This window comes from Streptomyces sp. NPDC048331, from assembly GCF_043201215.1.
In the GTDB taxonomy this organism is placed as follows: domain Bacteria; phylum Actinomycetota; class Actinomycetes; order Streptomycetales; family Streptomycetaceae; genus Streptomyces.
Window position 1 is genome coordinate 1 of sequence record NZ_JBICYT010000044.1, and the last position, 55,379, is coordinate 55,379.

55 protein-coding genes and 1 riboswitch (1 of these 56 running past the window's edge) are annotated in these 55,379 nt (G+C 72.1%); of the genes, 20 read left to right on the forward strand and 35 right to left on the reverse strand.

What is annotated here, in order from left to right; all coding sequences use genetic code 11:
• Positions 1-320 precede the first annotated feature (320 nt).
• Positions 321-2,546 (forward strand): hypothetical protein, encoded by a 2,226-nt coding sequence (locus ACGFYY_RS36255; protein WP_393716131.1) that lies wholly within the window; start codon positions 321-323, stop codon positions 2,544-2,546.
• A 55-nt stretch (positions 2,547-2,601) separates the two neighbouring features.
• Here the strand turns inward: ACGFYY_RS36255 and ACGFYY_RS36260 are convergent, their stop codons facing one another.
• From ACGFYY_RS36260 to ACGFYY_RS36275, 4 genes are all read right to left on the reverse strand, one after another.
• Positions 2,602-3,354 (reverse strand): ankyrin repeat domain-containing protein, encoded by a 753-nt coding sequence (locus ACGFYY_RS36260; protein ID WP_393716133.1) that lies wholly within the window; start codon positions 3,352-3,354, stop codon positions 2,602-2,604.
• Positions 3,351-4,022: a DedA family protein gene (locus tag ACGFYY_RS36265; RefSeq protein ID WP_393716135.1), complete on the reverse strand. Its 672-nt coding sequence runs from the start codon at positions 4,020-4,022 to the stop codon at positions 3,351-3,353. The genes ACGFYY_RS36260 and ACGFYY_RS36265 overlap by 4 nt, the downstream gene beginning before the upstream one ends.
• Before the next feature lie 58 nt (positions 4,023-4,080).
• The gene (locus ACGFYY_RS36270) at positions 4,081-6,267 is read right to left on the reverse strand and encodes a beta-glucosidase (RefSeq protein ID WP_393716137.1); all 2,187 of its coding nucleotides are present in this window, start codon (positions 6,265-6,267) and stop codon (positions 4,081-4,083) included.
• Positions 6,268-6,842: 575 nt separating this feature from the next.
• The gene (locus ACGFYY_RS36275) at positions 6,843-7,295 is read right to left on the reverse strand and encodes a DUF4442 domain-containing protein (protein ID WP_184791899.1); all 453 of its coding nucleotides are present in this window, start codon (positions 7,293-7,295) and stop codon (positions 6,843-6,845) included.
• A 96-nt stretch (positions 7,296-7,391) separates the two neighbouring features.
• Between ACGFYY_RS36275 and ACGFYY_RS36280 the strand changes: the two genes are divergently transcribed.
• Both ACGFYY_RS36280 and ACGFYY_RS36285 read left to right on the forward strand, forming a co-directional pair.
• Positions 7,392-8,423 (forward strand): hypothetical protein, encoded by a 1,032-nt coding sequence (locus ACGFYY_RS36280; protein ID WP_393716140.1) that lies wholly within the window; start codon positions 7,392-7,394, stop codon positions 8,421-8,423.
• Positions 8,424-8,489: 66 nt separating this feature from the next.
• Complete coding sequence (locus ACGFYY_RS36285) at positions 8,490-9,812, forward strand: MFS transporter (protein ID WP_393716142.1); 1,323 nt, start codon at positions 8,490-8,492, stop codon at positions 9,810-9,812.
• Between the two features lie 39 nt (positions 9,813-9,851).
• Here ACGFYY_RS36285 and ACGFYY_RS36290 read toward each other — a convergent pair whose 3' ends face one another.
• The 4 genes from ACGFYY_RS36290 to ACGFYY_RS36305 all read right to left on the reverse strand — a co-directional run bounded on the left by ACGFYY_RS36290 (position 9,852) and on the right by ACGFYY_RS36305 (position 13,905).
• Positions 9,852-10,643, reverse strand: a complete 792-nt coding sequence (locus ACGFYY_RS36290) for a spermidine synthase (RefSeq protein ID WP_393716201.1) — start codon at positions 10,641-10,643, stop codon at positions 9,852-9,854.
• Positions 10,644-10,743: 100 nt separating this feature from the next.
• Complete coding sequence (locus ACGFYY_RS36295) at positions 10,744-11,604, reverse strand: patatin-like phospholipase family protein (protein WP_393716144.1); 861 nt, start codon at positions 11,602-11,604, stop codon at positions 10,744-10,746.
• 114 nt (positions 11,605-11,718) lie between these two features.
• The gene (gene tuf / locus ACGFYY_RS36300; RefSeq protein ID WP_365279811.1) at positions 11,719-12,900 is read right to left on the reverse strand and encodes an elongation factor Tu; all 1,182 of its coding nucleotides are present in this window, start codon (positions 12,898-12,900) and stop codon (positions 11,719-11,721) included.
• A gap of 288 nt (positions 12,901-13,188) precedes the next feature.
• Positions 13,189-13,905, reverse strand: a complete 717-nt coding sequence (locus ACGFYY_RS36305) for a DNA alkylation repair protein (protein WP_393716146.1) — start codon at positions 13,903-13,905, stop codon at positions 13,189-13,191.
• Between the two features lie 49 nt (positions 13,906-13,954).
• On the opposite strand from ACGFYY_RS36305, the gene ACGFYY_RS36310 reads away from it, so the two are divergent.
• From ACGFYY_RS36310 to lnt, 5 genes are all read left to right on the forward strand, one after another.
• Entirely contained in the window at positions 13,955-14,683 is a 729-nt protein-coding gene (locus ACGFYY_RS36310; RefSeq protein ID WP_365279817.1) for a VTT domain-containing protein, read from the forward strand.
• 48 nt (positions 14,684-14,731) lie between these two features.
• On the forward strand, positions 14,732-15,610 hold the full coding sequence (locus ACGFYY_RS36315; RefSeq protein WP_365279820.1) for an undecaprenyl-diphosphate phosphatase: 879 nt from the start codon (positions 14,732-14,734) through the stop codon (positions 15,608-15,610).
• 114 nt (positions 15,611-15,724) lie between these two features.
• Positions 15,725-15,901: a hypothetical protein gene (locus ACGFYY_RS36320; RefSeq protein WP_181382610.1), complete on the forward strand. Its 177-nt coding sequence runs from the start codon at positions 15,725-15,727 to the stop codon at positions 15,899-15,901.
• A gap of 69 nt (positions 15,902-15,970) precedes the next feature.
• Positions 15,971-16,438, forward strand: coding sequence for a nuclear transport factor 2 family protein (locus ACGFYY_RS36325; protein ID WP_365279823.1), 468 nt, complete (start codon positions 15,971-15,973; stop codon positions 16,436-16,438).
• A gap of 66 nt (positions 16,439-16,504) precedes the next feature.
• Positions 16,505-18,094 (forward strand): apolipoprotein N-acyltransferase, encoded by a 1,590-nt coding sequence (gene lnt, locus ACGFYY_RS36330; RefSeq protein WP_393716149.1) that lies wholly within the window; start codon positions 16,505-16,507, stop codon positions 18,092-18,094.
• Here lnt and ACGFYY_RS36335 read toward each other — a convergent pair.
• A complete protein-coding gene (locus ACGFYY_RS36335; RefSeq protein WP_393716151.1) occupies positions 18,018-18,923 on the reverse strand; it encodes a Gfo/Idh/MocA family protein in 906 nt (301 codons plus the stop codon). The two genes, lnt and ACGFYY_RS36335, sit on opposite strands and share 77 nt — an antisense overlap.
• Before the next feature lie 83 nt (positions 18,924-19,006).
• On the opposite strand from ACGFYY_RS36335, the gene ACGFYY_RS36340 reads away from it, so the two are divergent.
• Together ACGFYY_RS36340 and ACGFYY_RS36345 are read left to right on the forward strand one after the other, a co-directional pair.
• Positions 19,007-19,531: a DinB family protein gene (locus tag ACGFYY_RS36340; protein ID WP_365279829.1), complete on the forward strand. Its 525-nt coding sequence runs from the start codon at positions 19,007-19,009 to the stop codon at positions 19,529-19,531.
• Positions 19,532-19,831: 300 nt separating this feature from the next.
• Positions 19,832-20,371, forward strand: coding sequence for a hypothetical protein (locus tag ACGFYY_RS36345; RefSeq protein ID WP_393716153.1), 540 nt, complete (start codon positions 19,832-19,834; stop codon positions 20,369-20,371).
• 19 nt (positions 20,372-20,390) lie between these two features.
• Here ACGFYY_RS36345 and ACGFYY_RS36350 read toward each other — a convergent pair whose 3' ends face one another.
• From ACGFYY_RS36350 to ACGFYY_RS36385, 8 genes are all read right to left on the reverse strand, one after another.
• On the reverse strand, positions 20,391-20,960 hold the full coding sequence (locus ACGFYY_RS36350) for a hypothetical protein (RefSeq protein WP_393716203.1): 570 nt from the start codon (positions 20,958-20,960) through the stop codon (positions 20,391-20,393).
• A 95-nt stretch (positions 20,961-21,055) separates the two neighbouring features.
• Complete coding sequence (locus ACGFYY_RS36355) at positions 21,056-21,724, reverse strand: uracil-DNA glycosylase (protein WP_030388140.1); 669 nt, start codon at positions 21,722-21,724, stop codon at positions 21,056-21,058.
• Between the two features lie 124 nt (positions 21,725-21,848).
• A complete protein-coding gene (locus tag ACGFYY_RS36360; RefSeq protein WP_393716155.1) occupies positions 21,849-23,432 on the reverse strand; it encodes an ABC transporter substrate-binding protein in 1,584 nt (527 codons plus the stop codon).
• Positions 23,433-23,584: 152 nt separating this feature from the next.
• Positions 23,585-24,346, reverse strand: a complete 762-nt coding sequence (locus tag ACGFYY_RS36365) for an SDR family oxidoreductase (protein ID WP_365280494.1) — start codon at positions 24,344-24,346, stop codon at positions 23,585-23,587.
• A gap of 28 nt (positions 24,347-24,374) precedes the next feature.
• The gene (gene fabG / locus ACGFYY_RS36370) at positions 24,375-25,136 is read right to left on the reverse strand and encodes a 3-oxoacyl-ACP reductase FabG (protein WP_365280497.1); all 762 of its coding nucleotides are present in this window, start codon (positions 25,134-25,136) and stop codon (positions 24,375-24,377) included.
• A 193-nt stretch (positions 25,137-25,329) separates the two neighbouring features.
• Positions 25,330-25,713, reverse strand: coding sequence for a DUF3037 domain-containing protein (locus ACGFYY_RS36375; RefSeq protein WP_393716157.1), 384 nt, complete (start codon positions 25,711-25,713; stop codon positions 25,330-25,332).
• A complete protein-coding gene (locus tag ACGFYY_RS36380) occupies positions 25,710-26,549 on the reverse strand; it encodes a HipA family kinase (RefSeq protein ID WP_393716159.1) in 840 nt (279 codons plus the stop codon). The genes ACGFYY_RS36375 and ACGFYY_RS36380 overlap by 4 nt, the downstream gene beginning before the upstream one ends.
• A gap of 18 nt (positions 26,550-26,567) precedes the next feature.
• Complete coding sequence (locus ACGFYY_RS36385) at positions 26,568-27,182, reverse strand: cysteine hydrolase (protein ID WP_393716161.1); 615 nt, start codon at positions 27,180-27,182, stop codon at positions 26,568-26,570.
• A gap of 76 nt (positions 27,183-27,258) precedes the next feature.
• On the opposite strand from ACGFYY_RS36385, the gene ACGFYY_RS36390 reads away from it, so the two are divergent.
• Positions 27,259-27,738, forward strand: a complete 480-nt coding sequence (locus tag ACGFYY_RS36390; RefSeq protein ID WP_393716163.1) for a pyridoxamine 5'-phosphate oxidase family protein — start codon at positions 27,259-27,261, stop codon at positions 27,736-27,738.
• A gap of 9 nt (positions 27,739-27,747) precedes the next feature.
• On the opposite strand, the gene ACGFYY_RS36395 is transcribed toward ACGFYY_RS36390, so the two are convergent.
• Entirely contained in the window at positions 27,748-28,668 is a 921-nt protein-coding gene (locus ACGFYY_RS36395) for a LysR substrate-binding domain-containing protein (protein ID WP_393716165.1), read from the reverse strand.
• Between the two features lie 74 nt (positions 28,669-28,742).
• Here ACGFYY_RS36395 and ACGFYY_RS36400 point away from each other — a divergent pair, with 74 nt between their 5' ends.
• Entirely contained in the window at positions 28,743-29,801 is a 1,059-nt protein-coding gene (locus ACGFYY_RS36400; RefSeq protein ID WP_393716167.1) for a DMT family transporter, read from the forward strand.
• A gap of 44 nt (positions 29,802-29,845) precedes the next feature.
• Positions 29,846-30,037, forward strand: coding sequence for a hypothetical protein (locus ACGFYY_RS36405; RefSeq protein WP_393716169.1), 192 nt, complete (start codon positions 29,846-29,848; stop codon positions 30,035-30,037).
• 138 nt (positions 30,038-30,175) lie between these two features.
• Here ACGFYY_RS36405 and ACGFYY_RS36410 read toward each other — a convergent pair whose 3' ends face one another.
• Positions 30,176-31,519 (reverse strand): aminotransferase class I/II-fold pyridoxal phosphate-dependent enzyme, encoded by a 1,344-nt coding sequence (locus tag ACGFYY_RS36410; RefSeq protein WP_365281365.1) that lies wholly within the window; start codon positions 31,517-31,519, stop codon positions 30,176-30,178.
• 26 nt (positions 31,520-31,545) lie between these two features.
• Here ACGFYY_RS36410 and ACGFYY_RS36415 point away from each other — a divergent pair, with 26 nt between their 5' ends.
• Entirely contained in the window at positions 31,546-32,265 is a 720-nt protein-coding gene (locus ACGFYY_RS36415; protein ID WP_393716171.1) for a pyridoxamine 5'-phosphate oxidase family protein, read from the forward strand.
• Here the strand turns inward: ACGFYY_RS36415 and ACGFYY_RS36420 are convergent.
• The gene (locus ACGFYY_RS36420; RefSeq protein ID WP_393716173.1) at positions 32,247-33,206 is read right to left on the reverse strand and encodes a DMT family transporter; all 960 of its coding nucleotides are present in this window, start codon (positions 33,204-33,206) and stop codon (positions 32,247-32,249) included. The two genes, ACGFYY_RS36415 and ACGFYY_RS36420, sit on opposite strands and share 19 nt — an antisense overlap.
• A gap of 160 nt (positions 33,207-33,366) precedes the next feature.
• Positions 33,367-34,362, reverse strand: coding sequence for a DMT family transporter (locus ACGFYY_RS36425; protein ID WP_393716175.1), 996 nt, complete (start codon positions 34,360-34,362; stop codon positions 33,367-33,369).
• Between the two features lie 183 nt (positions 34,363-34,545).
• On the opposite strand from ACGFYY_RS36425, the gene ACGFYY_RS36430 reads away from it, so the two are divergent.
• Positions 34,546-34,974, forward strand: a complete 429-nt coding sequence (locus ACGFYY_RS36430) for an SRPBCC family protein (protein ID WP_393716177.1) — start codon at positions 34,546-34,548, stop codon at positions 34,972-34,974.
• Between the two features lie 93 nt (positions 34,975-35,067).
• On the opposite strand, the gene ACGFYY_RS36435 is transcribed toward ACGFYY_RS36430, so the two are convergent.
• The gene (locus tag ACGFYY_RS36435) at positions 35,068-35,697 is read right to left on the reverse strand and encodes a PadR family transcriptional regulator (protein WP_393716179.1); all 630 of its coding nucleotides are present in this window, start codon (positions 35,695-35,697) and stop codon (positions 35,068-35,070) included.
• Between the two features lie 179 nt (positions 35,698-35,876).
• Between ACGFYY_RS36435 and ACGFYY_RS36440 the strand changes: the two genes are divergently transcribed.
• Both ACGFYY_RS36440 and ACGFYY_RS36445 read left to right on the forward strand, forming a co-directional pair.
• Positions 35,877-36,221 (forward strand): hypothetical protein, encoded by a 345-nt coding sequence (locus ACGFYY_RS36440; RefSeq protein ID WP_393716181.1) that lies wholly within the window; start codon positions 35,877-35,879, stop codon positions 36,219-36,221.
• Positions 36,222-36,398: 177 nt separating this feature from the next.
• Complete coding sequence (locus ACGFYY_RS36445; protein ID WP_365277155.1) at positions 36,399-37,229, forward strand: PhzF family phenazine biosynthesis isomerase; 831 nt, start codon at positions 36,399-36,401, stop codon at positions 37,227-37,229.
• Between the two features lie 56 nt (positions 37,230-37,285).
• Here the strand turns inward: ACGFYY_RS36445 and ACGFYY_RS36450 are convergent, their stop codons facing one another.
• The 3 genes from ACGFYY_RS36450 to ACGFYY_RS36460 all read right to left on the reverse strand — a co-directional run bounded on the left by ACGFYY_RS36450 (position 37,286) and on the right by ACGFYY_RS36460 (position 40,611).
• The gene (locus tag ACGFYY_RS36450; RefSeq protein WP_365277158.1) at positions 37,286-38,026 is read right to left on the reverse strand and encodes a hypothetical protein; all 741 of its coding nucleotides are present in this window, start codon (positions 38,024-38,026) and stop codon (positions 37,286-37,288) included.
• Positions 38,027-38,115: 89 nt separating this feature from the next.
• A complete protein-coding gene (locus tag ACGFYY_RS36455) occupies positions 38,116-38,916 on the reverse strand; it encodes a CPBP family intramembrane glutamic endopeptidase (RefSeq protein WP_078909321.1) in 801 nt (266 codons plus the stop codon).
• Positions 38,917-39,078: 162 nt separating this feature from the next.
• Positions 39,079-40,611 (reverse strand): glutamate-cysteine ligase family protein, encoded by a 1,533-nt coding sequence (locus ACGFYY_RS36460; protein ID WP_393716184.1) that lies wholly within the window; start codon positions 40,609-40,611, stop codon positions 39,079-39,081.
• Between the two features lie 487 nt (positions 40,612-41,098).
• On the opposite strand from ACGFYY_RS36460, the gene ACGFYY_RS36465 reads away from it, so the two are divergent.
• Both ACGFYY_RS36465 and ACGFYY_RS36470 read left to right on the forward strand, forming a co-directional pair.
• The gene (locus ACGFYY_RS36465; protein ID WP_030770351.1) at positions 41,099-41,719 is read left to right on the forward strand and encodes a hypothetical protein; all 621 of its coding nucleotides are present in this window, start codon (positions 41,099-41,101) and stop codon (positions 41,717-41,719) included.
• A 261-nt stretch (positions 41,720-41,980) separates the two neighbouring features.
• A complete protein-coding gene (locus tag ACGFYY_RS36470; protein ID WP_030009772.1) occupies positions 41,981-42,169 on the forward strand; it encodes a DUF5999 family protein in 189 nt (62 codons plus the stop codon).
• Between the two features lie 78 nt (positions 42,170-42,247).
• Here the strand turns inward: ACGFYY_RS36470 and gcvP are convergent, their stop codons facing one another.
• Positions 42,248-45,133, reverse strand: coding sequence for an aminomethyl-transferring glycine dehydrogenase (gene gcvP / locus ACGFYY_RS36475; RefSeq protein WP_393716187.1), 2,886 nt, complete (start codon positions 45,131-45,133; stop codon positions 42,248-42,250).
• Positions 45,134-45,325: 192 nt separating this feature from the next.
• Positions 45,326-45,424: riboswitch (glycine riboswitch) on the reverse strand.
• 112 nt (positions 45,425-45,536) lie between these two features.
• On the opposite strand from gcvP, the gene ACGFYY_RS36480 reads away from it, so the two are divergent.
• Positions 45,537-45,902 (forward strand): PRC-barrel domain-containing protein, encoded by a 366-nt coding sequence (locus ACGFYY_RS36480; RefSeq protein ID WP_328964167.1) that lies wholly within the window; start codon positions 45,537-45,539, stop codon positions 45,900-45,902.
• Between the two features lie 29 nt (positions 45,903-45,931).
• On the opposite strand, the gene ACGFYY_RS36485 is transcribed toward ACGFYY_RS36480, so the two are convergent.
• From ACGFYY_RS36485 to ACGFYY_RS36525, 9 genes are all read right to left on the reverse strand, one after another.
• Positions 45,932-47,398 carry a DNA polymerase IV gene (locus ACGFYY_RS36485; RefSeq protein ID WP_393716189.1) on the reverse strand — a complete coding sequence of 489 codons (1,467 nt, stop codon included), beginning with the start codon at positions 47,396-47,398 and terminating at the stop codon, positions 45,932-45,934.
• A 43-nt stretch (positions 47,399-47,441) separates the two neighbouring features.
• A complete protein-coding gene (locus tag ACGFYY_RS36490; RefSeq protein ID WP_393716191.1) occupies positions 47,442-48,080 on the reverse strand; it encodes a MerR family transcriptional regulator in 639 nt (212 codons plus the stop codon).
• 180 nt (positions 48,081-48,260) lie between these two features.
• Positions 48,261-48,734: a bifunctional nuclease family protein gene (locus ACGFYY_RS36495; RefSeq protein WP_030009777.1), complete on the reverse strand. Its 474-nt coding sequence runs from the start codon at positions 48,732-48,734 to the stop codon at positions 48,261-48,263.
• A 51-nt stretch (positions 48,735-48,785) separates the two neighbouring features.
• A complete protein-coding gene (locus ACGFYY_RS36500) occupies positions 48,786-49,559 on the reverse strand; it encodes a MerR family transcriptional regulator (RefSeq protein ID WP_393716193.1) in 774 nt (257 codons plus the stop codon).
• A 19-nt stretch (positions 49,560-49,578) separates the two neighbouring features.
• A complete protein-coding gene (locus ACGFYY_RS36505; RefSeq protein WP_365277190.1) occupies positions 49,579-50,526 on the reverse strand; it encodes an FHA domain-containing protein in 948 nt (315 codons plus the stop codon).
• 82 nt (positions 50,527-50,608) lie between these two features.
• On the reverse strand, positions 50,609-51,568 hold the full coding sequence (locus ACGFYY_RS36510) for a DUF881 domain-containing protein (protein WP_393716195.1): 960 nt from the start codon (positions 51,566-51,568) through the stop codon (positions 50,609-50,611).
• A 5-nt stretch (positions 51,569-51,573) separates the two neighbouring features.
• A complete protein-coding gene (locus tag ACGFYY_RS36515) occupies positions 51,574-51,906 on the reverse strand; it encodes a small basic family protein (protein ID WP_030010496.1) in 333 nt (110 codons plus the stop codon).
• Entirely contained in the window at positions 51,903-52,811 is a 909-nt protein-coding gene (locus ACGFYY_RS36520; RefSeq protein WP_393716197.1) for a DUF881 domain-containing protein, read from the reverse strand. Before ACGFYY_RS36520 ends, ACGFYY_RS36515 begins: the two co-directional genes overlap by 4 nt.
• 111 nt (positions 52,812-52,922) lie before the next feature.
• Positions 52,923-55,379, reverse strand: partial view of a sugar phosphate nucleotidyltransferase gene (locus ACGFYY_RS36525; RefSeq protein ID WP_393716199.1) — the 3' portion only. 39 nt of this gene lie beyond the right edge of the window; the window shows 2,457 of its 2,496 coding nt (coding positions 40-2,496); the start codon falls outside the window, past its right edge; it ends in the stop codon at positions 52,923-52,925.

Here is a 55,379-nt window from a genome sequence, read left to right on the forward strand (position 1 = left end):
CGCTACGACAAGACCGCCACCGCCTACCAGGCAGCCCTCCACCTCGCGGCCATCCACATCTGGGCCGCGAGGTGATCGCTAAGAAACGGCCTAGGTCGACCTCTTTCGGATCTTGTCGGATGAGCCCAGGTCGTCCGGTGCGGTGCCTCTCCCCCGGCCACCGCCGGGAGGGGTCCCCGGGCGGAGGGGCGCCCGCGTACCGGACGTACCCGGGTGCCCCGACAACCTGGGGTCCCCCCGGACGGAGTCCGGGGGGATGAGGTGCCGGGCGGGCCGGGCCCGGTGTGGCGCTGTCGGAGCCCTCTGGCAGCATGCGCCGCATGGATCTTGCAGCTGTGTTCACGGGCCTCGACCACATCGTGTGGCCTGAGCTGCACCACGCCTACGGCCCCGCCGAGGACGTTCCCGACCTGTTGCGGGCGCTGACCGCCGACGCCGAAGAGGCCGCGGCGGAGGCCGAGCGGGAACTGTGGGGCAGCATCGTGCACCAGGGCACGGTGTACGAGGCCACGGTCGCGGCCGTGCCGTTCCTGGCCCGCCTCGCGGTGGCGGGTGTGCGCCGTGCGAGCCTGCTCGGCATGCTCGGGGCCGTCGCCGAGAGCACGGACGAGCACGGTCTCGACCGGCCGGGCGCGGCCCGGGCGGCGGTCGTCGCGCAACTGCCGTTGTTGCTGCCTCTGCTGTCGGACGCCGCCCCCGAGGTGCGACAGTGCGCGGCATGGGCGGTGGCCCAGTGCGGGCAGGAGGCGGGTCCGGACATCCGTGGGGCGTTGCGCCGGCGCCGGGAGGCGGAGACGGATCCGGTGGTACGGGCCGATGTGCTGACCGCGTGCGTCCGGGTCGCCCCGGAAGCGGCCGAGGGGCTCGTCGGGATCGCCCTCCGTGCGACGGAAACTCCGTCGGTGCGGGTGGCAGCCCTGCTGGCGTGCGTGGACACCGGTCTCCCGTGGGATCGGGAGCTGGCCTCCGTCGTGGCGGCGCTTTCGCCACTGGACCGACACACGACAGGCAGCCGGTGGCGACGCCGGCCGCTGACGGACCTCGCCCGCGGCCTGCACGAGCGGGGCGACGTCGACGCCGCGATCGACGTCGTCGTCGATGCCCTGCGGCTCACGGTGGAGGCCGTACGCGCCGGAGCGGATCCCGGGACGGCGGCCGCCGAGGCGACCTGGGCGGCCGAATCGCTCGCGCTGCGTTCGCGGGCCGCCCCGTCACGGTTGCTGCCGGCGATGCTGCCGCTGCTCGACGTTCCGGCCGTCGCCGAAGAGGTCGTCTCCGCGGTGCGCGACTGGGCCGAGCCCGCCCCGCAGGCGGTGCCGGCGCTGGTCCGCCTCTCCCGGGCGACGGACGAGAGGGCCGACCGGGCCCTCGCGGCCCTGGTGTCGCTGGGCGCGCCCGAAGCCGGGGAACTCCTCGCGAGCCGGCTCGCGGACCGGCCGCACGCCCTGGAGGCCGCCTACCGACGCACACTTCTCCGGCCCCCGGCTCCGCTGCCGTGCACCGCGGTACTCCTCGACGCGGTCCGCACACGGCTGGTCGCCGTGACGGCCGACGCCTCGACGCCGCGCGAGCGACGGTCCCGGTACGGGGAAGGTCTCGCGGCCGTCAACGAGCCGGTGTACCTCGCCGGGCTGCTCGCCGGTTGGGGTCCCGTGGCGCGGGCCGCGCTACCCGAGCTGGTGGACGCGTTGCCCCACCACCCCTTCCCGATCAGCCGGGCGCTCGCCGCGGTCGCCGATGTCGAGCGGGACGTCGACGCGGTGAGCGCGCTGCGGATCCACGCGGGAGCCGGTCCGCGGACAACCCGTGAGGCGGTCGCGAGCGCCCTCCACTCCCTGACGGGCGACGCCGCCCCCTTGGTCGCCGTCCTGGGCGCGGCACTCGATGAGGGGGGCGCCGTACGGGACGGCTGTCTGCGGTCCGTCGCTCCGCTGGGCGAGCAGGCCCGTCCGCTGCTCCCCCGGCTCCTCGCCCTGCTGTCGGAGCCGGCCGAGACCCGGACCGTCCTCGCCCGGGCCCAGGCGGCGCTGACGGCGGCCGCCACGGTCTGGGAGCTGACCGCTGATCAGCAGGTGGTGCTGCCCGTCGTCCTGGAGGGGCTGACCCGGGCGACGGAGCCGTGGGGCCACCGGACCGCGAACCAGGCTGCCGAGGTCGCCGCCCTCCTCGGGCCCGCCGCACGGCCGGCCGTCCCTCATCTGCTGGCGATGCTCGACCGACCGGACACGGCGGCCGCCGCCGCGCGGGCACTTCTCGCCGCGCACCCGGGCGACGACCGTCCCGCCGGTGTCGGGCTCACCGATCTGGCGGACCGCGTGCTCTCGTCGATCGCACCGGGCGTGTACCTGCACTCCGCGCTGGGCCCTCTGGAGGCACTCGCCGCCCTCGGCCCCGCCGCGTTCACACCCGGCCTGCTCGAACGCGTACGGATCCTCGCGGACGGGGAACCCCGCGTCATCGGGTCGGGTACCTATGTCGAGATCATCCTCGACGACGAGGAGTTCCGTGCCGCCGCCAGAACCGTGCTCGCGGGACTGAGCCGCTGAAGGGCCGGGCCGCCCCGCGTGCGGCCCCCGGGCAGGGACCCGTGCCCGGGTGCCGTCAGCGGTCCCGCGTGTCCCGCACGTCGGGGGTCGGCCGCCGGGACTCCCCGGCGGCCATGAGCAGAGCTCTGACGACCTTGTATGCGGGGCGGGGCGTGCCGGATGCCGCGTCGGCCGTGAACCGTTCTCCCTCCGCTCCTTCGCGGAAGGTCCGCTCGGTGACGGCCGCGCCGCGGGCCAGGAGCCGTTCCACCGTGGCCGGGCAGCCGAAGCGGGCGGCCCAGTCGAGCGCGGTGCAGCCCCGCCTCGTCTCCTCGATGTCGGCGCCCCGGTCCAGCAGCAGGTCCACCGTCTCCGGGTCCCCCTCCCCGCGCGCGACGGCCGCATGGATCAGCGGTACGTAGCCCGCCCGGCCCGCGGGGCCGCCCGGTGGGGCGCCGCCGTCGAGGAGGGCACGGGCCACGTCCGTGTGCCCGAGCATCGTGGCCATGGTCAGCGGCGTCGCCTCGCCGTAGGGGCCCGCGTCGACCCGCGGGTCGGCGCCCGCCGCGAGGAGCAGCCGGACGACCTCCGCGTGCCCGGCGCACACGGCCAGGTCCAGTGCCCGTCGGCCGCCGAGGACCCAGGCGTCGGCCTCCGCTCCCCCGGCCAGCAGGGACCGCACAACGGCCGTGTCGCCCTGCTCCGCAGCCCGGCCCAGCCCGTTCGCCAGGGGTTGATAGTGGTCCGACCGGCCTTCGTCGGACCAGTCGGACCGGTCGGACCGGTCGGACCGGTCGGACTCCGGTCGCCGGCGCTCCGCCGCCGTCATTCGCCGACGGTGGCCGGGGCCGACTGCTGTGCGGGGATCGCCGCCTCGGCGGTGCCGGCGGCCGCGGCCGCCTTCTTCATCCGGCTGCGCACCACGAGCGTCACGGCGAGCCCGAACAGCACGGCCAGCCCCAGGGCCAGCCAGGAGAACCGCTTCAGCCACGGCTCGGCGACGATCCCGACCGAGTAGATGACGGCCGTGGTGCCGCCGGCCCAGAGGATGCCCCCGAGGACGTTGGCGATCAGGAAGCGCCAGTACGGCATGCGCAGCACGCCTGCCAGCGGTCCGGCGAAGATCCGCAGCAGGGCCACGAACCGCCCGAAGAAGACGGCCCACATGCCCCACTTCTCGAAGGAGCGTTCCGCCAGCGCCACCTGCTGGGGGCCGAAGTGCTTGGGGAAGCGCCGGCCCAGCCGCTCCAGCAGCGGCTTGCCGCCCCGGCGGCCGATCGCGTAGCCGATCGAGTCACCCACGATCGCCCCGGTGATCGCGCAGATACCCAGGATCACGGGGTCGATCTCACCGTGCTGCGAGGCCAGCAGCGCCGAGCTGACCAGAACGATCTCTCCCGGCAGCGGGATGCCGAGGCTCTCCAGCCCGATGACCAGACCCACCAGGAGATAGATGCTGACCGCCGGAATCGTCTCCAGCCATTCCTGGATGTGCACCGGTACGTCCTCCCGTGTCGTCCCCGACGCGCCCCCTGTGACACGCCGAACGGGCAGCCTATCCGCTCGCCACGACCGCCTTGGACCTCAGTGGCAGTTCACGGGACGAACGGCCCACGAACACCTGCCGTCGGCCGGAACCCAGCACCCAGGCGTGCTGTTGCGGGTCCCATGAGGACAGGGCCCGCGCGTCGATGTCGAGGGTGACCCGCTCCGCCTCGCCCGGTGCCAGGACGAGCCGCCGGTAGCCGGCCAGCGCGCGTACCGGTTGGTCGAGCTCCAGGTCCGCGGACGGGCCGATGTACACCTGGGCCACCTCGGTGCCCTTGCGGCGACCGGTGTTGCGGACGGTGAACTCCACACGCAGCCCGCTGCGCCGGGGCCGGACGGTGAGCTTCTCGTACTGCCAGGTGGTGTACGAGAGCCCGTGCCCGAAGGGGAACAGCGGGGTCACCCGTCGGGCGTCGTACCAGCGGTGGCCGACGTGGATGCCCTCGGAGTACTCCTGCCGGCCGCCCACGCCGGGGTAGCGCAGCGGCTCGCCGCCGACCGGGGTGGTGTGCTCGTCGGCCGGGAAGGTCTGGGTGAGGCGGCCGCCGGGGTCCACGTCCCCGAAGAGGAGGTCGGCGGTGGCTCCCGCGCCCTCCTGGCCCGGGTAGTACATCTGGAGGACCGCTCCGGTACGGGAGAGCCACGGCATGGTCGTACCGGAGGAGGTGTTGAGCACGACGGTCGTACGGGGGTTCGCGGCGGTCACGGCCTCGATCAGCCGCTCCTGCCCGCCGGGGAGGGCCAGGGAGGTACGGTCGCGGCCCTCGGTGGCGTCCTCGTAGGCGAACAGCACCACGCTACGGGCCGCCTTCGCGGTCCTGACGGCCTCGGCGAGGTCCGCGGCACGGGTCGCCCCCGTGGTGTGCCGGAGCCGGAAGCGCTGGCCCTTGTCCCCGCCCTCGGCGGTCACGGCGAGCCGGTGGGGGCCTGCCTTGAGGGTGAGGGTGGTGCGGCGGACGCTCATCCCGTCGGGTGCGGAGCCGAGCAGTCCACCGGCGAAGTACTCGGCCACGCCCTGCCGGACGGGGAACAGCTCCTGCCCGTCGAGGCGTACGACGGGCCGCTTCCCGGTGTAGTGGACGAGCAGGGTCCATTCGTCGTCGGCCGTGAGGCGGAACTCCCCCTCGTGGCTCCAGACCCGCCCGGGTTCCACGGCCCGCGCGTCCAGGTCGGCGGTCGGGGTCAGCAGTTTCGCCGGGAGCGGCCGCCCGTACAGGTCCTCCCCGAGGGCGTGGTGGACCGTCGAACCGTTCCCGGCCCGGCGTCGGATCGCGCTGAGCGGGGCCTCCGCCCCGTCGGAGACCACGTGTGCGCTGCCACCACCGCCGACGAAGGGCACCTGGCCGGTCGGTCCGATCACCGCGATCGAGCGGGCGGCGGCGCCGGTCAGGGGCAGGGTGCCGTGTTCGTTGCGCAGCAGTACGGCCCCGGCGGTGGCCACCTTGCGGGCGGTCCGGGCCCCGGCGGCGGAGTCGCGCGGGGGCCGGGCGGCGGGCCGCGCGGCGAGCAGTCCGAAGCGGTCCATGGTGGCGAGGATCCGGTGGACCGCGACGTCGACCGCGCTCTCGGGTACGGAGCCGCCGCGCACCGCCTCGCGCAGCGGTGCGCCGAAGTGGGTACCGCCGGGCATCTCCATGTCGAGGCCGGCACCGATGGCGGCGACCGTGCTGTGGGTGGCGTCCCAGTCGGACATCACCCAGCCGTCGAACCCCCAGCTGCCGCGCAGCAGTTCGTCGAGCAGCGGCTTGCTCTCGCAGGCGTGGACGCCGTTGACCTTGTTGTAGGCGCCCATGACGGCGCCCGCGCCGGCGGCCACGGCGGCTTCGAAGCCCCGTAGTTCGGTCTCGTGGAGGGTCTGCTCGGCGGCGATCACGTCGACGGTGTCGCGGCCGTGCTCCTGGTTGTTGAGGGCGAAGTGCTTGACGGTGGCGATCAGGCCCTCGTCCTGGATGCCGCGGATCATCTCGCCCACGAGGTCGGCGGTCAGGCGCGGGTCCTCGGAGAAGGTCTCGAAGTTCCGGCCCGCGTACGGGGTGCGGATGAGGTTGACCATGGGCGACAGCACGACGTCCTGGCCGAGTGCCCGGCCCTCGCGGCCGATGACGCGGCCGTACTCGCGGGCCAGTGCCGGGTCGAAGGCGGAGGCGAGCAGGACCGGCGCGGGCAGCGCGGTGGCGCGTCTCGCGACGCGCACCCCGGCGGGCCCGTCGGTGAGGCGCAGCGGCGGGATGCCGAGGCGGGGTACGCCGGGTACGTAGCCGGCCTGGCCGAGGGAGGTGGGGTCGGGGGCGCCGTGCAGCAGGGCGGTCTTCTCGTCGAGGGTGAGTCGCTCCAGCAGGGCGTCGATGCGGGCGGCGCCCTTCGCCCGGGCCCCCCCCCCCCCCCACGGGCGGCGTCCTGGGGGTGGCCGCGCCGGGCGGCACCCCTGGCGCGCAGGCGCCCGATCCGAGGGCCGTGGCCGCCGTGCCCGCCGCCGCGAGCAGTCGCATCGCGGAACGTCTGGACACGGCCTCGCTCATGGGCGCTCCCTGCGGCGTGGGTCGGCGGGAGCGGCCCGCGCCGGACCGCTCCCGGGCCCACTGTGCGGCGCGCGCCCGCCGGGTCCGCCGAGACGCGCCCCCGCGGCCCCGAGGTTCAGCCCTCCGGCAGCGGCGGCGCGCTGTCGGCGGCGCGCCGGTTCCGTCCCGGCGGGCTCCGTCACCTCGACCGGGGGTGGTCGACGGAGGTTCCGCCGTCGGACGACGACGCGCGGGTTGTCGTGCGCCGGCGTCAGGCGTTGGGGCGCAGGGTCCAGATGACCGTCATCTCGCCCGTCACGGCCTCGTCCTCGCGCTGGATGGCGATGGTGACCGGGAACTCGGGGCGGCCGCCGGCGTCGAGTTCGGCGACGACCTCCGCGGCCGGGCGGCCGAGGGTGGCGGTGGCGGTGACGACGCCCTTGGCGAGCTTCTTGTAGCCGATCTCGGCCTTCACGGCGAGCGGGACGGCGCGCGAGAGCTGGTCGCCGAAGGCGGCCAGGACGATCGCGCCGCTCGCGGACTCGGCGAGGGTGAACATCGCGCCGGCGTGCGGGCCGCCGACGTGGTTGTGGTAGTCGGGCTGGTCCGGAAGTCGGACGACCGCGCGCTCGGGGGTGGTCTCCAGGAACTGGAGGTTCAGGGTCCGGGCCATGGGTACCGTCGCGGCGAGCAGTTCGCCCACGTTCATCTGGTCTGCGCTCATGCCACGCGATGTTACCCGCGAGTAGGCAGGATTGGCCAGAGCTCCCCAGGGGGCGGCCGTGGCTCCCCGGGTCCACGGCCACTATCGTTACCGGCCATGTGGCCAGGACAGCAGCAGCCGCCCGGGGGCGAACAGAACCCTCAGGACGCGCAACAGAACCCGTACCAGCAGCAGCCGGGACAGCCGGGGCAGCCGAACCCGTACCAGCAGCAGCCCGGTTACGGATACCCGCAGCAGCCGGGATACCAGCAGCCCCAGGGCGCTCCCGGCCAGCAGTGGGGTCAGCCCCAGCTGCCGCAGCAGCCCCAGCCCGCCCCCTCCGGCGGCGGGAGCCCGTACTCGACCAAGACGGTGGCGATCGTCGCCGCGGCCGCCGTCGTCGTGGTGGCCGCCGCGACCGGCGCGTTCGTCCTGACCCGGGACGACAAGAAGACCGAAGCCGACGACAAGCCGGCGGCCAGCCCCTCGGCCCCGCCCTCCGAGGCGCCCGCCCCGGCCGGCAGCAGCCCGAACCCGCGGGCCGGTGGCAACGCCCAGCCCGTCATCCCGGGCTGGAAGGTCGTCGTCAACACCAAGTACGGCGTCAGCTACGACGTGCCCGCCGAGTGGAACGTCAACGAATCCGGCGTCATCCTCTCGTTCCACGACGAGGTCAAGAACGACGGCAGCCCGATCATCACCATGAGCGGCACCGCCACCCTCAAGGAAGAGTGGTGCACGGTCGACAAGGACGCGGACGGCAGGGTCGAGAAGTTCTCGCTCGCGGACACCGGTATCAAGGGCGCCCAGGGCGCCAAGGACACCGCGCAGGTGGCGACCGACAACACCAGCGCCTGGGCCTGGGCGGCCTTCGCCCAGAAGGAGCCCAAGGGAACGGTCAAGGTGGCCGCGGCCAAGGAGTACACGACCACCTCCGGGGTCAAGGGCCACATCGTGGTGGCGACCGCTCCGAACCTGAAGAAGGAGCACAAGTGCTCCACCGACGGCAAGACGGTCGGCTTCGGCTTCAAGAACGCCGTCGGTGACTTCGCCAGCTTCGTGCTCATCAGCGCGGCCGGTGTGAAGGACGAGGTTCCGAACGACGTCTCCGACAAGATCATCAGTTCCATCCGGCTCACCACCCCGTGATCCGCGTCCCCGTCCCGGGCCGGCAATCCGTTTGGATTCTCGGCACGGGACGGGGATAGTCCGGGGGTGAGCTCTCCCCGCACCGCAGCACCCCGGACACCCGCGAACCGCCGCCGACCCGAGTGGGCCGGCCGCAATTACAGCCTGCTCACGGGTGCGGCGATCATCACGAACCTGGGGAGCCACGGAGCGCACATCGCGGCCGCTTTCGCGGTCATGGAAGCCGGCGGATCCGTCGGCGACGTCGGACTGATCGCGGCCGCCCGCACGCTGCCGCTCGTCCTCTTCCTGCTCATCGGCGGCGCCATCGCCGACCGGCTGCCCCGCCACCGCGTGATGGTCGCGGCCAATGTGCTGAACTGCCTCTCGCAGGCCGCCTTCGCCGTCCTCGTCCTCGCGGGCGAACCCCAGCTGTGGCAGATGATGCTGCTGACCGCCCTGTGCGGCACCGGTACGGCCTTCTTCAATCCCGCGGCCGAGGGCATGCTGCTCTCCACCGTCTCCGGCGAGCACTCCAACCGCGCCTTCGCCCTCTTCCGCATGGCGATCAACGGCGCCGGGATCGGCGGAGCGGCCCTCGGCGGAGCGATGATCGCCGCGGTGGGTCCGGGCTGGGTGCTGGCCGCCGACGCGGCGGCCTTCGCGGTCGCCGGCGCGCTGCGGACCTTCCTCGACGTCAGCCACGTACCCGACCGGACTCCCGGAGGCGGCCTGCTGTCCGATCTGCGCGAGGGCTGGGTCGAGGTCAGGACCCGCCCCTGGCTGTGGAGCATCGTGCTCCAGTTCTCCGTCGTGGTCGCCGTCGTCGGTGCCGCCGACGCGGTCTACGGGCCCTTGGTCGCCCGGGACCAACTGGGCGGGCCCGCGCCCTGGGGCGTGGCCCTGGCCTTCTTCGGCGTCGGCACCATCGGCGGAGCCGTCCTGATGATGGCGTGGAAGCCGCGCCGCCTGCTGCTCGTCGGCACGCTGTGCGTGTTCCCACTGGCGCTGCCCTCGGCGGGACTCGCCGTGCCGCTGCCCGTGTGGGGACTCTGCCTGGTGATGTTCGTCAGCGGCGCCGCGATAGAGGTCTTCGGCGTGAACTGGATGACCGCGATGCACCAGGAGATCCCGGAGGAGAAGTTCTCCCGGGTCACCGCCTACGACTGGTTCGGCTCGGTGTCGATGCTTCCGCTGGCCACCGCCCTGGCCGGGCCCGCCGAAGCGGCCTTCGGGCGCACCCAGGCCCTGTGGGGCTGCGCGGTGCTGGTCGTCGTACCCACCGCCCTCGTGCTGCTGGTCCCGGACGTCCGCCGCATGACCCGCAGGGCGCACAGCAAGACCATCGCCCCGACGGCCGCGGCCGAACCGGCTCCCGCCCCGGTGCCCGCCGACGTCGTGCAGCACTGAAGCACCGGCGGGCCCTGAAGCACCCTCGGCCCCGGCCGCTCACCCGAGGCTGAACGCGCCCTCCGGCGGCGCCGGGGAAGGAGCCGCGTCCGCGTCGGCCACCGGCGACGCGCCCCGCCGGAACCGGACCAACCCGTCCCCGTACTCCACCCGCGCCGGAAACGCGTCGGCCGCGCACCTCCGGGCCAACGCACCCACCGGGAGCGGGGCGTCCGAGGCGAGCAGCACGGCGTTCCCGAACCGCCTCCCCCGCAGCACCGCCGGTTCGGCGATCAGCACCAGCTCCGCGAACACGTCCGCGAAGTTCGCCACCTGCGCCCGCAGGAAGTCGAAGGGCGCCCCGTCGGCCAGGTTCGCCGCGTACAGCCCGCCGGGCCGCAGCACCCGCGCGGCCGCCCTCGCGTACTCCACCGACGTCAGCTGCGCCGGCACCCGCGAGCCGCCGAACACGTCGGCCACCACCAGGTCCACGCTCGCCGCGGGCGCGGCCTCCAGCCAGGCCCGGGCGTCGGCGGTGTGGACGGTGACCCCGGAGTCCGCCGCGAGCGGCAGGTGCTCGGTCACCAGGTCGACCAGGCCCGCGTCGAACTCGACGACCGTCTGCCGGGATCCGGCCCGGGTGGCCGCGGCGTAGCGCGGCAGCGTGAGCGCGCCGCCGCCGAGGTGCAGCATGTCCAGCGCGAGCCCGGGTTCGGCGACGCAGTCCAGGACGTGCGCGAGGCGGCGTACGTACTCGAACTCCAGGTGCTGCGGATCGTCGAGGTCCACGTACGACTGCGGGGCCCCGTCGACGGTCAGCAGCCAGGCCCGGTCCCGGTCCACGTCCGGCATCAGCTTGGCGGTGCCCTGGCCCACGTCCCGGACGACCGGGATCTGCTCGTCGCTCACCGGTCCATTGTCCGGCAGCGGCCCGACCGGCTTCGAACAGCCCTCAGGCGGCCCCGGCCGACCAGACCGCCGCCGTCTCCCGTGCGTGCTCCTCGGCCTGCGCGAGGCCCGCCCGGGCGGCAGGCCCCCGCCGCGCCGGGTCCAGCACGTTGCGCCCGAAGGCCTTGCGGGCTGCCGTGGACGGGGTGATCAGCACCACCCGCGCACCCGCCTCCCGCAGTCGCCCGGCCTGCGCCGACGGTGAGGGGACCAGCCCGGAGCCGAGCGACATCGGGGCGAGGACCACCACGCGCGCGTACCCGGCGGCCAGGTCGGCATTGGTGGCGGAGCGGATCCCGCCGTCGATGAAACGGCGGCCTCCGACCGTGACCGGCGGCCACACCCCGGGCACCGCACAGCTCGCCGAGACGGCGTCCACGAGCCCGTCGCCGCTCCCCCGGTCGAACGCCTTGAGCTCACCGGTGAGGGCGTCCACCGCCGTGACGACGAGCCGCCGCTCGGGCCACTCGTGGGAGACCAGCCGGGCGGCCAGGACCTTGCGCCGCTCGGCCTCGGCGCCCGCGCCGGCGTCGGCGGCCAGGGCCATGGCGCCGACCCGCCGCCGGTAGGCCGTCGCGGTGCGCGAGCGCGCCATCGCGACGGCGTACCGGGCGACGAGTCCGGCCCCCAGCTTCGCCGTGGCCTCGCCGGTGGGGTCCCCGAGCTGACGCTCGTACAGCTCCCGCGGGGTGAGCAGTCCGGAGGTGAGCTGCGCCCCGACGACGGATCCGGCGGAGGTGCCGACGACCAGGTCGGCGGTGGTGAGGTCCACGCCCGCGCGGGCGAGGCCGTACAGGATTCCGCACTCCCAGCCGATGCCGGTCAGTCCCCCACCGCCGAGCACCAGTGCCGTGTCGCCGCTCATCTCCGCCCGCCCCTCCGCGCATGCCTGTGGTGACGGCAGTCTGGCGCAGCCGGGCCACCGCCACCACAGAGGGGTCCGGATCGGACCGGAATCAGGTCCGGGTCCGGGTCCGGGTCACCCCAGTACGGCCGTCACCGTCCCCGCGCCGACGGTCCGCCCTCCCTCGCGGATCGCGAAGCCGAGGCCCGACTCCAGCGGGACGTCCCGGCCGAGCTCGACGGTCATGGTGACCGTCTCGCCGGGCCGCGCCACGGCGGCGCCGCCCAGGTCCACGTCCCCCACCACATCGGCGGTGCGGATGTAGAACTGCGGCCGGTAGCCGCTGGCGACCGGTGTGGTGCGGCCGCCCTCACGCCCGGAGAGCACGTACACCTGCGCCGTGAACCGGCGCTGCGGCGTCACACTGCCCGGCGCGGCCACCACGTGCCCGCGGCGCACGCCGTCGCGCGGCACCCCGCGCAGGAGCAGCGCGACGTTGTCCCCGGCCTCGGCGGACTCCATCGGCTTGCCGAAGGTCTCCAGGCCGGTGACGACCGTCTCGACCGGCTCGCCGTCGCCGCCGAGGACCGCCACGCGGTCCCCGAGGCGTACGGTGCCGCGCTCGACGGCGCCGGTCACGACGGTCCCGCGCCCGGTGATGGTCAGCACGTTCTCCACCGGCAGCAGGAACGGCGCGTCGGTGTAGCGCACCGGGGTCGGTACGTACGTGTCCACCGCGTCGAGCAGCGCCCGGATCGCCTCCGTCCAGCGCGGGGCGCCCTCCAGCGCCCCGAGTCCGGAGACCCGTACGACCGGTGCGGCGTCACCGCCGTATCCGTGCGCGGTGAGCAGCTCGCGGACCTCCAGCTCGACCAGGTCGGTGAGCTCGGGGTCCCCGGCGTCGGCCTTGTTGAGTGCCACCACGATGTGGTCGACGCCGACCTGCCGGGCGAGGAGCACATGCTCGGCGGTCTGTGGCATGACTCCGTCGAGCGCGGAGACGACGAGGATCGCGCCGTCGAGTTGGGCGGCGCCCGTGACCATGTTCTTGATGTAGTCGGCGTGCCCCGGCATGTCCACGTGGGCGTAGTGCCGGGTGTCGGTCTCGTACTCGACGTGCGTGAGGTTGATGGTGATGCCGCGGCGGGACTCCTCGGGGGCCCGGTCGATGCGGTCGAAGGGCACGAAGGAGGCGCCGCCGTGCTCGGCGAGGACCTTGGTGATAGCGGCGGTGAGGGTGGTCTTGCCGTGGTCGACATGACCCATGGTGCCGATGTTGAGGTGCGGCTTGGTGCGCACGAAGGCCGTCTTGGCCATGATTCATTCCCGTCTCTGGAAGCTGGAGCGGGACCCCGAGAGCGAGCCGACCCTCCCCCTGCGGGGTCCGCCGGACGATCCGGGAAGGGTCAGCTTCGTGCGCCGTCGAATGCGGCGAGAACGGGTGCGAACGCGGGTGCGAACTCGATTGCACCTGCCGGTGCTTCCGCGAATGCGGCAGCCTTCGGCGCGTCCGCGACCGCGGACCGCACTGCGAAGAAGGCATACCGGTTCATGCCCCTGATCCTGCCGGACGGTCCGGGACCCGTCGAATGAATTTCGGCGCGGTCAGAGGTTCTTGAGCGCCTCGCGTGCGGACAGCGGGGCCAGGGAGTCGCGTTCGGCCTCGACGAAGGCGCGTACGGCCTCCGGGTCCGTCTTCGCGTACTCGCGCAGGGCCCAGCCGATGGCTTTGCGTACGAAGAAGTCCGGGTGACCGGCCCGGCGACGGCAGTAGCCGAAGAGTCGGCCGGTGTCGGTCGCGGACCTGAAGCGGAGCTGGTGGAGCAGTGCGGTGCGGGCGAGCCAGAGGTTGTCGTCCTCGATCCACTCGTCCATCACGGCCACGAGTTCCGGGTCGGCGGCCACCAGCGGTCCGACCGTGTGCGCGGCCAGCAGGTCGACGGTGTCCCACCAGGGGACGGTGACGATCAGGTGCCGGACCACCGGCAGGAAGCCGGAGGAACAGCGGGCGGTGTGGCGGCGCAGGTAGTCGACCGCGAAGTACTGGTACTCGCGCTCCGGGAGGAGCCAGCAGCGCAGCGCGAGCGCCGCGCAGTCCGTCTCGGACGGTTTCGGAGTGTCCTTCGTCACGGTCTTCGACAGTTCCCGGCGCAGCGGGGTGGGGATGCCGAGGAAAGGTGCGACGTCCTTCATGTAGGCGGCCATCGTCCGGGCCCGTACGGGATCGGCGGCGGCCGTGTACGCCGTGGGCAGCCGCTCCAGCAGGGTGTCCGCGAGGGCGCTGCGGGGAACTCGCGGAGGGCGCCGGTCGTTCGACTGCATGAGGCCCAGATTACGGCGCACCGCCGTACAGGTGGGCTAGTCTCCCGGGATGTCCCTCCTCCTCGCGCCGTGGACCCGGCTGTCGGTGCTCGTCGTGCTGCTCGTCGCGGCCGGCGTGTGCGTGCTGCTGTACGAGCCCCAGCGCATCCTGTCGGAGGGCTGGCCCCCGGGGCTCCCGGTGGGCACGGCGGTCCTGCTGTTCGCAGCCGCGTACGGCGTGTGCACGGCGGCCCTCGTGCCGCGGCCCCTGATGAATCTGGCCGCGGGAGCCGTCTTCGGCAGCCAGTTCGGCCTCGTCGCGGCGGTCGGCGGCACCGTGCTGGGCGGTGCCATCTCCTTCGGGCTGGGCCGGATCCTGGGCCAGGATGCTTTGCGACCGTTCCTGCGCGGGCGCTGGCTGCAGGCGGCCGACGGTCAGCTCAGCCGGCACGGCTTCCGCTCGATGTTGGCGGTCCGGATCTTCCCCGGGATGCCGTTCGTGGTGGCCAACTACTGTGCCGCCGTATCGCGTTGCGGCTGGGGTCCCTTCCTCCTCGCCACGGCGATCGGGGTCGTTCCGAACACCGCCGCGTACGTGATCGCGGGGGCCAGTGCCTCCTCGCCGGGATCGCCCGCGTTCCTCGTCTCGTTCGGCTTCATCGTCGTCTCCGTGGTGGGCGGCGCGATCTTCGGGTGGCGCAAACGACACCGTCTGGCACCCCCTCGAACCGAGGATCGAGTGCCCGAACTGGTGCCCCAGCACCCCCCTGTGGTCAGCGCCGCTTCGCACGGGCCCTAGCATCGGACGCGAACTGCCCGACGATCACAAGGACGAGCGCACCCCGACATGAGCTGGTTCGAATCCCTAATCCTCGGTCTCGTCCAGGGGCTTACGGAGTTCCTCCCGATCTCCTCCAGCGCCCACCTGCGGCTGACCGCGGCGTTCGCCGGCTGGCACGACCCAGGAGCGGCCTTCACCGCGATCACCCAGATCGGCACCGAGGCCGCCGTGCTGATCTACTTCCGCAAGGACATCGCGCGGATCGTCTCCACCTGGTTCCGCTCGCTCTACACGAAGGCCCTGCGCTCCGAGCAGGACGCGAAGATGGGCTGGCTGGTGATCGTCGGCTCGATCCCGATCGGCGTCCTCGGTCTGGTCTTCAAGGACGCGATCGTGGGCCCGGCCCGCGACCTGCGACTGACGGCCACCACCCTGATCCTCATGGGCATCGTGCTCGGCGTCGCCGACCGCCTGGCGGCCCGCGACGAGGAGGGCGGTCGGCACCGCGCGATCCGCGAGCGCAAGACGCTGCAGCAGCTGGGCGTCAAGGACGGTCTGATCTTCGGTCTCTGCCAGGCGATGGCCCTGATCCCCGGCGTCTCCCGGTCCGGCGCGACGATCTCCGGCGGTCTGCTGCTCGGCTTCACCCGTGAGGCCGCAGCCCGCTACTCCTTCCTCCTCGCCATCCCGGCCGTGCTGGCCTCGGGCGCGTTCGAGATCAAGGACGTCGTGGAGAACCCGGGTCACATCTCCTGGGGCCCGACGATCTTCGCCACGGTCATCGCCTTCTTCGTGGGCTACGCCGTGATCGCGTGGTTCATGAAGTTCATCTCGACCAAGAGCTTCATGCCCTTCGTGATCTACCGGATCCTCCTGGGCATCCTGCTGTTCGTGCTGATCGGCACGGACGTGCTGAGCCCGCACGCGGGTGAGTCCGGCTCCTGACGGAGCCCCGCACCACCTCTTCGCGTGAACCGCAGGCCGCTCGGGAACGTTCCCGGGCGGCCTGCGCGTCGTTGTGCCTGAAGAGAGTGGAAGGCAAAGAGCAGGGGGTGCCTCATGGGTCGAGTGGTGCTGGAGCGGTTTCCCGCCGGAAGTCCTCGGGGGAGCTGGCCCGCCGAGGAGTACGCGGCGCAGCGGATGCGCGAGGGCGTCCCGGCGGAGGTGGTCATGGACCTGGACAGCGACGCGTTCCTCGTCGTGGTCCGGCAGCGGGAGTCCCGTTCAGGTCATTGACCGCCCGCGGGAAGATCCGGTGGGCGCACGGCCCTTGGCCTCGCGCCCGCGCAGCCCCACACTGACCCGATGACTCAGCGTGTGGATCTCGCGACGGTGATGGACCGGCTGGCGATCGACGAGGTGGTCACGGGGTACGCGGTGGCTGTCGACGACGGTGACTGGGCCGCCTACCGGGCCCTGTTCACGGCCTCCGGGAGGGTCGACTACAGCTCCGCCGGCGGGATCGAGGGCTCGGTGGCGGAGGTCGCGGACTGGCTGGCGGAGACGATGACGCTGTTCCCCGTCCGCCAGCACCTGATCGTGAACCGGCTGATCCGGCTGGAGGACCTGGGCGGCTCCCCCGGGGACAGCGCCGAGGTGCGGGCGGATTTCCTCAATCCCATGCGGTTGGCGGGGCCGGCCGCCGACCCCGCGCCCACCTCGCCCAACTTCGTCGCCGCCGGGCGCTACACCTTCGCGCTGGCCCGGACCCGTGACGGCTGGCGGCTCACCCGGGTCACCGTGCACGAGAAGTGGCGGCACATGTCCGCCTGAGCCGGACGGACCCGCTCGACTCGGCCCGGCCGTCCGGCACTGCCACACTGGAAGCGGAGGCACGCCATGATCATGATGCGCATGCGGTGGTGGTCCCCTCGATGGCGTGCGCCCGCCGCCCTGGCCGCCGGGGCGCTACCGGCTCTCGCCTTCCCGGCCCCCGCCCTCTGGTGGTTCGCCTACGCCGCCCTCGTGCCCTGGATGCTGCTGCTGCGGTCGGCCCCCACCGGGCGGCGGGCCGCGCTGGAGGGCTGGCTCGGCGGCGCCGGGTTCATCCTGGCCGTCCACCACTGGCTGCTGCCCAGCCTGCACGTGTTCCTGATCCCGGTGGCGGCGCTGCTCGGGCTGCTCTGGATCCCCTGGGCCCTCGTGGTGCGGGAGTTCCTCGGTGGGGCTCCGGCGCCGGGCCGGGCCTGCGCCGCGCTCGTCCTCGTACCGGCGGCGTGGCTACTGTCGGAGCTGGTGCGGTCCTGGCAGGGGCTGGGCGGGCCGTGGGGGCTGCTGGGGGCGAGCCAGTGGCAGGTGGCCCCGGCGCTGCGGCTGGCCTCGGTGGGCGGGGTGTGGCTGGTCAGCTTGCTGGTGGTGGCGGTGAACTGCGCGCTGGTGCTGCTGCTGGCGGTGCCGGGGGCGCGGATCCCGGCGGTGGCCGGGATGACCGGCTGCGCGGTGCTGACGGGAGCGGTGTGGGTGTGGGCGGCACGGCCCGAGGAATCGGGCCGGCTGCGCGTGGCCGTCGTACAGCCGGGCCCGGTCGCGGACGGCCCGGACAGTGCGGAGCGGCGGTTCGACGTCGGTGAGCGGCTGACGCGGCCGTTGGCCGGGCAGCGGGTCGATCTGGTGGTGTGGGGCGAGAGCAGCGTCGGCGCGGACCTGACCGCCCGCCCGGACCTGGCCCGGCGGCTGGCCGCGCTGTCCGCGGAGGTCGGGGCCCCGCTGCTGGTGAACGTGGACGCGCGGAGGGCGGACCTGCCCGGGATCTACAAGAGCGCGGTGCTCGTGGGCCCCGAGGGCCCCACCGGCGACCGCTACGACAAGATGCGGCTGGTCCCCTTCGGGGAGTACGTACCGGCCCGTGCCCTGTTCGGCTGGGCCACCTCCGTCGGCAAGGCGGCGGGCGAGGACCGGGTGCGCGGCGACACCCCGGTGGTCATGGACCTGCCCGCCCGGCCGGACGGGCCCGGCGGCGTCCGCGTCGGCCCGCTGGTGTGCTTCGAGTCGGCCTTCCCCGACATGAGCCGGCACCTCACCCGGGACGGGGCCTCCCTGCTCGTCGCCCAGTCGGCGACGTCCTCGTTCCAGGAGAGCTGGGCCCCGGCCCAGCACGCCTCGCTGGCCGCGCTGCGGGCGGCCGAGAACGGCCGCCCGATGGTGCACGCCACCCTGACGGGCATCAGCGTCGTCAACGGCCCCTCCGGTGCGCGGGTCGGGGCCGCCCTGCCCACCTCCGCGAGCACCGCGGCCGTGTACGACGTCCCGCTCGCCCGCGGCACGACCCTCTACGTCCGCTTCGGGGACTGGCCGGTGACCGCGGCCCTCGCCGCCCTCGCGGTGTACTGCGCGGTGGCGGGCAGCCGCTCGCTCAGGAGGCCTGCTCCAGAGCCGAAGTCACCACCCGCTCGCACAGCTCGTGGGTTCGCAGGGCGTCGCGGGCGCTGAGCGTGGTGCCCGCCGCGACCGCCTCCAGGAAGTGGTCGACGGCCTGCTCGATGCCGCGCTGGCGGGCGACGGGGACCCAGTCCCCGCGGCGCCGCACGGTGGGCTGGCCCTTGTGGTCGATGACCTCCGCGAGATTGACGACCTGCCGCTTGGTGTCGCGCCCGGACACCTCCAGGATCTCCTCGGTGGAGCCGGACAGCCGGTTCATGATGCCGAGGGCGGTGAAACCGGCGCCGGACAGCTGGAGCACCACCTGGTGCATGAGCCCCTCGCGCACCACAGCCCGCACGTCGAAGTGGTCGGCATCGCCGGGCAGGAGGAAGCGCAGGGTGTCGACGACATGGATGAAGTCGTCCAGCACCAGCGTCCGCGGGTCCTCGGGCAGCCCGACCCGGTTCTTCTGCATGATGATCAGCTCGCGGGCGTGGTCGGCGCACTGCGCGTAGGCGGGGGCGAAGCGGCGGTTGAAGCCGACGGCGAGGGAGACCCCGAGCCGCTCGGCCCGTTCCACGAGCTGTCGTGACGACGCGAGTTCGTAGGCGAGCGGCTTGTCCACGTACGTGGGCACGCCGGCCTCCAGCAGCCGGGTGACGATCTCGGGGTGGGCCACGGTGGCGGCGTGCACGAAGGCCGCGTCGAGCCCCTCGGCGAGCAGCGCGTCGAGATCGGCGTGCCGGCGCGCGGCCGGGACGTGGTGGGTGTCGCCGACCAGCGCCAGGGCGTCGGGGTTACGGGTCTGCAGGTGCAGCTCGATGCCCGGGCGGGTGGTGAGGACGGGCAGGTACGCCTTCTGCGCGATGTCGCCGAGTCCGATGCAGCCGACCTTCACCGGGGCCTCCAGGTTGGTTCCTTGTGGGATTCCCGCAGCTTAATCCCTGGTGGCGGGGGCGCCGTTCGCCGAGGATGAGCCCCATGACCATCAGTTCAGGATCACATCGCAAGGAACCCGCCACCACCGCCGACGAGCGGGACATGCTGGACGGATGGCTCGACTACCACCGTGCCACCCTCGCCTGGAAATGCGAGGGGCTCCAGGACGAACAGCTGCGCCGTACCCCGCTCGCGCCCTCCGAATTGAGCCTCCTGGGCCTCGTACGGCACATGGCCGAGGTGGAGCGGTACTGGTTCCGGGAGATCATGCTGGGCGAGGACCTCCCCGAGCTGTACTGCACGAGCGAGGATCCGGACGGCGATTTCCACTTCACCGAGCAGGCCACCTGGGCCGAGGCGGAGCAGGTCTGGCAGACCGAGGTCGAGCTGGCCCGCCAGGCGGCCGCGGGCCGTTCGTTGGACCTGGTCTCGCGGGCCGAGAGCCACCACCGGGGCGAGGTGTTCAGCCTGCGCTGGGTCTACACCCACATGATCGAGGAGTACGCGCGCCACAACGGCCACGCCGACCTGGTGCGTGAGCAGATAGACGGCGCCACCGGCGACTAAGGGCTGTCCCGTAGTCCCCGGTGGATCAGCGCGCGGCGTCAGATGCGGTGCATCGCAAGGCGGAGGAGCGTCCCCATACTGGGCGTATTCGGGCGTTCCGACAACGCGGCGAGGTGCCGTATCTGTCGTCGTGCGCCCGCCGGGGATTACGGGACAGCCCTTAGGGAAACTCCGGGCCGGCTCGTGCGGAGGCACCCGCCGGGCCCTGCCCTGTACGGCGGGTGGGTCCGTCACCCGTGCGGGGTGAAATATCGGCCGCCGGTTTTCGCAACGGGGTCCTCGCACAGCAGAGTTGCGCGGGTGCATCCCACCCGAACCACGACAACGCTGCTGCTCGGAGTCGCCTGCGCCGTCTCGGCGGTCTCCGGCTGTGTGCAGGTGAGCCCCGGTCCCGTGCCGCCCGCCGCGGCCCCCGCCGCCGGGGTACCGCCCCGCCATGAGCCGCGCGGCGGGCCCGGGGCCGCCCCGGTGTCCGTCCGGGCGCCCGCCCTGGAGGCGCTGGAGGCGGTGGGGACGGCCCCGGGGGCGTCCGCGGCCCCGGCCGCCCCCGCGCCCGGCCGGCGGTCCGCCCAGCGCCCCGTACCGGGCGGCTCCGGCGGGCCGCTACGGGAGGTTCCGCCGGTCCCCGACATCCCTGAGCCCCGACGGGCCGCCGAGCCCGTCTCCGGGCGCCCTGGCGGCCGTCCGCAGCGTCCTCGGCCCGACGCCGAGGTGGAGCGTGAGCTGATCCGGAAGCTTCCGGTGCGGCCGGCCGATGTGTGCGCGCTGGGCCGTAGGCACGGCCACTGGCGTTCGGACAGTCCGGAGGCCCGTATCTGCTCGGGCGTCCACGGGGACTGACCGCCGGCGCCTGCGGGGCCTACGGGGACTGCTCGGGGAACGGCCGGGGCCCGGGCTCCGGTCCGGCTCCCGGTTCCGCGGCCAGGCTCCGCTCCAGTCGGGCGATCGCGGCCCGTACGCCGTTCCCGTACCCGTCGTCGGACAGTGCCCCGGTGGCCGCGCGGGCCCGGGCCAGGTGGATCCGGGCCGCCTCCGGCCGCTGCAGCTTCACGTAGTCGGCGGCCAGGCTCAGATGCAGCGAGGGGTAGAACACCCGCATCGCCGGATGCGGCTCCCGCACCGCGGGCCGCCCGTCCTGGGGCGGCCCGGTCCCGGGCCCGTCGTCCGGCTCGTCACCGGGCCCGTCGGCCGCGGCGGCGGTCAGGGCGCGCAGGTCCCAGGCCAGCTCGTCGGCGGGATCGTCCTGGGCGTCGGCCATGTAGTGGGCCAGGGTGCACCGGTGGAGGGAGTCCCCCTCCTCGCCGATCTCGGACCAGATCTCGGCGAGCCGGTTGCGGGCCTCCTCGCGGTCCCCGGCGTGCAGCAGGATGACCGCCTGGCCGATCCTGGTCATGACGGCGTCCTCCGACGCCTCCTGCTGCTCCGTCACGGCGGCCTCCGGCTTGCTCTGCCAGACCTGCTCCGGTCTGATCATCTAGAAGCTAGCCGGAGGTACCGGCAATGGCGCCGAGGCGCGGGGGGACGTCAGCCGAGGTTGGGGATCCGCCAGTCGATCGGCTCATGTCCCTGCGCGGCGATGGCTTCGTTGATCTGCGTGAAGGGCCGGGACCCGAAGAACTTCTTGGCGGAGAGCGGGGAGGGGTGGGCGCCCTTGACCACCACGTGCCGCTCCTCGTCGATCAGCGGGAGCTTCTTCTGGGCGTAGGCGCCCCAGAGGACGAAGACGGCCGGGTCGGGCCGCTCGGACACCGCGCGGATCACGGCGTCGGTGAACTTCTCCCAGCCCTTGCCCTTGTGCGAATTGGGCTCGGCCTCCCGGACCGTGAGCACCGCGTTGAGCAGCAGGACGCCCTGCTCGGCCCACGGCATCAGGTATCCGTTGTCCGGGACCGGCAGGTCGAGCTCCTCCTTCATCTCCTTGTAGATGTTGCGCAGCGAGGGCGGGGTCTTGACCCCGGGCTGCACGGAGAAGCACAGGCCGTGGCCCTGGCCGGCGCCGTGGTAGGGGTCCTGGCCGAGGACGAGGACCTTCACCCGGTCGAAGGGAGTGGCCTCCAGGGCCGCGAACACCTGCTCGCGGGGCGGGTAGACCGGCCCGTTCGCCCGTTCCTTCTCGACGAACTCGGTGAGTTCTTTGAAGTAGGGCTGGTCCAGCTCCCCGCCGAGGACGGGGAGCCAGGACTCGGGCAGCATCTGGGTCACGGCGACAACCTCCGGTACAAGTTCGTGCAACTGCTCGTGCAACTGCTCCAGAACCTACCGGGGCCCACTGACAACGCGTCGGCCGCCCGGGGCGGCCGACGCATCGGTGCGCTCGTTACCAGCTGGTCTTGCGGTAGAACTCCCACATCTGCATGACGGTCTGCGGGTCCAGCGCCCGCTCGGCGCCCGCGATGTCCTCACGGGCCGCGACGTACAGCTTGCCCTGCCACAGGGGCAGCAGCCGGACGTCCTCGGCGAAGATCTTCTGGGCCTGCTCGAACTCCTGGACGCCGGCCGAGCGGTCGCCCTCGCGGCGGGTCTTGGGCAGCAGGTCGTTCAGGATCTCGTTGGGCTCGTACGGGGTACCGACCGCGTTCTCCTTGCCGACGAACGGCGCGATGAAGTTGTCCGGGTCCGGGAAGTCGGGGAACCAGCCGCGTCCGAAGATCGGGTACTCGCCGCTCTTGTAGCCGGTCTGGAAGGTCTTCCAGGGCTGGCTGCGCAGGTTGATCCGGAACAGTTGGCTCTCGTCGAGCTGCCGCTTGAGCTCGGTGAACTCGTCGGCGGTCGAGGAGCCGTAGCGGTCGGTGGTGTACCAGAAGGTCAGCTCGACCGGCTGGGTGATCCCGGCGTCCCTGAGGATCTTCTTGGCCTTGGCGACGTCCGCCGCGCCGTACTTGTCGTAGAAGGGGGTCTTGTGACCGACGACCCCCTTGGGAACCATCGAGTACAGCGGCTCGGCGGTGCCCTGGTAGACCTTGGAGACGAGCGCGCCGCGGTCGACGATCTGGGCGATGGCCTGGCGGACCGGGAGCTTGGCGACCGCGGGGTCCTTGGGGTTGAAGACCAGGTAGCGGATCTCCGCGCCGACGTTCTCGACGACCTGGACGCCCAGCGCGTGCGACGCGGGGGTCTGGAGGTCGGTGATCTCCGGGGCCGACAGGCCTCGGTAGGTGGCGTCGATCTCCTTGGCCTTCAGCGCCGCGACCATCTTCGGGGAGTCCGCGAAGTAGCGGATGGTCACGGCCTTGTTCTTGCGGTTGGCGAAGCCCGTGTAGCTCGTGTTGGTGGTGAGCACCGCCTCGGCGCCCTCCTTGTACGAGTCGAGCACGTACGGGCCGGAACCGGTGACCTTGTCGCCCTCGCGGACCTTGTCGGCCGGGTAGTCCTTGGGCGCGACGAGGGAGGCGGCGGGCGAGCCGAGGACGTAGGGGAAGGTGGCGTCCGAGGTGTTCAGGTGGAAGACGACCGTCAGCGCGTCCGGCGTCTCGATCTTGTCGAGGGTGCCGAAGAGTCCCTTGGGGCCGACGTTGGATCCGATGGTCCTGATCCGGTCGAGGGAGTACTTGACCGCCTTGGCGTCGAGCGGCTCACCGTTGGAGAACTTCAGGCCCTTGCGCAGGGTGCACCGGTAGGCCTGGCTCGCCGCGTCCGTGAACTCGCAGCTCTGGGCCGCGTCGGGCTGGGGCTTGCTGGAGCCCGTCGGGAAGGCCAGCAGGGTCTGGTAGACGTTCCGGTACAGCTCCCAGGAGCCGTCCCACGCGGCCGCGGGATCGAGGGTGCTCGGTGCGCTCGTGGTACCGACGACGATCCTCTTCATATCGTCGCCGTCGTCCTCCGACAGCAGGCCGCATCCGGCGAGCAGGGATATGGACGCAAGGGCCGCAGAGATCTGCAGGCATCTGGTCCGGTTGAACACGTGCACGCTCCTCGATCAGCCAGGGGTGCGGCAGACCCTACCGCAGTGCCCCACGAATCCAATGGGTTGGTTTCGTGAGGCACTTGACCGGTTCCGTGCATATTCGGTATGCATTTACCTCCCTTTCGGAGGCAAATACGTCCGATTATCGGTCAGTGGACCCCGGCATTGAGGAACATCCCGCCATCGACGACGAGAGTTTGCCCAGTGATCCATTCCGCTTGTGCAGATGTCAGGAACGCCGCCGCCCCGCCGATGTCCTCCGGGAGCCCGAGCCGGCCGAGCGGATAGGCCGCCGCCGCCTCCTGCTCCCGGCCCTCGTAGAGCGCCTGCGCGAACTTCGTCTTGACCACCGCGGGCGCGATCGTGTTCACCCGGACCCCGGGCGCCATCTCGTGCGCGAGCTGGAGGGTGAGGTTGACCATGGCGGCCTTGCTCATCCCGTAGGCGCCGATGAAGGGCGAGGCGGAGACCCCGGCGATGGACGCGATGTTCACGATCGCACCACCGTTGTCCTTCTGCCAGGCGTGCCAGGTCCGCTGGGCGAAGCCGAGCGCCGAGATCACATTGGTCTCGAAGACCTTCCGTGCCACCCCGAGGTCCAGGTCCGCGATCGGCCCGAAGACGGGGTTGGTGCCGGCGTTGTTCACCAGGAAGTCGACGCGGCCGAAGGCCTCCATCGTGCGCTCGACGGCGACGGCCTGGTGGGCCTCGTCGTGCGCCTTGCCCGCGACGCCGATCACCCGGTCCGCGCCGAGCCGCTCGACGGCCTCCTTGAGGGCCTCCTCGTTGCGGCCGGTGATGCAGAGCCGGTCGCCGCGGGCGACCAGCGCCTCGGCGATGCCGTAGCCGATGCCGCGGCTGGCTCCGGTGATCAGCGCGACCTTCCCGCTGTCGATACCGCTGTACGTCATGTCCTACGCCCTGCCTCTCGTGGAGCCGTCAGTTGAGCGGGCCGCCGGCCACGTACAGGACCTGGCCGGAGACGAAGCCCGCGGCCTCGCCGGTGAAGAAGGCGATGGCGTTGGCGATGTCGTCCGGACGGCCGACGCGCTGGACCGGGATCTGGGTGGCAGCGGCCGCCTGGAAGTCCTCGAAGCCCATGCCGACGCGGGCGGCCGTCTGGGCGGTCATCTCGGTGGCGATGAAGCCGGGGGCGACGGCGTTGGCGGTGACGCCGAACTTGCCGAGCTCGATGGCCAGGGTCTTGGTGAAGCCCTGCAGACCGGCCTTGGCCGCGGAGTAGTTGACCTGGCCGCGGTTGCCGAGCGCCGAGCTGCTGGAGAGGTTCACGATGCGGCCGAACTTGGCCTCCACCATGTACTTCTGACAGGCCTTGGACATCAGGAAGGCACCGCGCAGGTGCACGTTCATGACGGTGTCCCAGTCGTTCTCGTCCATCTTGAACAGCAGGTTGTCACGCAGCACACCCGCGTTGTTGACCAGGATGGTCGGGGCGCCGAGCTCGCTCGCGACGCGGGCGACGGCCGCCTCCACCTGGGCGCCGTCGGAGACGTCGCAGCCGACCGCGAGGGCCCTGCCGCCGGCGGCCGTGATGGCCTCCACGGTGTCCTTGCAGGCCGCCTCGTCGAGGTCGAGTACGGCGACGGCACGGCCCTCGGCGGCCAGCCGTACGGCGGTGGCCGCGCCGATGCCCCGGGCCCCTCCGGTCACGATCGCGACGCGCTGCTCGGTGGTGGACATGCTGGATCTCCTCGCCCTTGAGAGGCGGTCGCCCAGAGGTGAGCAACCGCTTAGTAGCTTCAGCTGAGGAGACGCTAGGAGCCCTGGCACCCGGTGTCAACGCCAGGCGGGTCGACCCCGTCGGCATCGAGGACGTGGGGGCCCCGGCGGGGGTCCGGGAGCGGGGCCCCGAGCCTGGGGCCCCGAACCCCCGTCAGCGGACCAGCAGGTCCAGCAACCGCTCCACCTCCGCCGCCGGATCGGCCGTCAGGCCGGTGTGCACCGGACCCGGCTGCACCACGGTGCTCCGCGGCGCGATCAGCCAGCGGAACCGCCGCCCGGCGTCGTCGGCCGCCGCCTGCCCGGCGTCGGCCCCGCCGCTGCACACATCCTCGACACCGCGCAGGGCGGCCCGTACCCCGGCCACATCGGCCCCGGGGTCCAGCGCGAGGAGCTTCGCCTCGTCGAGGTGGGTGCGCGCGGCGACGTACGTGTGCGCCCGGCAGTAGACGATCACGCCGGCGTTGAAGCACTCGCCCCGTTCCATCCGGGGCACCACGCGCACCAGCGCGTACTCGAACACGTCCCGCTTGGTCACTCGCTGTCGCTCTTCATCTTCCGGGGACGGGGGTCGAGGCGGCCGGCGAGCCAGCCGGGCGGACCCGTCCTGACCTTCACCTCGGCCTCCATCGTGATCCTCTCGTGGATCGTGGCCGCGCGCGGCAGCAACGCCTCCACATAGGCGCGCCGCAGCGCGTCGGTGGAGTCGAAGCCGGGCTCGTCGACCAGCCACTCGTCGGGGACGTCGGCCGCGACCTCTGTCAGGAGTTCCTCGGTCACCAGCGGGGCGAGCGCGGCGGCCGCCGCGGCGATGTCCGGGCCCACAGGGGCCAGTACGTGGTCGGAGGCGTTGTAGGGCTTGGCGGCCGCGGCCGCCGCGGTGGGCCAGTTGTGGTGCCAGATCATGGTGGCGCCGTGGTCGATGAGCCAGACGTCCCCGTGCCACACCAGCATGTTCGGGTTCCGCCAGGAGCGGTCGACATTGTTGATGAGGGCGTCGAACCAGACCACGCGCCCCGCCTCGACCGGGTCCACCTGGTACGCCAGCGGGTCGAAGCCGATCGAGCCGGGCAGGTAGTCCATGCCGAGGTTGAGCCCGCCGCTGGCCTTGAGCAGCTCCTGGACCTCCTGATCGGGCTCGCCGAGCCCGATCACGGGATCGAGCTGCATCTGCACCAGGCGTGGGACCCGCAGCCCCAACCGCTGGGCCAGGCGGCCGCAGATGACCTCGGCGACCAGGGTCTTGCGGCCCTGACCGGCACCGGTGAACTTCATGACGTAGGTACCGAGGTCGTCGGCTTCGACGATCCCCGGGAGCGAGCCGCCCTCACGCAGGGGCGTGACATAGCGGGTCGCGATCACTTCGGACAGCATCCGCCCAGGTTACGGCGGTCAGGGCGCGGGGGCCCACCGCATGAGCAGTTCCTCGGCCGTGGTGACGGTCGCCACCAGCGCGAGGGAGTTGCGGATCACCTCGGCGGTGCAGGACGCGGGCACCCCGGCGATGGCGTCGACCGGAACCACCACCTGGTAGCCGAGGTTCACGGCGTCGAAGACGGTGTTCGGGATGGCGATGTTGGAGGAGACGCCGGTGACGACGAGGGTGCGGATGCCGAGGTTGCGCAGCAGGGGGTCGAGATCGGTGCCGGCCATCGGGGAGAGCCCGTGCAACCGACGCACCACCAGGTCCTGCTCGGCCACGACGATGGGCGGGGCGACCTCCACCGCCCGGCTCCCGGTCAGCTGGCGCACGGGCAGCCTCCCCGCGGCCCGGAACAGCCGGGCGTTGGTGTTCGCGCCGAGCCCGTCGGGCCGCCGTTCGGCGACCGCGTGCAGCACCTGCACGCCGGCCCCGCGCGCCGCGTCGACCAGTGCGGCCACCCGCTCCAGCATCCCCGAGTCCCGGGCCTCCTTGGCCAGTTCGGGCAGCGCGCTCTCCTCGCCCACGACCCCGTTCTGACACTCGACGGTGAGCAGCGCGGTGGTGGCGGGATCGAGATCGGGCATGGCTCCCCCTGGCGTGGCGACGGAAGAGCCCTCATGATTCCTGACACACAGTCAGATGTGAAGGGGTGCAGGACGGATGGACGTGGACGGGTCACGGACCGGGACCTCGCAGCGGCGGGGCCGGCGCATCATGATGAGCGACGCGGAGGTGGACGCTTTCCTGCGCGAGCAGAAGACCTGCCGGGTCGCGACGGTCTCCCCCGACGGGCGCCCGCACGTGGGCGCCCTGTGGTTCGCGTGGGACGGCAGCTCGCTCTGGCTGTACTCGATCACGCGCAGTCGCCGCTGGTCCGATCTGAGCAAGGATCCCCGGATCTCGGTGGTCGTGGATTCCGGCGAGTCGTACGACGAACTGCGCGGGGTGGAGCTGTCCGGCAGGGCGGTCTTCGTGGGCGAGGCCCCCCGTACCGGCGAGCCCTGCCCCGAGCTCGCGGAGGCGGAGCGGATCTTCCCGGTCAAGAACTTCGGGATCGAGGAGATGCCGCACGACGGGCGGCACGCCTGGATCCGCCTCACGCCGGAGTCGGTGGTCTCCTGGGACTTCCGCAAGCTGTAGCGGACCCCCTCAGCGCAGGTCGGCGGCCGCCTCCCGCAGGCTGTCGACCGCGGCCCGGACGGAGGGCCGCCGGTCGGCGTCCGCGCGCCAGACGGCGTACACGTGGCGGCGTACGCTGTCGCACACCGGCAGCAGTCGCACGCCCGGCGGCACCGGGCCGCGGCCCAGCTTCGGCGCCACGCACACGCCGAGTCCGGCCTCCACGAAGGCGAGCTGGGTGTGGTGCTCCTCGGCGATGTGGGCGATGCGCGGCTCGATGCCGGTCCCCCGCAGGGTGAAGACCAGCCACTCGTGACAGAACTGCCCTTCGTTCCAGGAGATCCATTCGTCGTCGCCGAATTCGGCGAGGGAGATCCCGGCCCTGCCGGGGCTCGCGGTCCGGTCGGCCAGCCGGTGGCCGGCCGGGACGGCGATGTCTACGGTGTCGTCCAGCAGGTGGGTGCGGGTGAGCTCGGCGGGCACCGGCATCCGCTTGTTGTTCCAGTCGATCGCCAGGGCCAGATCGAGGTCTCCGCGCACGACGGCCGCCATGCTCTCCTCGGGCTCCTGTTCGCGCACCCGGACCCGCAGCTCCGGATGCCCGGCCCGCAGCGCGGCCAGGGCCCGGGGCAGCAGCCCGCGCATGGCGGTCGGGAAGGCGCCGATCCGCAACTCGCCCACGGCGCAGCCGCGCTGGGCCTCCACATCGGCCTGGGCGAGTTCCACCTGGGAGATGATCCGGGCCGCGTGGTCGGCGAGCAGCCGCCCGGCGTCGGTGAGCCGGACCCCGCGCCCGTTCCTGGCCAGCAGCGGCTGGCCGACCTCGCGCTCCAGTTTGGCCAGCTGTTGGGACACGGCCGAGGTGGTGACATGAAGGCCGTCGGCCGCGCCGCTGACCGAGCCGTGGCGGGCGAGGGCGTCCAGGGTGCGCAGGCGCTCCAGGTTCAACATGTAAGCAATGCTACGGCGTCACCCAGAGAAACTTTCGCTTGTCCTACGAAGTTGATACGCGCACAGTAAAGGGCATGAGCGCACCGACCACCCCCGGGCCGACCCTCCCGGCCGTCTCCACCTCCGCGGACTCCACCCGGGTCCCCACCTCCCCGGTCCCCGACTCCCCGGTCTCCACCTCCCAGGGCTCCGCCACCACGGCCACGGTCACACCCACCGCCGCCACCACCGGCCGACGCCGGGGCGGGCTGCTGGACTGGCGGGTCCGGTTCGCGATCCTCTCGGTGATCTGGGGCTTCAGCTTCCTCCTGATCAAGGTCGGCACGGAGGCGTACGCACCCTTCCAGGTGGCGCTGGGTCGGGTCCTGTTCGGCGCGCTCGCCCTCCTCACCGTGCTGCTGGTCCGCCGCGAGCCGCTCCCCCGGGGCCTGCGCACCTGGGGCCACCTGACCGTGGCGGCACTGCTGCTCAACACCGCCCCGTTCTCACTCTTCGCGTACGCGGAGCTGAGCATCCCCTCCAGCCTGGCCGGCATCTGCAACGCCACCTCGCCGCTGTGGGGCATGGCGCTGTCCCTGGTCGCCCTGTCCGAGGACCGCCCGACGCGCCGCCGCTTCGCCGGGCTGGGTCTGGGCTTCCTCGGCGTCCTGACCGTGCTCGGTGCCTGGCAGGGCTTCTCCGGGGTCGACGCCAAGGGCACCGCGTTCGCCCTGCTGGCGTCCCTCTGCTACCCCATCGGCTGGATCTACGTCCGCCGCACACTGGCCGGGACCCCGGGCTCCCCGGTGGCCCTGACCGGCGGCCAGCTCATGATCTCCACGCTGCAGCTCGCGCTCGTGAGCGCCGTGTTCACCTCGGCGCCGACGTCGTTCCCGCTCTGGCCGACCCTGTCGGTGATCGCGCTGGGCGCCCTGGGCACGGGCATGGCCCTGCAGATGCAGTACGGGCTGGTGACCGAGGTCGGCCCGACCACCGCCCAGATGGTCACGTACTTCATCCCGGTCATCGCCACCACGGCGGGCGTCCTGGTGCTCGGCGAGCAGTTGCACTGGAACACCCCGGTCGGCGCCGCGATCGTCCTGGCCGGCGCGGCCCTCACCCAGACCCGCCCCGGGGCCCGTAGACCCGCCTGAACCGGCCCGTCCCGGCCCGTCACGGCCCCGGCGGCTGCGTCGCGTTGAACATCCGTGGCACCGCCCGCGCGCTGGAGCGCCGGGCGGCCGCCGGTGCCGAGCTCATGGCGCGGGCCCGCGGCGAGCTCGGACCGGCCCGCCGGGTGGCCACCGCGAACCTCTACCGCCTCCTGGGCACGGTGATCGCCCTCGGCGGGATCGTCTTCACCCTGGGCGGCCTCCTCGAGCCCGCCTGACCCGCGCCGAGCCGGTCCCGGTGACGGGACCGGTCCCACGTCCCGTCACCGGGACCGGGACCGGACCGTACCGGGCACGGCGGGCCCGCCGGGTCGACCCGTGGGCCCCCGGCGCGGCCGGGGCCCCGCCGCCCACGGTCACTCGTACCGCACCCCCGACGCCCCCACACTGACCGCCGCGGCCACCGCGTCGGCCAGACCCGGCACCTCGTCGACCGCCAGCTGCGACACCGTCAGCCGCACCCCCGGCCCCGCCTCGACCCGGAAGATCGCCCCGGCGGACACCGCCCATCCGGCGGCGAGCAGCCGCGTCACCACCACCGTCTCGTCGACCACCGGCACCCAGACGTTGAGGCCGCTGCGCCCGTGCGCCCGGACCCCCCGCTGCCGCAGGGCCTCGACGAGCGCGTCCCGCCGCCCCGCGTACGACCGGGCCACCGTCGCCGTGTCCACCGCGCCCGAGGTCCACAGCTCGACCACCGCGTACTGCAGCAGCCGGCTCACCCAGCCCGGCCCGAGCCGCTGCCGCCCCCGCAGCCGGTCCAGCGTGACCGCGTCGCCGGTCAGCACGGCGAGCCGCAGGTCCGGCCCGTAGGCCTTCGCCGTGGAGCGCACCAGCGCCCAGTGCCGGGTCACCCCGCCGAGCGGATGCAACGGCAGGTCGACGAACCCGTTCCCGTGGTCGTCCTCGATCAGCAGCACCTCGGGGTGGTCGGCCAGCAGGGCCCGCAACTCCCGGGCCCGCCCGGCGCCGACCGCGGCCCCGGTCGGGTTCTGCGCCCGCGAGGTCACCACCAGCGCCCGCGCCCCGGCCTCCAGCGCCCGGGCCACCGCGTCGACGCGGGGCCCGTCGTCGTCCACGGCCACCGGCAGCACGCGCAGGCCGAGCGCCGGGACCAGGTCCAGCGCCCCGCCCCAGCCCGGGTCCTCGATCGCCACCGCGTCACCGGCCCGCAGATGGGCCGTGAGCACCCGCTCGATCGCGTCCAGCGCACCCGAGGTCACCGCCACCGGCCCCGGCGGCACCCCGTCCGCGTCGAAGCCGGCCCGGGCCAGTTCGGCGAGCTCCGGGGCGACCGGGCTCGCCCCGTAGAGGGTCGGCGCCTGCGCGTACCGCCGGGCGGCCGCGGCGAGCGGCCCCTCCAGCGAGGGGAGCAGGCTCGCGTCCGGACTGCCCTCCGCGAGGTCCCGCACGCCTTCGGGCACCGCCATCCGCAGGGCGTCCCGCGGCGTGCTCGACGGGCGGGCCCGCACCCGGCTGCCGCGCCGTCCGTCGGTCTCGATGACCCCGCGCTCGCGCAGGGTCCGGTAGGCGGCGGCCACGGTGTTCGGGTTCACGCCGAGATCGCCCGCCAGCTCCCGCATCGGCGGCAGCAGCGAACCGGGCGCGAGCGCGCCCGAGGCCACGCCCGCCTCCACGCCCGCGGCGATATCCGCTGCACGACGTCCTGTGATCCGATAGTCTCCTAGCACAAACAACATTATGCACTAGTGCAATGGAGTTCGCCATGACCGCCACGCCTACCACGGAGACGCCCGGGACGACGGCCGAGAAGACCGACACGACCGCGCCGACCGGAAGCTACGAGCCCACCGACCTCACCGTCCCCAGCCGCTCCCGCGACCGGGCCCGCTACGACCGCAAGACGGTGCACTCGATACTCGACACGGCCTACATCTGCCACCTCGGCTTCGTCCGCGACGGCGCGCCCGTGGTCCTGCCGACGCTGTTCGCCCGGGTCGGCGAAGCCCTCTACATGCACGGCTCGACCGGCTCCCGCCCGCTGCTCGCGGCCCGCCGTACGGACCCGGGCCTGCCGGTCTGCGTGACCGTGACGCACGTCGACGCACTGGTGCTGGCCCGCTCGGCCTTCCACCACTCGCTCAACTACCGCTCGGTGGTCGTCCACGGCACGGCCCACCAGGTCACCGACGAGGCGGAGCGTCGGATCGCCCTGGACGCCATGGTCGACGCGGTCGTCCCGGGCCGCTCCGCCGACGTCCGGCCCGCCGACGCGAGGGAGCTCGCCGCCACCGCGGTGATCCGCGTGGACCTCGTCGAGGTGTCCGCCAAGATCCGCAGCGGTCCGGTGAACGACGACGCCGAGGACCTGGACCTGCCGTACTGGGCGGGCGTGGTCCCGGTGGCCCCCGCGTACGGAACCCCGATGCCGGACGCGGCCCTGGCCCCCGGCACCGCCGTCCCGGACTACCTCAGCGCGCTCTGAGGCACGCGCCGCTCGGGGGTGGGCGCGGTCGCCGGCCGACGGGCCTCGGCCACGATCAGCGCGCCCACCGCCGTCAACAGCAGTACGGTGCCCAGCACCACGGCGCCGGTCAGCCGCTCGCCGAGCAGCAGGACGGCGATCACCGCCGCGCTCACCGGCTCGATCAGCATGATCACCGACACGGTCGCGGCCCGTACCGCGGCGGCGCCGGTGAAGTAGAGCGCGTACGCCAGCGCGGTCGGCACGGTGGCGACGTACACCAGCAGCCAGAGCACCCGGCCGAGTTCGGCGGTGTGCGGCAGCAGCCCCTCCATCAGAGCGAGCGGCAGCAGGCACACCGTGCCCACCGCGACCGACCAGGCGGTGGTCACCAGCGGGTCCCCGCCCGCCCCGCGCTGCCCGAGCCACCGGGCCCGCAGGGTCATCCCCGCGTACCCGGCGGCCGACAGCAGCGCCCAGCCGACGCCGAGCGGCCGCACCTCGCCGCCGCCGCTGCCCAGCACCAGTACGGCGAGCCCGGCCAGCGCCCCGACGACGGCGGTCACGCCACCGCGTCCGAGTCGCTCGCCCATCCAGTGACGGGCACCCAACGCGATGATCACGGGTCCGGCGCCGAGGGTGACCACGGTGCCCACCGCGAGGCCGGTCTCGCGCACGGCGGCGAAGTAGGCGGCCTGGAAGAGGGTGAAGAGGAGCCCGGTCCCGATCAGCGAGGCCGCCGAAGGCCGCACCCGCCCCGGAACGGGGCGGGACCCGCGCACGGCGAGCACGCCGAGCAGCACGACGAGCCCGCCCGCGCACCGCCAGAAGGACAGGGAGAGCGGGCCGAGGTCACTGGCCAGGAAGAGGAGGGAGGCGGCCGCCCCGGCGGTGCCCCAGGCGGCTCCGGCGACGACGAGGTACAGCAGACTGCGCCCGGCTGCGGGCGAATGGTTCGACACGAGATGTCTCCGCGCATGCGTGAAGGATGAAAGAAACAGGTCATCGCTTCGCGGGCAGCACGGACCCGCCCGGGAGGTCCCGGGCCGGGTTACTACGAGGTGACGCCGCCCGCGCTAGGCGGCCGGCGGCGAAAGCACAGTCAAGTACATGGTCGCCACCCTAACCCTTGACGGCCGGGGACGGCTCGCGGTCCCGGTCGACGGGATCGGGTGCGGTCGTCGCCGCGACCGCCGCGGCCGGTGCGGTCGCGGGCGCCGGGCGGGAGGACTGGGCGATGAAGGCGCCGCCGAGCACCAGACCGCCACCGACGATCTGCCAGGTGGAGAGGTGCTCGCCGAGCAGGATCCAGGCGAACACGGTGGCGACGACCGCCTCCAGGAAGGCCACGACACCGGCGACCTGGGGGGAGAGCCGACGCACCGAGACCACACCGGTCAGGTAGGCGAAGACGGTCGCGATCAGCACCACCCAGGCGAGCAGCACCGGCGCGGGCACCATCGTGCCGCCCACGGAGGCCTCGCCGCCCAGCACCTGCCAGTCGATCTCCCAAGGCCGGGCGATCACGGTCATCACCAGGGCGCCGACGAGCATCCCGTACGCGATCACGCCGAGCGGGTCGGGGGCGTCGTCCCCGTCCGCGCCCTGGTCGGCGAAGACGAAGTAGAAGGCCTGGCAACAGGCGGCGGCGAGGCCGAAGAGCACGCCGAGCAGGTCCAGGCTCAGCCCGGCCCAGATCTCGACCACGCAGGCCAGGCCGACGACGGCCACGGCCGCGCCCGCGGCGGCCCCGCGCGTCACGGGCTTGCGCTGCACGAAGCGGATGTAGCCGAGCAGCAGCGCCGGCCCCAGGTACTCCAGCAGCAGGGCCACGCCGACGGGAATGCGGGACAGGGAGGCGAAGTAGAAGGCCTGCACACCCGCGACGGCGACGAGCCCGAAGCCCGCGAGCAGAGCGGGCCTGCGCAGCACGAGGTCACGGTGGCGCCAGGCCAGCGGGGACAGCACGAGCGCCGCCCCGGCCACCCTGAGCCAGACCATGTGGAGGGGGTCCAGACCCGCCTCGATCAGCGGCTTCGCCGCCACTCCGGAACCACCGAACGCGAACGCCGAGACGAGGGCCAGGCCCAGTCCGGCATTTCTCCCTGACGCTTGCATCCCGCCATCATGACAGGGCGGGTCAGGACCGTCACCGGGGTGACACCTGTTGAGACGCAGTCGAGATCCGGTCCCGTCGACCGCGCCGTGGACCCGGCCGGATCTGACAGGTCGTCAGTATTGAATGTTCCGCCCGCCGGGGCTACCTTCCGCCGCACGTACCCGACGAGAAGGGGTGGTCGCATGGCTGAAGTCACCGCGGAATCACGCATCGAGGCGTCCGCCGCGCAGCTCTGGTCCCAGCTGACGGACTGGGACGCGTACGGGAAGTGGAGCATGACCCACACGAACTTCCCCGCGGGCGGACCGGAGACCCTCTCGGTGGGCGCCACCTTCGCGGAGAACATGAAGATGATGGGCTTCCCGGCCGAGGTCGTCTGGACGGTCTCGGAGCTGGAGGCCGAACGCCTCTTCGCCATCACCGGAAAGGGCCCGATGGGCGTGGCGGTCCTCACCCGGTACACCCTGATCCCGGACGGTGAGGCCACCACGGTCCGCATCGACGGCGAGTTCACCGGGGCGGCCGTCTCCCTGATGGCGGGCAAGCTCAAGGACTCGGCCACCGCCGCGCTGAACGAGTCGCTGCGCAAGCTGGCGGGCCTGGTCGTCTGACGGCCCACCCGGACGGCACGTGAAGGCGCGCCCCGCGGGACGAACTCGCGGGGCGCGCCTTCACGTGCCGTGGCACGCCGGGACCGGTCGGACTCAGTGCTCGTCGGCCAGGATCAGGTAGAGCTTCTTGCGGGCGTCGTTGATGACCCCGAGCGCCTTCTCCCTCTGCTGGGGCGAGCCGGTCTTGAAGACCTGCCCGAACGCCTCCATCAGGCCGACGCCGGCCGTCCGGACCTCCTGCATGGCCTCGAAGTCGAAGCCGCGCCCGGCGTCCGCCCAGGGGGCGTCCGGACCCGACTCGGCCTCGGTGCGGCCCGCCTCGGTGAGCGTGAACAGCTTCTTGCCACCCTCGCTCGCACTCTCGATGAGCCCCTCGTCCTCGAGCAGCTGCAGGGTCGGGTAGACCGACCCCGGGCTGGGCTTCCACGCCCCGCCGCTGCGCTCGCCGATCTCCTGGATCATCTCGTAGCCGTGCATCGGCCGGTCGGCGAGCAGCGCCAGGATCGAGGCGCGTACGTCGCCGCGCCGGGCCCGTCCCCGCGGCCCGCCCCGTCCGCCGCGGCCTCCGAAGGGGCCTCCGCCGAAGGGCGGCCCGAACGGGCCGAAGGCGGCGCGCCGCCCTGGGAAACCCTCCCGACGATCGGGCCCGCAGTGGTCGTGACCTCGTCCGTGGTCATGGCCGTGGTCGTGTCCGTGCTGTCCGTGCTGTCCATGTGAACGCATGACTGCGCTCCTTTCGTCACGTTGTCGTCTGTGCATCGGTTGTCCGATGTCTCCACTATCGGCGACGGCTCGCGATGTGTCAACGATATATCGGAACACATCGGCGTACACGTCGTGCCGCACGGTCCGCGACCCCCTGCGGCTCCCCTTCCGTCAGAGGTGGCCGCCATCATGGGGACATGACCGACCCCCATGTGACCGGCGGCAGTGCGTGGCTGCTCCACCACGGCGACCGCGTGATCGCCCGGCTGACCGTGACCGGCTCCGACATGCCCTGGACCCACGCCGAGATCGAGACCCTGACCGGCTTCGAAGAGTTCCGCCCCCTCTTCGCCGAGCAGGAGCGGGCTGTCGACGACGAGGACTGGGAGCGGGCCGACACCTGCTACACCCGGATCCGTGGTGCGCTCTCGATGACGTTTCCCGACGGTGACCCGGTCGCCGAGTTCATGCTGCGCGTCCACGACGACGGCACCGCCGGATGGCGTTGGCACGACGAGCCCTTCGACACGACGAACCCGTGACACGCCGACCTCGCCGGCTCCGGAACGCGCGAACCGGGCGTCAGGCGTCGCGTCGGACCGACAAGGCCCTGGTCAGGCGACATCGTCCGGCCTGACCGCCCGCGCACCGACCCGACCGGGCCAGTCACCCCCGATTGGCCTTTGTCGACGATCAAGAAATCGCCCTACCGTCGGGGCATGCGCATCCGAATCGTCGACGCCTTCACCGACCGCCCCTTCCACGGGAACCCCGCCGCAGTCCTGCTCCTCGACACGGCGTTCCCCTCGGACGCCTGGCTCCAGCAGGTCGCCTGCGAGATGAACCTCTCCGAGACCGCGTTCGCCCACCCCCTGCCGCCCGGCGGGGACGCCGACTGGGCGCTGCGCTGGTTCACCCCGGCCGCCGAGGTCGACATGTGCGGCCACGCCACCCTCGCGACCGCCCACGTACTGGCCGCGGGCGGGCTCGCCACGGGGCTGATCCGGTTCTCCGCGCGCTGCGGCATCCTCACCGCCGAGACGGCCGAGGACGGCACGATCACCATGGACTTCCCGACGTCCTCGCTCACCCCGGTGCCGGCACCGGCCGCCGTGGACCACGCGCTCGGCGGCCCGCCGATCCTCTCGGTGCACGACACCGCCGACCACATCGGCGACCTCGTCGTCGAGCTCGCCGACGAGAAGACCGTCCGCGAGCTGGAGCCCGACCACGCGGCCCTGCGTGCCTTCGCCCGGCGCGGGGTGATCGTCACCGCGCCCGCCGAGGACCCCTCCCTCGGGTACGACTTCGTCTCCCGCGGCTTCTTCCCCGCCTTCGGGATCGACGAGGACCCGGTCACCGGAAGCGCCCACACCGCGCTCGCCCCGTTCTGGGCGGAGCGGCTGGGCCGCACCGAGCTGACCGGCCTGCAGGGCGGAGCGCGGCGGGGTCTCGTGCGGGTGACCCTGGCGGGCGACCGTACGCTGCTGACCGGCCGGGCCGTCACCGTGGTCGACGGCGAGCTGCTCGCGCCGCCGCCCGCCGCCTGACCGGCGGGGTGACCACGGAGCACGGAAGCGGGACCCGCGGGAAGGCCCGGGTCGGCTCAGCCCGCGGGCCCGCCTCCGTCACCCTTCGACCGCCCCGCCCTCCGCTCCGCACGCCGCTCCGTCCGTCGTGCCTTGGCGTCGGCCTTCGCGCGGGCGGCGCCGCGCCACTTCTCCTCCTGCTCCACCCAGGCGGCCGAGTCGATCCGCTTGCGGTAGACCTGCGCCGGCTCGGCCGCGCCCAGGTGCACCGTCCATCCCCACAGGGCGGCGGACACGACGAAGAGGACGCCCGCCACGCCCAGATAGGTGGCGATCTCCTCGGACTCGGAGGCGCCTTCCTCGTGCATGAAACCGGGTACACCGGCGATCAGCGCGTTCACCCACCACGCGAGCGCCACGTTGAACAGGACGAGGGAGATCCAGTACACGACCCGCGCGGTCCTCGCCGGACCGCTCAGGTCCCCCAGCAACAGCAGGCGCCGCAGTGTCACCGGCCCCGTCCGGTGGCGGCCGCCCGTGTCCTCCTTGGCCCGGCGCACCGACGCGTAGCACTCGTCCAGCCAGCGCCCCGGCTCCGGCTCCGGTGAGGAGTCGGTCGGCGCGAGCTGTTTGGCCTGGATCCAGCCCGAGAGGAACTGGATCTCCAGCTGGGCCTTCTCCAGGCGCCTGCGGTAGTGGTGGTCGGAACTACGGGCCTCGCGGCGGTCCCGGATGAGGAGGCTGATGCCGCCCACCAGGCCGGTGACCACGGGCACCAAGAAGGGTGCGAACGGTACCAAGGTGTCCAGTACAGCCACCGGGCGCGCCTCCTTGCTCCCCTCCAGCGTCGCACCGCCGCGGGGCCCGCCCCCGCCCGGAAGGGCCGATCGGGTGGGCCCGCCCCGGGTCACGGGGTCGGGAGCCAGCCCACCTTGCCCGCGAGCAGGGCGTACCCGCCGAAGGCCACGAGGTCGAGGAGCGCGTGCGCCACGACGAGCGGTCCCACCCGGCCCCAGCGCCGGTAGGCGAGGACGAAGACGGCACCCATCACCATGTTGCCGATGAAGCCGCCGATGCCCTGGTAGAGGTGGTACGAGCCGCGGAGCACCGAGCTGGCCAGCAGCGCGGCCATCGGCGACCAGCCCAGTTGGCCGAGCCGGCGCAGGAGGTAGGCCAGCACGATGATCTCCTCCACCACGGCGTTCTGCAGCGCGGAGAGAATCAGTACGGGGAACTTCCACCACACGTCGGGCAGCGCCTCCGGCACCACCGTGAGGTTGAAACCGCCGGCCCGGGCGCCCAGGTAGAAGGCCAGCCCGGCACTGCCGATCCCGGCGGCGACGAGGGCGCCCCGGCCCAGGTCCCACCAGGGCCGGGTGCGGTCGAAGCCCAGCACCCGCAGCCCGGGGGCGCCCTCGCGGGTCAGCAGGTGCGCCACCAGCAGTACGGGCACCAGCGCGCTCGCGATGCCGAACAGCTGCCAGGCCAGGTCCAGCCAGGGCCGGCCCGGGGCGTAGGAGCCGTTGAGCGTGGCCGCCTGGTCCTTGAGACCGCCGGGCTTGGTGAGCGAGCCGATGAAGCTGATCAGGGCCGAGACCCCGCTCGCGCCCAGCGACAGCGCGAGGACGAGCAGCGTCTCGGTGCGCAGCAGGCTCCGCCGCCCGTCCTCGTCCAGTTCCACGAACACCGGCTCCGGCTCCGTCCGCACGCCCGACTCCGTCCTGCCATCCCGTTGCGATCACCCCATAGTGCCTCCTCGGCGGAGCGGGAGGATCACCGCGGGGGCATCACCGGGATCACCGGGATCGCGCGGATCAGGCGGATCACGCGGATCACCGGGTGCGGCGGACGGTGCCGGGCGCGTGGCCGGTCAGCGGGCGACGGGCAGCGAGGCGCTCACCTCCTCCGTGAGTCCCACCGGCCAGGTGTGCACCGGGTCGCCCTTGTGCATCAGCTCGGTGTACCTCCGGGTCGTCGCGGCCAGCGCCTCGTCCCGCTCCAGTCCGGCGGCGAGCGCCCGGTGATAGGTGCCCACCTGCCAGGTCGCCCCGTTCACCCGGCGCCGACAGCGCTCCTCGATGATGCCGAGGTAGTGGTCCCGATCCGCGGGCTCGATGCCCCAGGCGTCCAGCCCCGCCGCCGCCATGGGCAGCAGCTCGTCCAGGACCAGCCGTACGGCGGGCACGCTCGCCAGTCCCCCGGCCCGGCCCCGGCGCGGCCACCGCAGCCGCGCGTCGATCCCGTACCGGCAGGCGGCGTCGAAGTTCGCCTCCGCCTCGGCGAAGGGCAGTCGGGTCCACACCGGTCGCGCCTCGTCCGCGAGGATGCGTACGAGCCCGTAGTAGAAGGCGGCGTTGGCGACGACATCGGCGACGGTGGGCCCGGCCGGCAGCACCCGGTTCTCCACCCGCAGGTGCGGCACGCCGTCGGCGACCCCGTACACGGGCCGGTTCCACCGATAGACGGTGCCGTTGTGCAGGACCAGCTCCTGCAACGCCGGTACCCCGCCCTCGGCCAGCACCCGCAGCGGTTCCTCCTCGTCGCATATCGGCAGCAGCGCGGGGAAGTAGCGGACGTTCTCGGCGAACAGCTCGTACGCCGAGTCCACCCAGCGCTCCCCGAACCAGGTGCGCGGCCGCACGCCCTGCGCCTGGAGCTCGGGCGGCCTGGTGTCGGTGGCCTGCGTGAACAGGGGCGGCCGCGACTCCCGCCACAGCTCACGGCCGAACAGGAAGGGTGAGTTGGCGCCGACGGCTATCTGTACCGCGGCCACCGCCTGCGCCGCGTTCCACACCGCGGAGAACCGTGCCGGGGTCACCTGCAGATGCAGTTGCACGGAGGTGCAGGCGGCCTCCGGCACGATCGACCCGGAGGTCCAGATCAGCCGTTCGACGCCGTCGATGTCGAGCGTGAAGTCCTCCCCGCGCATCATCAGGATCTGCTCGTTGAGCAGCGAGTAGCGATCCACCGCCGAGAGGTTCGCGGCGACCAGGTCCGCGCGGGAGATCGTCGGCAGAATGCCGATCATCACCACTCCGGCGTCGATCTCCGCGGCCTGCCGGTGGGCATAACCGAGCCCGGCGCCGAGTTCCTCGGCGAGCTGGTCGAATACCCGGCCGCCGAGCCGGTGCGGAAGGACGTTCACCTCCAGATTGAACATTCCCAGTTCGGTCTGGAAATCGGTGCTCGCAATCCGCTCCAGCACCTGGGCATTCACCATTCTCGGCATCCCGTCGGCCCCCGCGAGATTCAGCTCGATCTCCAGTCCCATCATGTTCTTGGGGCGATCGAACCTCTTCTCCGCCAGGAGCCGCTCCAGTCCCTCCAGACACTCGTGGAGCTTCCTTCGATACCGCTGCCGATCGGACAGGTCGAATCCGCCTGCCACGACCTTCTCCCCCATCGAAGCGTCCCTCCTCGAGTGGGCCTGGCCCGTGACACCCAGGCGCGCGTTACGGTCGATGATGCCCCGGCAGCGTGATCACTAACGCGCGGGGGGCGTGCGTGGCGAGGAGCGCGCGCCGGTTTGGCCGAAGGGCGCTTCGGCACATTCACCTGGCAAGTCGCGTTATGCAAATTCCGCTCCGACTTTGCCTTGTTCGGATAACCGACGCTTTCCAGCCGAGCCCCCGTCCGGTAACCTCCGAGGTCAGCGCGACATGTTCGCGTGCATGCGGCATGAATGCCATGTCAGCGGGTCCGGTAAGTGCCTTGCCGGCAATAGGCGGGACAGCTAGCCGAAACACTGCGTGAACACATGTCGTATAAACTCCGCAAACGAGGCAGAGAGTTGGCGCGCGGCCATTGCCCCTCGGCCCCCCTCTGGCCCCAGAATGCGAGTCCGCACCTGCCCCCGTTCCACCGGTCTCCCAAGTGAGAGGCGACCCACCATGCCGCTGCATGTCCCTCCGGCTCCCGCGCCCGCCCTGCGCAGCGTCCTCGCGGCACTCGGTTCCCCCACCGCCGTCCACGAGGCGCACACCCCGGCCCTGCGCGCGATCCAGGGGCCGCTGACCGCCGAACTCCCCCTTCCGGTCCACGTCCTCGACCGGTTGGGCATGTCCAACCTCGCGGCCGGCGGCAGGCCTCCGCGCACCCGACTCACGGGCTGGCGGTTCCTGATCCGCAGCGGGGACCGCTACGTCGCGGCGGCCGATACCCGGCTGACTCCCGACGGCTGGGTCTTCTCCCATTTCTTCGAGGGTCCCTACGTCGCGGCCACCGAACGCGCCCTGCGCCAGGCGGAGTCCCTCACGACCGGCTACCAGCCACGGCTGCTGTCGGTGCCGGAGCTCTACATGCTGACCCTGTGGCTGCACGGGGCGGTGGGCGCGGACGCCGCCGCCGGGCTGCCGGCCGGCGAGGACCTGCTGGTGCCCCTCGCCCCGGCCCCGCCCGGCATCGCCGCGTACCGCCCGCATCCGGTCTCCGAGCTGCTGCCCGTACTGACCCGTCGGCTGACCCCGGCACCGGCGGCGGCGCCTTCCTCCCTGGCCGCGCCCGCCGCCTGACCCTAATCACCCATTCGGCCTAGTCCACCCGGGCCACGTGCGAACCATCCGAAATGACAGGGGAGTTGGCCTGAACCGCCCGCACGAGTGATGCGTCATCAATCTGTGAGGACAGCTGCCGGGAAATACCTGCGAAGCGGCTGTCATGGGGGAAGACTGATGACACGCTCCCCGCGGGTGCGGGGATGACCCAGGGGGACGGCCATGACTCACGTATCGAGCCGTAGCACACAGACCACACCGCAGCGAAAGAACGCATCCATGTGCCAGCACCAGCCAGCCTGCCCGTCAGCCGAATCCGCCGACCGGGAGGCCGCGCGCCCGGTGGCCAACCACCCGGAGCAGGGCTGGAGCCTGCTGTGCAATGGCGTCCTGCTCTTCGAGGACACCGGTGAACTGCTGCCGGACGGCCAGATCATCGCCCCGCACCGCCCGCTCGCGGCGGCCTAGGCGATCGAGCTGTCCGAACGACCGTAGAACGACGAAGGGGCCGGTCCGGGGAAATCCCGGACCGGCCCCTCACTCATGTCAGGCGTCGTACTCGTCCAGCGGCGGGCAGGAGCACACCAGGTTCCGGTCGCCGAACGCACCGTCGATGCGGCGCACCGGCGGCCAGTACTTCTCGGCGGCCGTGACCCCGCCCGGGAAGACGGCCTCGTCGCGGGTGTACGGGTGGTTCCACTCGCCGCCCAGCGCCGCAGCGGTGTGCGGGGAGTTGGCCAGCGGGTTGTCGTCCACCGGCCACTCGCCGCCCGCGACCCGCTCGATCTCACCACGGATGGCGATCATCGCGTCGCAGAAACGGTCGATCTCGGCGAGGTCCTCGGACTCCGTCGGCTCGATCATCAGCGTGCCCGCGACCGGGAAGGACATGGTCGGCGCGTGGAAGCCGTAGTCGATCAGACGCTTGGCGATGTCGTCCACGCTCACGCCCGTGGCCTTCGACAGCGGCCGCAGGTCGATGATGCACTCGTGCGCGACCAGGTTGGCCGGGCCGGTGTAGAGCACCGGGTAGTGCGGCTCCAGGCGCTTGGCGATGTAGTTGGCACCGAGCACCGCCACCTGGGTGGCGCGCTTGAGGCCCTCGCCGCCCATCAGCCGGACGTACGACCAGGAGATCGGCAGGATGCCCGCCGAACCCCACGGAGCGGCCGAGATCGGGCCGACGCCCGTCTCCGGGCCCGCGGTGGGCTGCAACGGGTGGTTCGGCAGGTACGGGGCCAGGTGCGCCCGGACACCGACCGGGCCGACGCCCGGGCCGCCGCCGCCGTGCGGGATGCAGAAGGTCTTGTGCAGGTTGAGGTGCGAGACGTCGCCGCCGAAGTGACCCGGCTTGGCGAGGCCCACCAGGGCGTTCAGGTTGGCACCGTCGACGTAGACCTGGCCGCCGGCCTCGTGCACCTGGGCGCAGATGTCGGCGACGTGCTCCTCGAACACACCGTGCGTCGAGGGGTAGGTGATCATCAGCACGGCGAGTTCGTCGCGGTGCTGCTCGATCTTGGCGCGCAGGTCGGCCGTGTCCACCTCGCCGTCGTCGGCGGTCTTGACGACGACGACCTTCATGCCGGCCATCACGGCGCTGGCCGCGTTGGTGCCGTGCGCGGAGGACGGGATCAGGCAGACGGTGCGCTGCTCGTCACCGTTCGCGCGGTGGTAGGCACGGACGGCCAGCAGACCGGCGAGCTCACCCTGGGAACCGGCGTTCGGCTGGATGGAGACCTTGTCGTAGCCGGTCACCTCACAGAGACGTTCCTCCAGCTCGTTGATGAGCGTGAGGTAGCCCTCGGCCTGCTCCACCGGCGCGAAGGGGTGCAGCTGGCCGAACTCGGGCCAGGTCACCGGCTCCATCTCGGTGGTCGCGTTGAGCTTCATGGTGCAGGAGCCCAGCGGGATCATGCCGCGGTCCAGCGCGTAGTCCTTGTCCGAGAGCTTGCGCAGGTAGCGCAGCATCGCGGTCTCGGAGCGGTGCTGGTGGAAGACCGGGTGGGTCAGGTACACGTCCGAGCGCAGCAGGCCCTCGGGCAGCGTGTCGGCCGTGGCCGTGTCCAGCGCCTCGATGTCGGCGGTGACGCCGAAAGCGGCCCAGACGGCCTCGATGTCGGCGCGCAGGGTGGTCTCGTCGCAGGCCACGGAGACCAGGTCGGCGTCGACCTGGAACAGGTTGACCCCGCCCTCGCGGGCGGCGGCGACGACCTCGGCGGCACGGCCCGGGACGCGCGCGGTGATCGTGTCGAAGTAGGAGCCGTGCACGATCTCGACCCCGCCGGCGGTCAGGCCGGCGGCGAGCAGCGTGGCGTAGCGGTGGGTGCGGCTCGCGATCGTCCGCAGGCCGTCCGGGCCGTGGTAGACGGCGTACATGCCGGCCATGACGGCGAGCAGCACCTGCGCGGTACAGATGTTGCTGGTGGCCTTCTCACGGCGGATGTGCTGCTCGCGGGTCTGGAGCGCGAGGCGGTAGGCCTTGTTGCCGTCCTTGTCCACGGAGACGCCGACGAGGCGGCCGGGCAGCGAGCGGGCGTGCTTGTCCTGGACGGCCATGTAACCGGCGTGCGGTCCGCCGAAGCCCATCGGGACACCGAAGCGCTGGGTGGTGCCGACGGCGATGTCCGCGCCGAGCGAACCCGGCGAGGTCAGCAGGGTCAGGGCGAGCAGGTCGGCCGCGACGGCGACGATCGCGCCGAGCTCGTGGGCTTGGTCGATGACCGGCTTGATGTCCCGGACGGCACCGGAGGCACCCGGGTACTGGACCAGGACACCGTAGACACCGCGCTCGGCGACCTCGGCGGGGATGCCGGCGGACAGGTCGGCGACGACGACCTCGATGCCGATCGGCTCGGCGCGGGTCTGGATGACGGCGATGGTCTGCGGCAGCGCGTCGGCGTCCACCAGGAAGACGTTGCCCTTGGACTTGCCCACACGGCGGGCCAGGGTCATGGCCTCGGCGGCCGCGGTGCCCTCGTCGAGCAGCGAGGCGCCCGAGGTCGGCAGCCCGGTCAGCTCGGCGACGACCGTCTGGAAGTTCAGGAGCGCCTCGAGGCGGCCCTGGGAGATCTCCGGCTGGTAGGGCGTGTACGCCGTGTACCAGGCCGGGTTCTCCATGACGTTGCGGAGGATCACCGGCGGCGTGAAGGTCCCGTAGTAACCGAGACCGATCATGGGCGAGAGGACCTGGTTGCGGTCGGCGAGCGAACGGAGCTCGGCCAGCACCTCGGCCTCGGTGCGCGCCTCGGGCAGGTCGAGCGCCTCGGCGGTCTTGATCACATCCGGGACCGCGGCAGCGGTCAATTCGTCCAGGGAGCCGTAGCCCACCTGGGCGAGCATCTTCGCCTGCGCCTCGGCATCCGGGCCGATGTGGCGCTGTTCGAAGGGGATGCCTCGCTCCAGCTGGGAGAGCGGAATGCGGTTGGCGGTCATGTACGGAGGCCTCCTGGTCGTATGACCTGCGAGGGGCACCACGGCGCGGGCACCCGGACGGCCTCCCCCTCTGTCATCTGCACCTGAGAGTTTCACCGGAGTCACGGGGGTCTCCCGAGGATCCGGCTTTCACCGTCGGTGAGGAGGGGGACCGGCACTGCGCCCGGTACCCGCCCTGCTTTCCAGAGTGGCCTCGTCCGTGCGGTACGTATGCCTGAGAGATTCCGGGGAGGATTTGCTCCTTCGGCGCCTCCGTCTTGCTCACTCGGAGGACTCTCCCGCACAGGGTCGACAGCCGTTCACCAGCGTACCAGCGAGGATCTGGACCCTCCCCGAGTGGCCTCCGCTGCGGATATGCACTTCTGTAGTCATTACGGAGCAGTTGCGACCTTTTGGAGGGACCGTGCAGACCGACATCGATCCGCGCAGCCTGATCGGCCGCAAGGCGTTCGACCGCAATGGCACCAAGATCGGCACGATCGACGAGGTCTACCTCGACGATGCCACGGGCGTCCCGGAGTGGGCGGCGGTCCGGACGGGGCTCTTCAGCCGCGACGCGTTCGTCCCCCTGGAGCCGAGCGAGCTGGTGGGCGACACCCTGCGGGTGCCCTTCGAACGCGCCCTGATCAGGGACGCCCCGGACTTCGGTGTCGGGCGCCACCTCTCCCCCGAACAGGAACTGCAGCTTTACCACCACTACGGACTGGACACGACCCTACCGACGGACTTCAACCGCGACTTCGGCCGCCTGGCGGGTGACGAGAGCTAGGTCCTGATCCGAAGGACACGCCCCGAGCCCTAGGCGGAGCCGGTGCTCCCTTCGGGGCGCTCCCCCACCAGCGGCAGCGGATCGGACGGCTCCAGCTCGGGGTCGTCCACCCGGAAGGTCCGCACCCGGCCGGGCTCCGATCCGGGCTGCTCGAACCGTACGGTCACCCGCCCGACGCCACTGCCCTGCACCCATCCGGGCCCGTACACGGCATGCCGTACGTCGCTCCCGGCCATCCAGCGTCGCTCAGGGGCCGGCTCCGGCTCCGCGGGCGGCTCCATGGCCCCGTGGGCTCCCTCGGCCCCCACCTCGGCCGCACCGGCCGCCACAGCTCCCCCTCCGGCCCCATCGGTCCCATCGGTCCCGCCTGACCCGTCGGACCCGTCCGATGCGGCGGACCGGTCCACCCCGTCCGGCTCAGCGGCGAGCGACTGCGCGAACAGGTCCTCCTGCGTGTAGTCCGCCAGCCCGCTCACCCCGACCCCCAGCAGCCTCACCCCGCCCGTGGTGTCCACCCCCTCCAGCAGCCGCGCCGCCGCCTCCCGCACCACCGCCGGGTCGTCCGTGGGCCCCCGCAGGGTCTCGGACCGGGTCAGCGTGGAGAAGTCGTACCGGCGCACCTTGAGCACGATCGTGCGCCCGGAGTGCCCCGAATCCCGCAGCCGCCGCACGCACCGGTCCGCGAGCCGCTGCACCTCGCCGCGGATCCTGACCCGGTCGTGCAGGTCCACGTCGAAGGTGTCCTCGACCGACACCGATTTCGCGTCCCGCTCCGCGACCACCGGCCGGTCGTCCAGTCCGAGCGCCATCCGGTACAGCCCGGCACCGGCCGAGCGGCCGACCATCCGGACCAGCTCGTCCTCGCCGGCCTCCGCCAGCTCCCCCACCGTGGTGATCCCGGCCCGGCGCAGGTGCTCGCCCGTGGCCGGCCCCACCCCGGGCAGGGTCCGTACCGACATCGGCGCGAGCAGCTCGCGCTCCGTCCCCGGTTCGATCAGCAGCAGCCCGGCCGGTTTGGCCTCCTCGGAGGCCACCTTGGCCAGCATCTTCGACCCGGCGAGCCCCACCGACCCGCTGAGTCCCGTGGCGGCGCGGATGTCCGCCCGCAGCCGCTCGCCCGTCTCCCGCGCGCTGCGCGCGTCGAAGGCCACCCCGCCCGCCTCCAGGTCCACGAAGGCCTCGTCCAGGCTCAGGGGCTCCACCAGGGGCGACAGCTCGCGCAGCAGGGCCATCACCACGTCGCTGACCTGCCGGTAGAGACTGAAGCGGGGGATCAGGTACGCGCCGTTCGGGCAGAGCCGCCGCGCCTGCCCCATCGGCATCGCGGAGTGCACCCCGAAGCGCCGGGCCTCGTACGAGGCGGTGGCGACGACGCCACGCGGCCCGAGGCCGCCGACGATGACGGCCTTGCCGCGCAGGCTCGGCTTCGACGCCTGTTCCACGGAGGCGTAGAAGGCATCCATGTCCAGATGCAGGATGGTCGGCGCGGCTCTCACAGCCCGATGCTGCCCTACACCACTGACAACGCCTCGGCTCGGGTCAGACGGCTCGGTTGCGGCGGGCGGCCAGCTCGTCCGTCGGGTTGTGCCGGACCAGGGTCTCGCCGGTGTCCACCCGCTCCCCGTGCAACTGCGACAGCGCGCTCTCGACGTCGGACCACACCACGCCCACGGCGATGCCGAAAACGCCCTGCCCGCCCTGGAGCAGGCTCACGACCTGGTCCGGCGAGGTGCACTCGTACACGGTGGCGCCGTCGCTCATCAGCGTCATCCGTTCCAGGTCCGAGAACCCGCGGTCCTGGAGGTGCTGGACGGCGGTGCGGATGTTCTGCAGCGCCACCCCGGTGTCCAGGAAGCGCTTGACGATCTTGAGGACCACGACGTCGCGGAAGCTGTAGAGCCGCTGCGTCCCCGTCCCGTAGACGGCCCGCACGCTGGGCTCCACCAGCCCGGTCCGGGCCCAGTAGTCGAGCTGCCGGTACGTGATGCCGGCCGCGGCGCACGCCGTCGGCCCGCGGTAGCCGATCTGCTCGGGCTCCGGGTCACCGCCCACCGGTCCGACCGGCGTCGACTCCGGCTGACGGCGCGCCGAACCGACCGCACCGCCGCGCAGCGGGTACGGCCCAGCCTCACTCCGTACGGGGATGCCCCCGGTCGTACCGTCGCCCGTGATCCTCACGCCGACCCTCCGTCCTTGACCTGCCCACCTTGAAGGTAGGCAGTCACCAGGGGTGCGTCAACGATCGCCACACTCGGCACGCCGAGTGATAATCACCCTGAGAGTGGTTTCCCGTATCCCTTTGCGGGGAAAGGCTAATCGAATGGGCTGAAGATCCCCGAGGACGACGCGGCCGACGTGTCACTGCGGGCCGGTACCGAAGTCCTCCGGCGAGATCTGGTCGAGGAACTCGCGGAACTTCTCCACCTCGTCCTCCTGCTCGTCCGGAATGGCGATTCCGGCGTCGTCCAGCACCCCGTCACTGCCGTAGATCGGCGTCCCCGTCCGCAGGGCGAGGGCTATGGCGTCGGAAGGACGCGCACTCACCTCGACCCCACTGGCGAAGACGAGCTCCGCGTAGAAGACGCCCTCCCGCAGATCCGTGATGCGGACCTCGGTGAGCTCCTCGCCGATCGCCTCCAGCACGTCCTTGAACAGGTCGTGCGTCAGCGGTCGGGCAGGGGCCATCCCCTGCTGCGCGAAGGCAATGGCAGTCGCCTCCCCTGGACCGATCCAGATGGGGAGGTACCGGTCGCCTCCCACTTCACGCAGGAGCACGATCGGTTGGTTGGAGGGCATTTCCACCCGGACACCCACAACGTCGAGCTCGTTCACACAGCAACCCTAGGACCTGCTCGGCAGGTTTGGGTAGTCGGGCCCCCCACCTCAGGGCAGCCGAACCCCGAGAGCGGTCTGTACGAGGGCCTCGTGGAGCCGTACGGAAAGCCCCGCGAGCTCCTTCAAAGTGGCCTCCGCGTGAGCTCTGGTCTGCGGATTGCGATGCCTGCGCAGCGGTGCCACGACCTGCTCCACCAGCCCCGCCTCACGGTCGGCCGCGGCCTTCATCGCGCGCAGGTGCCGCGGTTCCAGCCCGAAGCGGCCGAGGTCGGCCACCAGCCGGGCCACCGTGACGGCCTCGGCGTCGAATCCGCCGTCCGCGCCCTCGGTGAGCAGCCCGTACGACTCCCACTCGACCAGCTGCACCTCGTCCACCCCGGCGGCCGCGAGCAGCTCGGCCCGGCCCACACGTGCCACGGTGGGGCGCTCCCGCCCCACTTCGCCGTAGACGGCCGCCGGTCCGGACGGATCGACGGAATCCCCGTGGGCGGTGGGCGCCGGGATGCGGATCTGTTCCCCGCGGGCGAGCGCGTCGAGCTGCTCGCGGATGACCTTCAGCGGCAGGTAGTGGTCCCGCTGCAGGCGCAGGATGCGGGCGAGCCGCTCCACGTCGTCGGTGCTGAACTTGCGGTATCCCGAAGGTGTGCGTCGAGGCTCGACGAGTCCCTCCGCCTCCAGGAAACGGATCTTCGAGATGGTGACTTCGGGAAACTCGTCACGCAGCGTGGTGAGCACCGTGCCGATGCTCACCAGCCGCCCGGCCGGGCCGGCGGTGCCGGCGGTGCCACTTCGCGGGGCACCGCCGGTCGGGGTACGCAGCATGGAACCTTCCCTAAAAGGGTCAGATGCCCCGCAGGCTCGCGTAGAAGACCAGCCGGTACTTGCCGATCTGCACCTCGTCGCCGTTCTGCAGAGCGACGGAGTCGATCGGTTCACGGTTCACGTACGTGCCGTTGAGGCTGCCGACATCGGCGACGGTGAAGCCGCCTTCCTGGCTCCGGCGGAATTCGACATGGCGCCGGGAGACGGTGACGTCGTCCAGGAAGATGTCGCTCTGCGGGTGGCGGCCGGCCGTGGTCAGCTCACCGTCCAGCAGGAAACGACTCCCGGAGTTGGGACCGCGCCGCACGATGAGCAGCGCGGAACCGGGGGGCAGCGCTTCCACCGCGGCCTGCGCCTCGGGGGACAGCGAGGAGGACGACACGTGCGGTTGTCCCGACACCTCGGCCTCGTAGGCCTCGAGGCCCGAGATCGAGATCGTGGACGTGGTCTCCGAGGCACGCTCCGGCGTCAGACCCGCCCGCAGCGGCGCACCGCAGTTCGAGCAGAACCGACTGGCCGCATCGCTGCGGTGTCCGCACCTGCTGCAAATCTGCTCGGCCGACATGGACGGCTCCTCGCGCCGCGGGTACCCCGCGGATGCATTGGTGGCATACGGGTCGGGGGCAAACCCTCCACCCGCACTTGAGGTTGATGGTTCACCGAAACCTATGCGTCCGGTACCAGCAGGGTCAACAGACGACGCGCCGGAGCCACCCGGAACATCTCCCGCGCCGGCGACTTCGTCGCGGAAGAGCGGCCGGTCGCCCTGCCCTTCCACGTCCCCGTGCCCGGCGCGGTGCCGTGCCGCGCCGCCTTCCTCGCGGTTCTTCTTGCCGAACAACTTCTCAAACAACTTCACGGGCGATTCCCCTTGACCGAAATAGACCCGCCCGTGGGGCAGGACGAACTCCGAATGCAGACACCTGCCGACCCGGACATTCTCACAACGTCCGTAACCACCAGACAGTTTCCACCACGCACCGCGACTTCGGTGCGCCGACCCCCCGCAGGCATCCGCCCGCGTGGGCCGCTCCACTCCTCACTCCGCATCATCCCGATGACGACCGAGCGTAGTCAGGCTGCTTCGCAGCCCGCAAGGCATCCACAACGATCTTCGCCGACCGTGTGACGGCGACGGTGGCCTGCTCCTTCTCCAGCGTCTGGACGACACCGCCGGGAATGTTCAGCGCGGGCTCCAGATCCTGGGGCTTGCCGATCACCTTGAACTCATAGGGTTGTGTGATCTTCTTACCGTCGATGGCGACCCCGCCGTCCTCGTCCGAGAAGAACGAGCTCGCCACGATGCGCACCCCGTTGATCTGGATCGCCTCCGCCCCGGCCGCCCGCAGCTCCTGGAGCGTGTCCAGCAGTTGGTCGGACTGCACCTGCCCCGTGGGATCCGTGATCTTCAGCGTGATGCCCGGCCCCTGGGCTGCCACGGTACCGGCCAGGATGCCGAGTTGGCGTTCCTTCTCGACGGTCTGCTTGCGCGCCTCCTCGGCCTGGTCCGAGCTGCTCTCCAGCTCCTTGCGCTGGTCCTCCAGACGCTGCTTCTCGTCCTCCAAGCGCTTGGTCCGCCCGTCGAGCTCGTCGAGGATCCGTACGAGGTCCTCCTGACGGGCCCCGCGCAGCGCGCTGGAGTCGCTGTTGGACCGGACCTGGATCGCGAGACCGAGGCCCAGGACGAACAGGAGCAGTGCGACGATCAGTTGGGCCCGGCTCACCCGCGGGGGCCACAGTCCGGCCGCGAGCCGCTGCCGACCGGTCTCCTCGGGCTGCGCCGGCGCCCCCTCGGAAGGCTCCGAGGGCTTGGGCGCCTGCGGGGGCCCCGCGGGCACCGAGGACCGCGGCGGCTGCGGGGCCTGCGGCAGCTCAGGAGACTGCTGAGGCTCAGGAGACTTCGGGGTCTCAGGGGCCTTCGAGGGCTCGGGGGCGCGCTCGGGGACCTTGTGCGGCTCCGCCGGCCGGCCCGTGCCCGCCGGCTCCTCAGGGTTGTCACTCGTACTCATCGGCCTCACGCCCGGAACACGTGCCGGCGGATCGCCGCGGCGTTGGAGAAGATGCGGATGCCGAGGACCACGACCACACCCGTGGACAGCTGTGAACCCACCCCGAGCTTGTCGCCGAGGAAGACGATCAGCGCCGCCACCACCACGTTGGACAGGAACGACACCACGAAGACCTTGTCCACGAAGATGCCGTCCAGCATCGCGCGGAGGCCGCCGAACACCGCGTCCAGCGCCGCCACGACGGCGATCGGCAGATATGGCTCCACCACGGCCGGCACTTCGGGTCGGACCAGAAGTCCGGCCACCACTCCGGCCAAGAGGCCCAGTACCGCGATCACGATGCACCCTTCTGCTGCTCTGCCGGTGTTGCTGTACGTACGGTCAGGCTCGACGCGGCCGGCAGCCGCAGGTCGTCCGCCGGGGACAGGGCGGAACGGATCCCGTAGCTCTCCTGCAACACGTGCAGGTACTGTCCGTCCGCCGAGTCCTGGAAGGCCGTTCCGAGCCGCTTCTTGTCCCCCACCGCCAGCACTTCGTACGGCGGCACCAGCGGCCTGTTGTCGACCAGTATCGCGTCACCCGCGGCCCTGATCGCCGACAGTTCCGTCAGCCGCTGTCCGTTGATGGAGATGGCCTCCGCCCCGGACTGCCACAGCCCGTTGACGATCTTCTGCATGTCCCGGTCACGGAGCCTGCCGGTGTCCGAGAAGCCCGAGCTTTCGCGCGGTTTGCCACCGCCGCCCGACGAGGCGCCCTTCGCATCGTCCACGACCAGCTTGATCCCCGGCCCGCGGACCTCCGTGGCACCCGCCAGCAGGGCCACGAGCTCGCCCTGGCCCCCGCCGGGCTGCTTCAGCGCCGCACGTTGGCGGGCCGCGACATCCGTCCTGAGGCGGTCGATGTCACGCTCCAGGCCGTGCGTGCGGTCGTCCGCCCGCTCCACCCGGTCGATCAGCTCCTGACGCTCCTTGGCCAGCACCGGCGCCGCTATCCGCGCCTCGGCCGCGCCGAGCGTGACGACCATGGCGGTGACGACGAGGCCGGCGGCGAGCCCCAGTTTGGCCTTGAGGGTGCGGGGCAGGCCCGCCGTGCCCTCCGCCTCGCGCCGGGCCGCGGCTTCCGCGTAGCCCTCGTCGAGACTGTGGTCCATCACGTGCGTCAGCAGCGACATGGAGGCGTCCGGGCGCGCAGGGGCAGAAGACGCCGGAGTCCGGTTGTGGGGCGGCTGCGACATGCCGCACATCGTCGCATGTCGGCAGCGCACTCACCCAATGCGTCCATCCGATGGGCCGGGCCGGGCACTCCCCGCACCCGCCCACCGGACGTCCGCCCTACGTCGTCACACGCCGGGCCCTCAGTGGCCGGCGCCCTCCACCACGCCCGCCCACTCGTCGAGCAGGGCCTGCGCGGTGCCGTCGTCGGGGCCCTCGGCCCACAGGTGGGTGACGGCTTCCGCCGGGTCCGGCAGGACCAGCGCCCACCGTCCGTCGGCCTCGACCACCCGCACCCCGTCGGTGGTGTCCACCTGCCGGTCGCCGGCCACCTCCACGACCCGCCGCATGACGAGCCCCTTCACCGCCCACGGCGTCGCCACGTCCCGCCTGAGCACATGAGCCCGCGGAATCCGGGCGTCGATCTGGCTCAAGGTGAGCTGCGTACGCGCCACCAGCCCGAGCAGCTGCACGAACGCGGCCGAGCCGTCGAAGACACTGCCGAACTCCGGAACGATGAAGCCGCCCTGGCCATCGCCACCGAAGATGGTGTTCTCCGCCCGACCCACCCGGGTCAGGTCGTCGGGCGAGGTCGTCGTCCACTCGACCTGCGTACCGTGGTAGGCCGCCACCTGCTCGGCGACCCTGGTCGTGGTCACCGGCAGCGCGACCTTGCCGCTGCGCTTCTCCGCGGCGACCAGGTCGAGCAGCACCAACAGCGCCCGGTCGTCCTCGATGATCCGCCCGCGCTCGTCCACCAGGGAGATCCGCTCGCCCACCGGGTCGAACCGCACGCCGAAGGCGGCCCGCGCCGAGGCCACGATCTCCCCCAGCCGCACCAGACCGGCCCGCCGGGACTCCCTGGTCTCCGTCGGCCGGGACTCGTCGAGCCCCGGGTTGATCGTCAGCGCGTCCACACCGAGCCGACCCAGCAAGCTGGGCAGCACGAGGCCGGCGCTTCCGTTCGAGGCGTCCACGACCACCTTGAGCCCGGCATCGGCGATGCCGGTGGTGTCCACCCTCCGCAGCAGCGAGCCGGTGTAGGCGTCGAAGACACTGCCCGGGAACTGCAGGTCTCCGATCTCCCCGGGGAACGCCCGCCGGTACTCCTGGCGCGCGTACACCCGGTCCAGCTTGCGCTGTCCCTGGAGCGAGAGGTCCGCTCCCCGCTCGTCGAGGAACATGATGTCCACGGAGTCCGGCACCCCCGGCGAGGTCCGCAGCACGATCCCGCCGGCGCTGCCGCGCGCGGTCTGCTGCCGGGCCACGGGCAGCGGTACGTTCTCCAGGTCCCGTACGTTGATGGCGCTGGCCTGGAGCGCGGAGATCACGGCCCGCTTGAGCGCCCTGGCGCCTCGCGAGTGGTCACGGGCCGTCGTGACGATCGCGCCCTTCTTCAGGGTCGTGGCGTACGCGCCGGCGAGCCGGACCACCACCTCGGGAGTGATCTCCACGTTCAGGATCCCGGAGACCCCGCGCGCGCCGAACAGGTGCGCCTGGCCGCGGGACTCCCAGATCACCGAGGTGTTCACGAAGGCACCGGCCTCGATGGTCTTGAACGGGTAGACCCGCACATTGCCCTGGACGATCGATTCCTCACCGACCAGGCACTCGTCACCGATGACGGCCCCGTCCTCGATGCGCGCGGCGCGCATGATGTCGGTGTTCTTCCCGATGACACAGCCGCGGAGATTGCTGTGGGGCCCGATGTACACGTTGTCGTGCACGACGGCCCGGTGCAGGAAGGCGCCGCTCTTGACGACGACGTTCGACCCGACGACGGTGTGCTCGCGGATCTCGGCGCCGGCTTCGACCTTGGCGTAGTCCCCGATGTAGAGCGGCCCGCGCAGCACCGCGTCGGGGCTGACCTCCGCCCCTTCGGCGATCCACACCCCGGGGGAGATCTCGAAGCCGTCCATCTCGATCTGGACCTTGCCCTCGAGCACGTCGGCCTGTGCCTTGACGTAGCTCTCGTGCGTGCCGACGTCCTCCCAGTAGCCCTCGGCGACATAGCCGAAGATGGGCTTGCCTTCCTTCATCAGCTGCGGGAAGACATCACCGGACCAGTCGACGGACACGTCCGGGTCCACGTAGTCGAAGACCTCGGGCTCCATGACGTAGATGCCCGTGTTGACGGTGTCCGAGAACACCTGTCCCCAGGTCGGCTTCTCCAGGAACCGCTCGACCTTGCCCTGCTCGTCCACGATCGTGATGCCGAATTCCAGCGGGTTGGGCACCCGGGTCAGGCACACCGTGACGAGGGCGCCCTTCTCCTTGTGGAAGCGGATCAGATCGGTGAGGTCGAAGTCGGTGAGCGCGTCGCCGGAAATGACGACGAAGGCATCGTCCTTCAGGGCCTCCTCGGCATTCTTCACGCTGCCGGCAGTGCCGAGTGGCTTCTCCTCGTGGGCATAGGTGAGCTCCATTCCGAGCTCTTCGCCATCCCCGAAATAGTTCTTGACGAGTGACGCCAGGAACTGCACGGTGACCACGGTCTCGCTGAGCCCATGCCGCTTGAGCAGCCTGAGCACATGCTCCATGATCGGCCGGTTGGCCACCGGCAGGAGCGGCTTGGGCATGCTCGAAGTCATGGGGCGAAG

What these genes read in the sequence shown, in the direction of transcription:
- ACGFYY_RS36310 (WP_365279817.1), top strand. Translation starts at nt 13,955, where the DNA reads ATGTCCCTCCTCCTCGCGCCGTGGACCCGGCTGTCGGTGCTCGTCGTG.
- ACGFYY_RS36440 (WP_393716181.1), top strand. Translation starts at nt 35,877, where the DNA reads ATGACCGACCCCCATGTGACCGGCGGCAGTGCGTGGCTGCTCCACCAC.
- ACGFYY_RS36295 (WP_393716144.1), bottom strand. Translation starts at nt 11,604, where the DNA reads ATGAGCGGCGACACGGCACTGGTGCTCGGCGGTGGGGGACTGACCGGC.
- ACGFYY_RS36460 (WP_393716184.1), bottom strand. Translation starts at nt 40,611, where the DNA reads ATGGGGGAGAAGGTCGTGGCAGGCGGATTCGACCTGTCCGATCGGCAG.
- tuf (WP_365279811.1), bottom strand. Translation starts at nt 12,900, where the DNA reads ATGGCCAAGACGGCCTTCGTGCGCACCAAGCCGCACCTCAACATCGGC.
- ACGFYY_RS36355 (WP_030388140.1), bottom strand. Translation starts at nt 21,724, where the DNA reads ATGCTGCCCGAGTCCTGGCTCCCCGTCCTCGGCGGGGAGCTGGACCAG.
- ACGFYY_RS36400 (WP_393716167.1), top strand. Translation starts at nt 28,743, where the DNA reads ATGAGCGCACCGACCACCCCCGGGCCGACCCTCCCGGCCGTCTCCACC.
- ACGFYY_RS36275 (WP_184791899.1), bottom strand. Translation starts at nt 7,295, where the DNA reads ATGAGCGCAGACCAGATGAACGTGGGCGAACTGCTCGCCGCGACGGTA.
- lnt (WP_393716149.1), top strand. Translation starts at nt 16,505, where the DNA reads ATGATCATGATGCGCATGCGGTGGTGGTCCCCTCGATGGCGTGCGCCC.
- ACGFYY_RS36435 (WP_393716179.1), bottom strand. Translation starts at nt 35,697, where the DNA reads ATGCGTTCACATGGACAGCACGGACAGCACGGACACGACCACGGCCAT.
- ACGFYY_RS36260 (WP_393716133.1), bottom strand. Translation starts at nt 3,354, where the DNA reads ATGACGGCGGCGGAGCGCCGGCGACCGGAGTCCGACCGGTCCGACCGG.
- ACGFYY_RS36320 (WP_181382610.1), top strand. Translation starts at nt 15,725, where the DNA reads ATGGGTCGAGTGGTGCTGGAGCGGTTTCCCGCCGGAAGTCCTCGGGGG.
- ACGFYY_RS36500 (WP_393716193.1), bottom strand. Translation starts at nt 49,559, where the DNA reads ATGCTGCGTACCCCGACCGGCGGTGCCCCGCGAAGTGGCACCGCCGGC.
- ACGFYY_RS36465 (WP_030770351.1), top strand. Translation starts at nt 41,099, where the DNA reads ATGCCGCTGCATGTCCCTCCGGCTCCCGCGCCCGCCCTGCGCAGCGTC.
- ACGFYY_RS36380 (WP_393716159.1), bottom strand. Translation starts at nt 26,549, where the DNA reads ATGCTGTCCGAAGTGATCGCGACCCGCTATGTCACGCCCCTGCGTGAG.
- ACGFYY_RS36520 (WP_393716197.1), bottom strand. Translation starts at nt 52,811, where the DNA reads ATGTGCGGCATGTCGCAGCCGCCCCACAACCGGACTCCGGCGTCTTCT.
- ACGFYY_RS36290 (WP_393716201.1), bottom strand. Translation starts at nt 10,643, where the DNA reads ATGCCGGACGTGGACCGGGACCGGGCCTGGCTGCTGACCGTCGACGGG.
- ACGFYY_RS36410 (WP_365281365.1), bottom strand. Translation starts at nt 31,519, where the DNA reads ATGTTGTTTGTGCTAGGAGACTATCGGATCACAGGACGTCGTGCAGCG.
- ACGFYY_RS36510 (WP_393716195.1), bottom strand. Translation starts at nt 51,568, where the DNA reads ATGAGTACGAGTGACAACCCTGAGGAGCCGGCGGGCACGGGCCGGCCG.
- ACGFYY_RS36385 (WP_393716161.1), bottom strand. Translation starts at nt 27,182, where the DNA reads ATGCCCGATCTCGATCCCGCCACCACCGCGCTGCTCACCGTCGAGTGT.
- ACGFYY_RS36470 (WP_030009772.1), top strand. Translation starts at nt 41,981, where the DNA reads ATGTGCCAGCACCAGCCAGCCTGCCCGTCAGCCGAATCCGCCGACCGG.
- gcvP (WP_393716187.1), bottom strand. Translation starts at nt 45,133, where the DNA reads ATGACCGCCAACCGCATTCCGCTCTCCCAGCTGGAGCGAGGCATCCCC.
- ACGFYY_RS36390 (WP_393716163.1), top strand. Translation starts at nt 27,259, where the DNA reads ATGGACGTGGACGGGTCACGGACCGGGACCTCGCAGCGGCGGGGCCGG.
- ACGFYY_RS36255 (WP_393716131.1), top strand. Translation starts at nt 321, where the DNA reads ATGGATCTTGCAGCTGTGTTCACGGGCCTCGACCACATCGTGTGGCCT.
- ACGFYY_RS36365 (WP_365280494.1), bottom strand. Translation starts at nt 24,346, where the DNA reads ATGACGTACAGCGGTATCGACAGCGGGAAGGTCGCGCTGATCACCGGA.
- ACGFYY_RS36305 (WP_393716146.1), bottom strand. Translation starts at nt 13,905, where the DNA reads ATGCAGTCGAACGACCGGCGCCCTCCGCGAGTTCCCCGCAGCGCCCTC.
- ACGFYY_RS36430 (WP_393716177.1), top strand. Translation starts at nt 34,546, where the DNA reads ATGGCTGAAGTCACCGCGGAATCACGCATCGAGGCGTCCGCCGCGCAG.
- ACGFYY_RS36415 (WP_393716171.1), top strand. Translation starts at nt 31,546, where the DNA reads ATGACCGCCACGCCTACCACGGAGACGCCCGGGACGACGGCCGAGAAG.
- fabG (WP_365280497.1), bottom strand. Translation starts at nt 25,136, where the DNA reads ATGTCCACCACCGAGCAGCGCGTCGCGATCGTGACCGGAGGGGCCCGG.
- ACGFYY_RS36425 (WP_393716175.1), bottom strand. Translation starts at nt 34,362, where the DNA reads ATGCAAGCGTCAGGGAGAAATGCCGGACTGGGCCTGGCCCTCGTCTCG.
- ACGFYY_RS36395 (WP_393716165.1), bottom strand. Translation starts at nt 28,668, where the DNA reads ATGTTGAACCTGGAGCGCCTGCGCACCCTGGACGCCCTCGCCCGCCAC.
- ACGFYY_RS36280 (WP_393716140.1), top strand. Translation starts at nt 7,392, where the DNA reads ATGTGGCCAGGACAGCAGCAGCCGCCCGGGGGCGAACAGAACCCTCAG.
- ACGFYY_RS36315 (WP_365279820.1), top strand. Translation starts at nt 14,732, where the DNA reads ATGAGCTGGTTCGAATCCCTAATCCTCGGTCTCGTCCAGGGGCTTACG.
- ACGFYY_RS36340 (WP_365279829.1), top strand. Translation starts at nt 19,007, where the DNA reads ATGACCATCAGTTCAGGATCACATCGCAAGGAACCCGCCACCACCGCC.
- ACGFYY_RS36445 (WP_365277155.1), top strand. Translation starts at nt 36,399, where the DNA reads ATGCGCATCCGAATCGTCGACGCCTTCACCGACCGCCCCTTCCACGGG.
- ACGFYY_RS36325 (WP_365279823.1), top strand. Translation starts at nt 15,971, where the DNA reads ATGACTCAGCGTGTGGATCTCGCGACGGTGATGGACCGGCTGGCGATC.